At 64.5% G+C, this 55748-nt stretch carries 51 protein-coding genes and 1 tRNA gene (1 of these 52 running past the window's edge); 26 read left to right on the plus strand and 26 right to left on the minus strand.

All coding sequences use genetic code 11. The annotated features are described in order from the left end of the window. Window positions 1-117: 117 nt before the first annotated feature. Both ACFMBG_RS15270 and ACFMBG_RS15275 read right to left on the minus strand, forming a co-directional pair. Complete coding sequence (locus tag ACFMBG_RS15270; RefSeq protein WP_421055558.1) at window positions 118-918, minus strand: TIGR03084 family metal-binding protein; 801 nt, start codon at window positions 916-918, stop codon at window positions 118-120. A 90-nt stretch (window positions 919-1008) separates the two neighbouring features. Continuing rightward, a complete protein-coding gene (locus tag ACFMBG_RS15275) occupies window positions 1009-2022 on the minus strand; it encodes a hypothetical protein (protein ID WP_421055559.1) in 1014 nt (337 codons plus the stop codon). A 364-nt stretch (window positions 2023-2386) separates the two neighbouring features. On the opposite strand from ACFMBG_RS15275, the gene ACFMBG_RS15280 reads away from it, so the two are divergent. Beyond that, window positions 2387-3901, plus strand: coding sequence for a hypothetical protein (locus ACFMBG_RS15280; protein WP_421055560.1), 1515 nt, complete (start codon window positions 2387-2389; stop codon window positions 3899-3901). A 67-nt stretch (window positions 3902-3968) separates the two neighbouring features. Here ACFMBG_RS15280 and ACFMBG_RS15285 read toward each other — a convergent pair whose 3' ends face one another. Next, window positions 3969-5087 carry a THUMP domain-containing class I SAM-dependent RNA methyltransferase gene (locus ACFMBG_RS15285; protein WP_421055561.1) on the minus strand — a complete coding sequence of 373 codons (1119 nt, stop codon included), beginning with the start codon at window positions 5085-5087 and terminating at the stop codon, window positions 3969-3971. A gap of 278 nt (window positions 5088-5365) precedes the next feature. Between ACFMBG_RS15285 and ACFMBG_RS15290 the strand changes: the two genes are divergently transcribed. The 8 genes from ACFMBG_RS15290 (at window position 5366) to ACFMBG_RS15325 (ending at window position 13258) form a co-directional block, all read left to right on the plus strand. Continuing rightward, window positions 5366-7099 carry an ABC transporter substrate-binding protein gene (locus ACFMBG_RS15290; protein WP_421055562.1) on the plus strand — a complete coding sequence of 578 codons (1734 nt, stop codon included), beginning with the start codon at window positions 5366-5368 and terminating at the stop codon, window positions 7097-7099. 167 nt (window positions 7100-7266) lie between these two features. Further along, complete coding sequence (locus ACFMBG_RS15295) at window positions 7267-8331, plus strand: ABC transporter ATP-binding protein (RefSeq protein ID WP_421055563.1); 1065 nt, start codon at window positions 7267-7269, stop codon at window positions 8329-8331. Window positions 8332-8338: 7 nt separating this feature from the next. Further along, on the plus strand, window positions 8339-9433 hold the full coding sequence (locus ACFMBG_RS15300) for an ABC transporter ATP-binding protein (protein ID WP_421055564.1): 1095 nt from the start codon (window positions 8339-8341) through the stop codon (window positions 9431-9433). After that, window positions 9433-10296: a carbohydrate ABC transporter permease gene (locus ACFMBG_RS15305; protein ID WP_421055565.1), complete on the plus strand. Its 864-nt coding sequence runs from the start codon at window positions 9433-9435 to the stop codon at window positions 10294-10296. The genes ACFMBG_RS15300 and ACFMBG_RS15305 overlap by 1 nt, the downstream gene beginning before the upstream one ends. A 13-nt stretch (window positions 10297-10309) precedes the next feature. Then, complete coding sequence (locus tag ACFMBG_RS15310; RefSeq protein WP_421055566.1) at window positions 10310-11107, plus strand: carbohydrate ABC transporter permease; 798 nt, start codon at window positions 10310-10312, stop codon at window positions 11105-11107. Then, window positions 11107-11385, plus strand: coding sequence for a DUF2160 domain-containing protein (locus ACFMBG_RS15315; protein ID WP_027236659.1), 279 nt, complete (start codon window positions 11107-11109; stop codon window positions 11383-11385). The genes ACFMBG_RS15310 and ACFMBG_RS15315 overlap by 1 nt, the downstream gene beginning before the upstream one ends. Before the next feature lie 324 nt (window positions 11386-11709). Beyond that, window positions 11710-12126 carry a BlaI/MecI/CopY family transcriptional regulator gene (locus tag ACFMBG_RS15320; RefSeq protein WP_421055567.1) on the plus strand — a complete coding sequence of 139 codons (417 nt, stop codon included), beginning with the start codon at window positions 11710-11712 and terminating at the stop codon, window positions 12124-12126. Then, entirely contained in the window at window positions 12116-13258 is a 1143-nt protein-coding gene (locus tag ACFMBG_RS15325; protein ID WP_421055568.1) for a M56 family metallopeptidase, read from the plus strand. The genes ACFMBG_RS15320 and ACFMBG_RS15325 overlap by 11 nt, the downstream gene beginning before the upstream one ends. Window positions 13259-13344: 86 nt before the next feature. Here ACFMBG_RS15325 and ACFMBG_RS15330 read toward each other — a convergent pair whose 3' ends face one another. From ACFMBG_RS15330 to ACFMBG_RS15375, 10 genes are read right to left on the minus strand one after another with little or no spacing between them, the layout of a single operon-like run. Next, on the minus strand, window positions 13345-14442 hold the full coding sequence (locus ACFMBG_RS15330) for a GNAT family N-acetyltransferase (protein WP_421055569.1): 1098 nt from the start codon (window positions 14440-14442) through the stop codon (window positions 13345-13347). Window position 14443: 1 nt separating this feature from the next. Then, window positions 14444-15391: a sulfotransferase gene (locus tag ACFMBG_RS15335; RefSeq protein WP_421055570.1), complete on the minus strand. Its 948-nt coding sequence runs from the start codon at window positions 15389-15391 to the stop codon at window positions 14444-14446. Then, complete coding sequence (locus ACFMBG_RS15340) at window positions 15388-16491, minus strand: lipid II:glycine glycyltransferase FemX (RefSeq protein WP_421055571.1); 1104 nt, start codon at window positions 16489-16491, stop codon at window positions 15388-15390. Before ACFMBG_RS15340 ends, ACFMBG_RS15335 begins: the two co-directional genes overlap by 4 nt. A gap of 2 nt (window positions 16492-16493) precedes the next feature. After that, on the minus strand, window positions 16494-17663 hold the full coding sequence (locus ACFMBG_RS15345) for a GNAT family N-acetyltransferase (protein ID WP_421055572.1): 1170 nt from the start codon (window positions 17661-17663) through the stop codon (window positions 16494-16496). Beyond that, on the minus strand, window positions 17656-18819 hold the full coding sequence (locus ACFMBG_RS15350) for a glycosyltransferase (RefSeq protein WP_421055573.1): 1164 nt from the start codon (window positions 18817-18819) through the stop codon (window positions 17656-17658). The genes ACFMBG_RS15345 and ACFMBG_RS15350 overlap by 8 nt, the downstream gene beginning before the upstream one ends. Further along, entirely contained in the window at window positions 18816-20054 is a 1239-nt protein-coding gene (locus ACFMBG_RS15355; RefSeq protein ID WP_421055574.1) for a glycosyltransferase family 4 protein, read from the minus strand. Before ACFMBG_RS15355 ends, ACFMBG_RS15350 begins: the two co-directional genes overlap by 4 nt. Beyond that, on the minus strand, window positions 20041-21492 hold the full coding sequence (locus ACFMBG_RS15360; protein ID WP_421055575.1) for an O-antigen ligase family protein: 1452 nt from the start codon (window positions 21490-21492) through the stop codon (window positions 20041-20043). Before ACFMBG_RS15360 ends, ACFMBG_RS15355 begins: the two co-directional genes overlap by 14 nt. Then, window positions 21489-22790, minus strand: coding sequence for a polysaccharide deacetylase family protein (locus ACFMBG_RS15365; protein ID WP_421055576.1), 1302 nt, complete (start codon window positions 22788-22790; stop codon window positions 21489-21491). The genes ACFMBG_RS15360 and ACFMBG_RS15365 overlap by 4 nt, the downstream gene beginning before the upstream one ends. 16 nt (window positions 22791-22806) lie before the next feature. After that, on the minus strand, window positions 22807-24312 hold the full coding sequence (locus ACFMBG_RS15370) for a YveK family protein (RefSeq protein ID WP_421055577.1): 1506 nt from the start codon (window positions 24310-24312) through the stop codon (window positions 22807-22809). Beyond that, on the minus strand, window positions 24309-25280 hold the full coding sequence (locus ACFMBG_RS15375; protein WP_421055578.1) for a sugar transferase: 972 nt from the start codon (window positions 25278-25280) through the stop codon (window positions 24309-24311). Before ACFMBG_RS15375 ends, ACFMBG_RS15370 begins: the two co-directional genes overlap by 4 nt. 368 nt (window positions 25281-25648) lie before the next feature. On the opposite strand from ACFMBG_RS15375, the gene ACFMBG_RS15380 reads away from it, so the two are divergent. From ACFMBG_RS15380 to ACFMBG_RS15390, 3 genes are read left to right on the plus strand one after another with little or no spacing between them, the layout of a single operon-like run. Beyond that, window positions 25649-25801, plus strand: coding sequence for a hypothetical protein (locus tag ACFMBG_RS15380; RefSeq protein ID WP_421055579.1), 153 nt, complete (start codon window positions 25649-25651; stop codon window positions 25799-25801). Between the two features lie 30 nt (window positions 25802-25831). Next, entirely contained in the window at window positions 25832-27406 is a 1575-nt protein-coding gene (locus ACFMBG_RS15385; protein WP_421055580.1) for a lipid II flippase MurJ, read from the plus strand. Continuing rightward, window positions 27403-28500 carry a DegT/DnrJ/EryC1/StrS family aminotransferase gene (locus ACFMBG_RS15390; protein ID WP_421055581.1) on the plus strand — a complete coding sequence of 366 codons (1098 nt, stop codon included), beginning with the start codon at window positions 27403-27405 and terminating at the stop codon, window positions 28498-28500. The genes ACFMBG_RS15385 and ACFMBG_RS15390 overlap by 4 nt, the downstream gene beginning before the upstream one ends. 9 nt (window positions 28501-28509) lie before the next feature. Here ACFMBG_RS15390 and ACFMBG_RS15395 read toward each other — a convergent pair whose 3' ends face one another. Continuing rightward, window positions 28510-29175: a hypothetical protein gene (locus ACFMBG_RS15395; protein WP_421055582.1), complete on the minus strand. Its 666-nt coding sequence runs from the start codon at window positions 29173-29175 to the stop codon at window positions 28510-28512. 188 nt (window positions 29176-29363) lie between these two features. Here ACFMBG_RS15395 and ACFMBG_RS15400 point away from each other — a divergent pair, with 188 nt between their 5' ends. Further along, window positions 29364-30527 carry a glycosyltransferase gene (locus ACFMBG_RS15400; RefSeq protein WP_421055583.1) on the plus strand — a complete coding sequence of 388 codons (1164 nt, stop codon included), beginning with the start codon at window positions 29364-29366 and terminating at the stop codon, window positions 30525-30527. Between the two features lie 42 nt (window positions 30528-30569). Here the strand turns inward: ACFMBG_RS15400 and ACFMBG_RS15405 are convergent, their stop codons facing one another. After that, window positions 30570-31799 carry a polysaccharide biosynthesis/export family protein gene (locus ACFMBG_RS15405; protein ID WP_421055584.1) on the minus strand — a complete coding sequence of 410 codons (1230 nt, stop codon included), beginning with the start codon at window positions 31797-31799 and terminating at the stop codon, window positions 30570-30572. Window positions 31800-31826: 27 nt separating this feature from the next. After that, window positions 31827-32957 carry a GNAT family N-acetyltransferase gene (locus ACFMBG_RS15410; RefSeq protein ID WP_421055585.1) on the minus strand — a complete coding sequence of 377 codons (1131 nt, stop codon included), beginning with the start codon at window positions 32955-32957 and terminating at the stop codon, window positions 31827-31829. 374 nt (window positions 32958-33331) lie between these two features. Here ACFMBG_RS15410 and ACFMBG_RS15415 point away from each other — a divergent pair, with 374 nt between their 5' ends. Further along, window positions 33332-33580, plus strand: a complete 249-nt coding sequence (locus tag ACFMBG_RS15415; protein WP_421055586.1) for an EF-hand domain-containing protein — start codon at window positions 33332-33334, stop codon at window positions 33578-33580. Between the two features lie 122 nt (window positions 33581-33702). Here ACFMBG_RS15415 and ACFMBG_RS15420 read toward each other — a convergent pair whose 3' ends face one another. From ACFMBG_RS15420 to ACFMBG_RS15445, 6 genes are read right to left on the minus strand one after another with little or no spacing between them, the layout of a single operon-like run. After that, on the minus strand, window positions 33703-33927 hold the full coding sequence (locus tag ACFMBG_RS15420; protein ID WP_421055587.1) for an NnrT protein: 225 nt from the start codon (window positions 33925-33927) through the stop codon (window positions 33703-33705). Further along, complete coding sequence (locus ACFMBG_RS15425) at window positions 33924-34097, minus strand: hypothetical protein (RefSeq protein ID WP_421055588.1); 174 nt, start codon at window positions 34095-34097, stop codon at window positions 33924-33926. The genes ACFMBG_RS15420 and ACFMBG_RS15425 overlap by 4 nt, the downstream gene beginning before the upstream one ends. A gap of 1 nt (window position 34098) precedes the next feature. Beyond that, entirely contained in the window at window positions 34099-35976 is a 1878-nt protein-coding gene (locus ACFMBG_RS15430) for a nitric oxide reductase activation protein NorD (RefSeq protein WP_421055589.1), read from the minus strand. A gap of 4 nt (window positions 35977-35980) precedes the next feature. Continuing rightward, complete coding sequence (locus tag ACFMBG_RS15435) at window positions 35981-36775, minus strand: CbbQ/NirQ/NorQ/GpvN family protein (protein ID WP_421055590.1); 795 nt, start codon at window positions 36773-36775, stop codon at window positions 35981-35983. Window positions 36776-36778: 3 nt separating this feature from the next. After that, the gene (locus tag ACFMBG_RS15440) at window positions 36779-38122 is read right to left on the minus strand and encodes a cbb3-type cytochrome c oxidase subunit I (protein WP_421055591.1); all 1344 of its coding nucleotides are present in this window, start codon (window positions 38120-38122) and stop codon (window positions 36779-36781) included. A 12-nt stretch (window positions 38123-38134) separates the two neighbouring features. After that, complete coding sequence (locus ACFMBG_RS15445; protein ID WP_019298190.1) at window positions 38135-38587, minus strand: c-type cytochrome; 453 nt, start codon at window positions 38585-38587, stop codon at window positions 38135-38137. 124 nt (window positions 38588-38711) lie between these two features. Here ACFMBG_RS15445 and ACFMBG_RS15450 point away from each other — a divergent pair, with 124 nt between their 5' ends. Continuing rightward, a complete protein-coding gene (locus ACFMBG_RS15450) occupies window positions 38712-38921 on the plus strand; it encodes a hypothetical protein (protein WP_421055592.1) in 210 nt (69 codons plus the stop codon). 21 nt (window positions 38922-38942) lie between these two features. On the opposite strand, the gene ACFMBG_RS15455 is transcribed toward ACFMBG_RS15450, so the two are convergent. Then, window positions 38943-39902 (minus strand): cation efflux transmembrane domain-containing protein, encoded by a 960-nt coding sequence (locus ACFMBG_RS15455; RefSeq protein WP_421055593.1) that lies wholly within the window; start codon window positions 39900-39902, stop codon window positions 38943-38945. Window positions 39903-40003: 101 nt separating this feature from the next. After that, a complete protein-coding gene (locus tag ACFMBG_RS15460) occupies window positions 40004-40699 on the minus strand; it encodes a Crp/Fnr family transcriptional regulator (protein WP_421055594.1) in 696 nt (231 codons plus the stop codon). 243 nt (window positions 40700-40942) lie between these two features. On the opposite strand from ACFMBG_RS15460, the gene ACFMBG_RS15465 reads away from it, so the two are divergent. The 8 genes from ACFMBG_RS15465 (at window position 40943) to ACFMBG_RS15500 (ending at window position 52413) form a co-directional block, all read left to right on the plus strand. Next, window positions 40943-42181: an NnrS family protein gene (locus tag ACFMBG_RS15465; RefSeq protein WP_421055595.1), complete on the plus strand. Its 1239-nt coding sequence runs from the start codon at window positions 40943-40945 to the stop codon at window positions 42179-42181. 76 nt (window positions 42182-42257) lie between these two features. Beyond that, window positions 42258-43259, plus strand: coding sequence for a cytochrome-c peroxidase (locus ACFMBG_RS15470; protein ID WP_421055596.1), 1002 nt, complete (start codon window positions 42258-42260; stop codon window positions 43257-43259). A 25-nt stretch (window positions 43260-43284) separates the two neighbouring features. After that, the gene (locus tag ACFMBG_RS15475; protein ID WP_421055597.1) at window positions 43285-45666 is read left to right on the plus strand and encodes a hybrid sensor histidine kinase/response regulator; all 2382 of its coding nucleotides are present in this window, start codon (window positions 43285-43287) and stop codon (window positions 45664-45666) included. A 234-nt stretch (window positions 45667-45900) separates the two neighbouring features. After that, a complete protein-coding gene (locus tag ACFMBG_RS15480; RefSeq protein ID WP_421055598.1) occupies window positions 45901-48015 on the plus strand; it encodes a peroxidase family protein in 2115 nt (704 codons plus the stop codon). Between the two features lie 246 nt (window positions 48016-48261). After that, window positions 48262-50193: an acyl CoA:acetate/3-ketoacid CoA transferase gene (locus tag ACFMBG_RS15485; protein ID WP_421055599.1), complete on the plus strand. Its 1932-nt coding sequence runs from the start codon at window positions 48262-48264 to the stop codon at window positions 50191-50193. A 299-nt stretch (window positions 50194-50492) separates the two neighbouring features. Further along, window positions 50493-50567 (plus strand) — tRNA-Gln (locus ACFMBG_RS15490). Window positions 50568-50957: 390 nt separating this feature from the next. Beyond that, complete coding sequence (locus ACFMBG_RS15495) at window positions 50958-51362, plus strand: hypothetical protein (protein WP_421055600.1); 405 nt, start codon at window positions 50958-50960, stop codon at window positions 51360-51362. Window positions 51363-51543: 181 nt separating this feature from the next. Beyond that, the gene (locus tag ACFMBG_RS15500) at window positions 51544-52413 is read left to right on the plus strand and encodes a hypothetical protein (RefSeq protein ID WP_421055601.1); all 870 of its coding nucleotides are present in this window, start codon (window positions 51544-51546) and stop codon (window positions 52411-52413) included. Window positions 52414-52489: 76 nt separating this feature from the next. Here the strand turns inward: ACFMBG_RS15500 and ACFMBG_RS15505 are convergent, their stop codons facing one another. Further along, on the minus strand, window positions 52490-52885 hold the full coding sequence (locus ACFMBG_RS15505) for a hypothetical protein (protein ID WP_421055602.1): 396 nt from the start codon (window positions 52883-52885) through the stop codon (window positions 52490-52492). Window positions 52886-53378: 493 nt separating this feature from the next. On the opposite strand from ACFMBG_RS15505, the gene ACFMBG_RS15510 reads away from it, so the two are divergent. Genes ACFMBG_RS15510 through ACFMBG_RS15520 form a run of 3 tightly spaced genes read left to right on the plus strand, consistent with a single transcriptional unit; the run spans window position 53379 to window position 54842 of the window. Then, entirely contained in the window at window positions 53379-53945 is a 567-nt protein-coding gene (locus tag ACFMBG_RS15510) for a hypothetical protein (RefSeq protein ID WP_421055603.1), read from the plus strand. After that, window positions 53942-54283, plus strand: a complete 342-nt coding sequence (locus tag ACFMBG_RS15515; protein ID WP_421055604.1) for a hypothetical protein — start codon at window positions 53942-53944, stop codon at window positions 54281-54283. Before ACFMBG_RS15510 ends, ACFMBG_RS15515 begins: the two co-directional genes overlap by 4 nt. A 4-nt stretch (window positions 54284-54287) precedes the next feature. Then, the gene (locus tag ACFMBG_RS15520) at window positions 54288-54842 is read left to right on the plus strand and encodes a uracil-DNA glycosylase family protein (RefSeq protein WP_421055605.1); all 555 of its coding nucleotides are present in this window, start codon (window positions 54288-54290) and stop codon (window positions 54840-54842) included. Window positions 54843-55313: 471 nt separating this feature from the next. On the opposite strand, the gene ACFMBG_RS15525 is transcribed toward ACFMBG_RS15520, so the two are convergent. Further along, on the minus strand, window positions 55314-55748 hold the end of the coding sequence (locus ACFMBG_RS15525; protein ID WP_421055606.1) for a hypothetical protein. Its footprint extends 864 nt past the window's final position; 435 of the gene's 1299 nt are visible here — the last part of the coding sequence; its start codon lies beyond the right edge, outside the window; it ends in the stop codon at window positions 55314-55316.

Raw genomic sequence — 55748 nt, forward strand, 5'->3', positions numbered from 1 at the left:
AGCGCCGCGCGAGGCGCGGCGCTACGCCCAACGGGCACAGGCCGTCCGCCAGGATGGCCGAAGCCGGGCGGGAGCCCTTCGCTGCATTTGGGTTACTCCGGAAAATAGAGAAGCAGATCAGGACTTTGCTGTGAAACGGCTGCCCTTGCCGGGGGGCGTTTCCGGCGGCCCGGCGAAGCACTGGGCGATACGCATCCAATCTTGCGCCGCGGCGCCTGCAACCTGCAGGCCGGTATCGGCGATATTGCGAACCTGCGTGACCACCTGCGCGAACTCCACTGCGCTGCCCTTGACGAAATTTCCGGTCTGCGGCTCGTTCCATTCCCAGACCGCGCCGGACGGGCCGGTCAGCTGCACGAACGGCGCGGGCTCCGGCACCTCAAGCCCGCGGTTGCGGAAGCTCCAGCCGTAGGTGGCCACCCCGAGGTGAGCGATGTTGCGGATACGGTCCTGTTCCTGCCGTTGCAGCCCCAGCAGGTCGAACACCTCCTGGCCATGCGCCCAGGTTTCCATCTGCCGGGCGGTGATGGCGCTCAGCGCGCTCATGTCCGGCCCGATCCACTTGACCCGCATCTTGGGGTCCGCGGCAGAATAGGCATCGGCGCAGCTCTCCGCCCCCCGCCGCCAGGCCTGAAACAGCGCCCGGCCCGTGAGGCCGTCCAGCCAGGGGAACTGGCATTCGAGGATGGACTTGCCCGCCTGCATGTCCTGCAGCACCGGCGCGATGAAGGCGGCGAATGCCGCCTCGCCCAGCAGCGACGCCTCTGCCGCGGCGTTGAACAGGTGCAGATGCCCCAGCACGTGGTCGATGGTCCATTCCTTGAACTGGGTTGCCCGGTGGAACTCCGCTTCCGGCAGGTCCTCCAGTGTGGCCGCCAAGGCGCGGCTTTCAGCGCGGAAATCTTCGGCCTGCTGCATGTCTTATCCCCCGTGTGTCACCGGCAACAGGATAGCCGTCCGGACCTCATCGCTGAAACCTGGACGGCACGTCACAGAAGGGAGAAACCGTCAGCCCTCGGACATTGCCTTGAAGGCGCGGCCCGCGGCCTCGAAGTTGCGGCTGAGCGGGGCGGTGAGCCGGGACTGCGCCGCGTAGTAGGCACCGGTGCGGCACAGCTGCGCGGCAAACTCGGGATGCACACCGGCATCATCATACTTGCGCACCCGCTCCTGGCTGAGCCAGCCGCGGCTTTTGACCTCCTTCTGGATCAGCTCCAGCCGCTGAATGCAGTGCAAGGCGGTGTAGGCCGAGAGATACTCCAAGTATGCGCCGATCTCATGGCCGCAGCCGGGGTCGAAGGTTTCGATCATCACATCGGCCATCTTGTCCGGGGCAATGGGCCAGGTCTCGTCGCCGATGAGCCAGGCAAAATCCTCCGCCCCGTGGCGCAGGCCGGCATATTCGAAATCGAACCAGCGGACATAGCCGTCCTCGCCGATCGCCGCATTGCCCGAGCGGCAATCCCACTTCAGGAACTGCACCCCCGGCTGCTCCATATATTCGGCTGCCGCCGGGTAGTCGAAATCCTCGGGGATGCCCATGGAGTAGGCTTCCAGCGCCTCTACCGAACTGACGAAGTTGCGAATCCAGCTGCGGTTGGCGCCAAGATGCGGCAGCACGGTGTGCAGCTCGGTCTTGCGGGCCGCCGCCTGGATGCGGAAGATCGCTGCACAGGCCTCGGCGGCCAGGTCGAGCTGGTCGGCTTCCTCGTGTTCAATGATCTCTTCACTCAGCCGCGTCTCGCCGGTATCGGACTGGAACAGCACATCATTATGCACCCCCAGAACTTTTGGAATGTCATCGCAGTGGGGCGCCAGCTGTTCCAGCACAAAGGCTTCCAGATGGGTGCGGCGGAAATTGGCGCGCAGCGTGGCGATTGCGGTGCGGTCCTTGAAATGCAGCCGCAGCGAGGAGCGCGACTTGCCGCCCGGAGCGGAAATCTCCACCGGTTCCTCGCCAAGAACCTCCCAGGCCGCGCCCGCGATATACGCGGTGCGGTCGTCGAATTTTCCGTCAGCCATTGCCTGCACCCTTTCCCATTGCGCCGCCCCAGCCCCGGGCCAGCTCACCCCACTCCGGTTAACGCCTTAGCGGGGAAAGGCGGCATTTTTCGGGACAGATTGGGGCAATCGCTGCGGCCCGGAGGCTGATTCGCAAAGGCCGGGCACACGTGAAGCAGCGCATTGGGAGAGAATTGCCGCACAATCAAATCGCGTGATGGCAGATTGTTTCCGGAATTTCCCCGGCAATCATGAAATTTGCCTAAAATGTGCCGAAAATTTGGCCCCTCCAATCGGCTTCCCTACCGTTGTCAAATGCGCGATTGCGTCCTGTTTGCAGGCCAATCCGCAACTGTGATTCAAGGTATTGCCTGGGGGGTAGATAATGGGCCGGGGACATTCGTCATGGGGCTGGGGCGGCAAGCAGGCTTGCGGCGGCAACAGCTATTACAACGGGGGCGTGCAAGGCGGGCATTTCGGCCGCTGGTACGACAACCACCTGTCAGACCGCTATGGCTGGAAAGGCAAGGGCTACAAAGCTTGGCGTGAAGACAGGGAGGATGAGGAAGACGGCTCCGGTGGAACCAAGGGGTCTGGCGGCACCAAGGGGTCTGGCGGCACCAAGGGCTCCGGCGGCACCAAGGGATCCGGCGGCACCAAGGGATCCGGCGGCACCAAGGGATCCGGCGGCACCAAGGGATCCGGCGGCACCAAGGGATCCGGCGGCACCAAGGGATCCGGCGGGACCAAGGGATCCGGCGGCACCAAAGGGTCCGGCGGCACCAAGGGATCCGGCGGCACCAAGGGATCCGGCGGCACCAAGGGCTGCGGCGGCAAGGATCATCACGGCAAAAAGCACTGGTGGTACCGCGAGGAAGACGACTGGAATGGCTCTGGCGGAACTGGTGGCTCAGGCGGAACCGGCGGCTCAGGCGGGTCCGGCGGGACCAGGGGCTCCGGCGGGACCAAGGGCTCTGGCGGGACCAGGGGCTCTGGTGGGACCAGGGGCTCTGGTGGATCTGGCGGAACGCATGGCTGCGGGTCAGGCACCAAAGGCTCTGGCGGCACCGGTGGCTCTGGCGGCACCGGTGGCTCTGGCAGCGGCGGCACCAAAGGAAGCGGAGGCTCCAAAGGCTCCGGTGGAACCGGCGGCACCAAGGGATCCGGCGGGACCAAAGGCACCGGCGGCGACACCGGTGGCGGCGGAGACACTCCGGCCAAGCCTTCGGTGACCTTCGAAATCGGCGGCCATGGTGAACCCAGCGTCACCGTCGAAGTGGTGCAAAACACCACCGGCGAGCTGTTCATCAAGATGGAGCCGACTTCCTGGGATGGTGAAGTGGCCGATATTGACGGGCTGTTCTTCAACATGGCGGATGATGCCAGCGTGAACGGGCTGAACTTCTTCCCGGACGAGAACGCGCTGCCGGTCACCGGACATGAGGCCAATGCCAATTCCGTCAATGCGCTGGACACCGGCACCACCGTGCCCGGCAACTTTGACGCGATGGTGCAATTCGGCCAGGTCCCGGACAGCACCGACGGGACGGTCACAAATGCCAACTTCACCCTGTGGGCCGACAGTGGGCTGACGCTGGACGATATCGACCTCAGCAGCATGTCGCTTGTGGTCAGCAATCCGGACGGTTCGCAGCAAGTGCTGGAAGGCGGCTATGACCCGGCGGCGGCAGCCAGCAGCGGCGACTCTTATGCCAATGGCGGGGTCACCGGCGACGGGTTGAGCACCTGGTATGACGCCAACCTGGCGGGCCAGTTCCAGGACGGCGGCGGCGAGCCCGACGCCGAGGACTTCATGGCGCTGATGAACCAGCCGGTGGGCGGCACTGTCCCCGGCGGCGGCACCGAGGGCGGCACCGGCGATCTCTACGATATCGGCTGAGCCGGACCGTCCGGAAAAAACAGACGAGAGGGCGCCGCAGGGCGCCCTCTTGCTTTTCCTGGTTTGCTCAGGGCAGCGGGTCTGTCTTGAACAGGCGGATCTTCAGGCCGCCGTGGGCAACCGGCGCACCGAAGGGCAGGAATGGCAGGTTGGTGGCCTTGGCCAGGGCGGTTTCGGAGGTGACGATGCCAACACGCCAGCCGGAGAAGCGTTCCTTCAGCACCTGCCCCAGGGCGCCGTAGAGAGCAAAGAGCAGCTTCTTGTTGCCGATCCGCGCGCCGTAGGGCGGGTTGACGATGACCAGGCCGGGCGGGCCGTCGGGGCGTTGCAGATCGCTGACGGCGGCCTGCGTGAAACGGGTGCAGTCCGCGACGCTGGCGCGCTCGGCATTGGCGGTGGACATCTCAACGGCGCCTGCATTGCGGTCGGAGCCGTGGAACAGCATGTCCGTATCACGAACCTCACCCTGCTGCTTCAGGTTCGCCCAGGCGTCCGCATCAAAAGTGGCAAGCATTTCAAAGGCAAAGCTGCGGCTGCGGCCTGGCAGCAGGCCCTTGGCGATTTCTGCGGCCTCGATCACAAACGTGCCGGAGCCGCACATCGGGTCGACCACCGGCTCATTGCCGTCAAAGCCGCATTCGCGCAGGAACAAGGCCGCCAGGTTCTCCCGCATCGGAGCCTTGCCGACGGCGGATTTATGGCCGCGCTTGTGCAGCCCCTCGCCCGAGGTGTCGACGCTGAAGACGCAGAGGTTATCCTCGATGCGCAGCTTCACCGTCAGCTCGGCGTCCTTGGTGACGGGGGCGCCGAGGGTCTCGGCAATGGCCTTCTCCACCCGCTGGGCGGCGGCGCCTGCGTGGTAGATCTTGGATTTCTTGTTGGTGGCGACTTCCACCTTTACCGGCACATCCGGGCGCAGCACATCGCCCCAGGGGAACTTGCGCGCGCGTTTGTCGAGCTGGGCCAGGTGGAACGCGCGGAACTCGCCGATCCGCGCCAGCACCCGCGCGGCACCGCGCAAGCACAGGTTGGCGCGCCAGACCTCGCGCCAATCGCCCTGCACCGTGACCCCGCCCGGCACTGCCTTGGGCGCGGCAAAACCCAGCTCCTTGGCCTCGGCCAGCAGCGCCTGCTCCAGTCCCGGCGGCGCGGTCAGGAAAATCTCGAATGTGCTTTCTTGCGTCATGCCGTCTCTGTAGCGGCAATGATCTGTCACGGCGACTGCTTTTTTCACCGCCAGCAGGGCGAAAAGTTGCGTTGCGTCACAACCGGAGATGCTGCACTGCGGCATGCTCAGCGTGTGCCAAATGCGTTCCACATCATCCCATTTTTCACCCTAAAAACAATGCACTATCGATTACTAAAAAATTAGTTTGACAACATAATCCAACCTATGAAAGCTCTATGGCAGTCAGATGCAGCCAATGCACAACTGGCTTTAAGCGACTTTCAGGGAGGAAAAAGATGCGGAAGTATCTTTTGTCCGCAGCCGCCGTTTGCGCGATGGTTGCGGGATCGATTGGCTATGCCGATGAAATGGCGGCCAAGAAATGGATTGATGAAGAATTTCAGCCTTCGGTGCTGACCAAGGATGAGCAGTTGTCTGAGCTGCAGTGGTTCATCCAGGCAGCAGAGCCGTTCAAGGGCATGGAAATCAACGTGCTGTCGGAAGGCATCCCGACGCACTCCTACGAATCCGAGGTGCTGACCAAGGCGTTCGAGGAAATCACCGGCATCAAGGTGAACCACCAGATCCTGGGTGAAGGCGAGGTCGTTCAGGCCGTGCAGACCCAGATGCAGACCAAGCGGAACCTCTATGACGCCTACGTCAATGACTCCGACCTGATCGGCACCCACTCGCGCCTGCAGCTGGCCTACAACCTGACCGACATGATGGCAGGCGACTTCAAGGACGTGACCAACCCCGGCCTCGACCTGGATGACTTCATGGGCACCCAGTTCACCACCGGCCCGGACGGCGACCTGTACCAGCTGCCCGACCAGCAGTTCGCGAACCTGTACTGGTTCCGCAAGGACTGGTTCGACCGCGAAGACCTGCAGGCCGCGTTCAAGGAAAAGTACGGCTATGACCTGGGCGTCCCGGTCAACTGGTCCGCGTATGAGGACATCGCCGAGTTCTTCAGCGAGCACGTCAAGGAAATCGACGGCACCGCGATCTATGGCCACATGGATTACGGCAAACGCGCGCCGGACCTTGGCTGGCGGATGACCGACGCCTGGCTGTCGATGGCCGGTGCCGGCTCCAAGGGTGAGCCGAACGGTGTTCCGATCGACGAATGGGGCATCCGGATGGAAGAAGGCTCCTGCAACCCGGCCGGTGCCAGCGTCACCCGCGGCGGCGCCGCCAACGGCCCGGCAGCGGTCTATGCGATCCGCAAGTGGGACGAATGGCTGCGCAAGTATGCTCCTCCGGGTGCGGCGTCCTATGACTTCTACCAGTCGCTGCCGGCGCTGGCACAGGGCAACGTGGCGCAGCAGATCTTCTGGTACACCGCCTTTACCGCCGACATGGTGAAGCCGCAGTCCGAAGGCAACAACACCGTTGACGGCGACGGCAACCCGCTGTGGCGGATGGCGCCCAGCCCGCACGGCCCCTACTGGGAAGAAGGCCAGAAGGTCGGTTATCAGGACGTGGGCTCCTGGACCTTCCTCAAGTCCACCCCGCTGGACCGCGCACAGGCTGCCTGGCTCTATGCCCAGTTCGTCGTGTCCAAGACCGTGGACGTGAAGAAATCGCACGTTGGCCTGACTTTCATCCGCGACTCCTCCGTGAACCACGAGAGCTTCACCGAGCGCGCACCCAAGCTGGGCGGCCTGGTCGAGTTCTACCGCTCGCCTGACCGCGTGGCATGGTCGCCGACCGGCATCAACGTGCCGGACTATCCGAAGCTGGCTCAGATCTGGTGGCAGCAGATCGGTGACGTGAACTCCGGCGCCTTCACGCCGCAGGAAGCGATGGACCGTCTGGCCGAGGAAATGGACATCACCATGGCCCGGATGCAGCGCGCAGACGAACAGGCGAATGTCTATGGCGGCTGCGGCCCGCGCCTGAACGAAGAGAAGGATGCGGAGTGGTGGTACGCCAACGGCGGCGCCAAGCCGCCGCTGGAGAACGAGAAGCCGCAGGGCCAGACCGTCAACTATGACGAGCTGGTGGCCCGCTGGGCAACCAACTAAGGCCTCCTCCCGGTCCGGCCAGCGATCCCCATCATCTGGCCGGGCTGCATCAGGCCCCGGAGACCCTTTCCCGTCATCCGGGGCCTTTTTCCCCAAGATCCCAGCGCGCCCCTGCCCAACCCAGCAACTGCGCGCAAACAGGCCGCCTGCCGGAAAGTCAAAGCAAGATGGCACTCGAACTCAAGGGTGTGACCAAGCGCGTCGGCGCCATTCAGCACATCAAGGAAACCTCCCTGCTGCTGGAGCCCGGTCACTTCAACGTCCTCCTCGGCGCCACCGGCTCCGGAAAGACCTCACTCATTAAACTGATGGCGGGCCTCGACCCGATGGCCAGCGGCCAGGTGCTGATGGATGGCGAGGATGTCAGCCGTCTCAGCACCCAGAAGCGCAACATCAGCCTGGTGCATCAGTTCTTCATCAACTACCCGCACATGACGGTATTTGAAAACATTGCCTCGCCGCTGAAAGTGGCTGGAATGGCGAAATCGGAGATCGAAGGCCGCGTCGAAGAGGCCGCCGCGATCCTGCAGCTGAAGCCGATGCTGCACCGCCGCCCGCATGAGCTGTCCGGCGGCCAGCAGCAGCGCTGCGCGCTGGCCCGCGCGATTGCCAAGGAAAGCCGTGCGGTGTTCCTGGATGAGCCGCTCGCCAACCTCGACTACAAGCTGCGCGAGGAGCTGCGCGACCAGCTGCCCGAACTGTTTGCAGGCCGCGGCGCGGTGGTGGTCTACGCGACCTCCGAACCGGAAGAGGCGCTGCTTCTGGGCGGCAAGACCGCACTGATGCGCGACGGCCGCGTGACCCAGTTCGGCCCCACCGCCGAGATTTACCGCAACCCCGGCAATGTAGATGCGGCGCGGGTGTTCTCCGACCCGCCGATCAACACCGCCAAGATCACCAAGCAGGGCAGCATGGCCCGGCTGGGCGCCGGCGTCACCTGGGAGCTGGCTGGCGATGCCGCCGGGCTGGCCGATGGCACCTACACCATCGCAATTCGCCCGCACCACGTGCTGCCGCAGCCCCGCAACGGCGCTGATGTGCAGCTGTCGGGCCAGGTGCAGGTGACCGAACTCTCCGGCTCCGAAAGCTCTGCCCATTTCGACATGGGCTCCGGCAGCTGGGTCTCGCTGGCCCACGGCGTCCACCCCTACCGCGTGGGCGAGCTGCATGACTTCTACATGGACCCCGCGCAGGCATATTTCTTTGCCCCCGACGGCAGCCGCGCGGCGTGAGGCATCAATGGCTAAAATAACTCTCTCCAAACTGCGCCACAGCTATCTTTCGACGCCCAAGTCCGACTCGGATTACGCGCTGAAGGAAATCGACCTCGACTGGACCGACGGCGGCGCCTATGCGCTGCTCGGCCCCTCGGGCTGCGGCAAATCCACCCTGCTCAACATCATCTCCGGCCTGCTGGTGCCGTCCGAGGGCCAGATCCTGTTTGACGGCAACGACGTCACCGCCCTGCCCCCGGACCAGCGCAACATCGCGCAGGTGTTCCAGTTCCCGGTGATCTACGACACCATGACAGTTTACGACAACCTGGCCTTCCCGCTGCGCAACCGCGGCCGGGACGAGGCCACCGTGCACCAGCGGGTTATGGCGATTGCCGAAATGCTCGAAGTCACCGACATGCTGGAGCAAAAGGCGGCGGGATTGTCACCTGACAATAAACAGAAGATCTCCATGGGACGCGGCCTGGTGCGCGAGGACGTCAACGTGGTGATGTTCGACGAGCCGCTCACCGTGATCGACCCGCACCTGAAGTGGAAACTGCGCTCCAAGCTGAAGGAACTGCACCAGCGGGTGAAGGCGACGATGATTTACGTCACCCACGACCAGACCGAGGCGCTGACATTCGCCGATCAGGTGGTGGTGATGCAGCTGGGCGAAGTGGTGCAGATCGGCACGCCGGTCGAGCTGTTCGAACGCCCCGCGCATACCTTTGTCGGCCATTTCATCGGCTCGCCGGGGATGAACATCCTGCCCTGCGAGTTGCAGCACGGCGCCGCCGTGTTCGCAGGCCAGACTATCGCGCTGGAAGGCCCCATTCAGGGCGCCGCGAACGGCCGGACCGAGATCGGCATCCGCCCGGAATTCGTGTCGCTGGCGGATACGGGCCTGCCCGCAACCGTCACCAAGGTCTCCGACATCGGCCGCCACACCGTGGTGGAATGCGCGGCCGGCGGCCAGCGCATCAACGCCGTCACCGATGGCGCCGCCCCGGAAAAAGGCAGCGCCGTGCACCTCGCCTTCCGCCAGGACATGACCCGGCTTTACGTGGATGGCTGGCTTGCCACCTCCCCCGCTGCAGACGAACAAGGAGCGGCCTGATGAAAACCGAAAACCAGAAAGCCTGGTTCTTTGTCCTGCCGGTGCTGGCGCTGGTCGCCTTCAACGCGCTGATCCCGATGATGACGGTGGTCAACTATTCGGTGCAGGAAACCTTTGGCGACAACGTGTTCTTCTGGCAGGGGCTGGACTGGTTCCAGCAGATCCTGCGCTCTGACCGGTTCCATGCGGCGCTTGGCCGCCAGTTCCTGTTCACCTTCCTGATCCTGATCATCGAAGTGCCCTTGGGCATCGCCATTGCGCTGTCGATGCCGCGCAAGGGGTTCTGGGTGCCGGTTTGCCTGGTGCTGATGGCGCTGCCGATGCTGATCCCGTGGAACGTGGTCGGCGCGATGTGGAACATCTTCACCCTGCCCGACATCGGCCTCTTGGGCTACTTCCTGAACCATGTGCTGGGCGTCTCCTATGACATGACGCAGAATCCGGTTGCGGCCTGGGTGACCATCGTCACGATGGACGTCTGGCACTGGACCTCTCTGGTGGTGCTGCTGTCCTACGCGGGCCTGGTGTCGATCCCCGACGCCTATTACCAGGCGGCCAAGATCGACGGTGCCTCCAACTGGGCGGTGTTCCGGTTCATCCAGCTGCCGAAGATGAAGACGGTGCTGACCATCGCCATCCTGCTGCGGTTCATGGACAGCTTCAACATCTACACCGAGCCGTTCGTGCTCACCGGCGGCGGACCCGGCAACTCCACCACGCTCTTGTCGATCGACCTGGTGAAAATCGCGCTTGGCCAGTTCGACCTCGGCCCCGCCGCTGCCATGTCGCTCATCTATTTCGCAATCACACTCCTGGTCAGCTGGCTGTTCTACACGCTGATGACCAAGGACGACCTGAACTAAGGGAGGGATCACGATGCAGAAACGATCCATCGTCCCCATCGTCTATATCCTGTTCCTCATGCTGCCGATCTACTGGCTGGTGGCGATGAGCTTCAAGACGACCAATGAAATCCTCGCGGGCTTCTCTCTGTTCCCGCAGACTTTCACGCTGGACAACTACAAGACCATCTTCACCGATCCCAGCTGGTACTGGGGCTACATCAACTCGATCGCCTATGTGTCGATCAACACCGTGATCTCCATCGCGGTGGCGCTGCCGGCGGCTTACGCTTTCAGCCGCTACCGGTTCCTGGGCGACAAGCAGCTGTTTTTCTGGCTTCTGACCAACCGGATGGCACCGGCCGCCGTCTTCGCCCTGCCGTTCTTCCAGCTGTATTCGGCGGTGGAGCTGTTTGACACCCACCTGGCCGTGGCCCTGGCGCATTGCCTGTTCAACATCCCGCTGGCGGTCTGGATCCTGGAGGGTTTCATGGGCGGCGTTCCCAAGGAGCTGGACGAGACCGCATTCGTCGACGGTTATTCCTTCCCGCGCTTCTTTGCGACGATCTTTGTGCCGTCGATCAAGGCGGGCGTCGGTGTGGCAGCGTTCTTCTGCTTCATGTTCTCCTGGGTGGAACTGCTGCTGGCCAAGACCCTGACCGCCGTTGCCGCCAAGCCGATTGCCGCCACCATGACCAAGACCGCGTCCTCCGCGGGCTATGAACTGGGGCTGCTGGCGGCTGCGGGAACTCTGACAATTATTCCGGGCGCCATCGTGATCTGGTTTGTCCGCAACTACATCGCGAAGGGTTTCGCGATGGGGAGGGTGTAATGCTTTCATGGATGGCCTGGACCTGGCCCACTGCCCTGTTGTTCATCGGCATTTTCACCGCCATCGGCGTGCTGATCATTGCTGAAATCCGCCACCCCGGCGGCGCGGCCCGCAAGGGGGTGCTGGGCCTCACCACCACCCGCGGCGACCGGCTGTTCATCAGCCTGCTCGGCACCTCCTACATCTTCCTGGCCTGGCTGGGACTGGTGGGGATGCCGCTGTGGTGGCCGCTGGGCCTGTCGATTGCCTGGGGCATCTTCTGCTTCTGGAAGGTCTGATGCCCTGCGGGTCAGTTTCAATGCTGCCCCGCAGGGTCAAGGGGGCCAAAGGCCCCGCCGCAGGCGGCTTGCCCTTGACGCGCGACCCTTAAACACACTGGAGGCCGGCCTTGAAGCAAACCTGCCCTTCAAGGCCTTCTCAGCTGAACCCTTGACCCGATGCGCCAGGCACCGTCCCAAAGACTGGCCCATCACCCCGCAAACCTGCTGAAAAGACTCGCGCGGCAGCGCACATTTTGACAACAAAACCCCCGCCGCCGCGCATCTTCTAAAAAAATAGTTTTCACGGGAGCCTCCTTCCCCTAGCATGACTGGAACGATCAAATGAGCCGGACAGCCGAGGCGATGCGCAAGAAACACGACAATTCCCTGCTGACTGAAGTCGAGCTGGAATTCATGACCGTCGTCTGGGACATGGGCGGCGGCACCGTGCGCGATATCCTGGCCGAGCTGAACAAGGTGCAGGAACGCGCCTATACCTCGGTGGCCACGGTCCTCAAGATCATGGAGCAGAAGGGCTTTCTCACCAGCGAGCGCAAAGACCGCTCCCTGGTCTACCGCCCCGCCGTTCCCAAGGCAGAGTATCAGAAAACATCTCTGAAGAACCTTTCGAGCAAGCTTTTCAACGGCGCGCCCGCCGCCCTGGTGGCGCGGCTGGTCGATGATGAGGATGTGACCGACGAGATGCTCGAGGAGATGCGGGCGCTCTTGGAGGAAAGGCTGGGGGACAATGCCAACTGAGGTTCTGCTGAACGCCTATATCGACCTGAATATCCTGCTGCTGGCGGGCGCGGCCCTGTGGCTGGCCGCGCGCAAGATCCTGGCCCGCAGCAAGCTGGGCCGTGCCTACCAGCCGCAGCTGCGGCTGCTGAACGGGATGACGGTCCTGCTGGCGGCCTCGCCTGCGCTGATCCTCGCCTTCACTCATTTTGTCATCGCGCATCCGCCGAACTTCTCCGACATGCTGGTGTCGCAGTATCTGCAGGGCAATGTCAGCATGAGCGCGGGCAGGTTCGAGTCGCTGCTCGGCCTGCGCGAAGACGCCGTGCGTGATCTCAGCAGCCTGCAGCCGGTCTGGGCACAAGCGGCAGCCGCTGCCTTTGCCGCCGGGGCGCTGATCTGCCTTGCGCATGTGGCTGTTTCCGTCTTCCGCCTGCGCCAGAACCTGGCAAGCGCCTTTACCTGGAAACGGATCGGACGGGTGCAGCTGATGGTGTCCGACGATATCCGCGTAGCTTATTCCACCCGCGGGCTGTTCCGCCGCTATGTGGTGCTGCCCTCCGCTCTGCTGCAGGACCCGCGCGATCTGCGCCTGACCGTCGCGCATGAGCTGCAGCACTTCCGCCAGCGCGACATCGAATGCGAATTCCTGCTGGAAATGCTGCGCCCCGCCCTGTTCTGGAACCCGGCCTTTTACCTGTGGCGGCACGAAATCCGGCTGCTGCGCGAATTTGCTTGCGACCAGGCACTGATGGCGCGGCCGCGGTTCGATGTGCGGGCCTATTGCGAGTGCCTGATCCGTGCCTGCGCCCATGCCGCCCGCGGACCCGCGCTGTTCACCCGCCGCAGCCCGGCGGTGGCGCTGGTCGACCGCCGGGAAACCCGCCGCGGAGCCTCCTTGCAGCGCCGCATTATCGCGGTAACCGCCGTTCAGCCGCAGGGTCAGAACTCGCTGGGCTGGGGGCTGGTGTCCCTGGGCATGGCCGGCGCGGTGCTGGCGACGGCGATGCTGCTGCAGCGTCCCAGCGACTGGAGCCATGACCGCATCATGCTGTCGACCATCGTCAATCTGGAGCGGATGGCCAGCCGCAACAGCACCCCGGACCTTGCCGTCAGCGCCCTGAATGGCGGCTTTGCCGTGCCAAGCCAGTAGCCCCGCAGCGGCCTGCCAGACAGTCACGGCGTTCGCGCTCCCGGCACATACCTCTGCCAGTCGTCATAAGCAGGCCTGCCTTCAGCTCAGGTCCGCGGGCGGGGCTTTTGCGTGCGCAGGGCCTGCCGCAGCAGGCGCAGCTGTTCCGCGGCTGACAGGCGCATCCGTGCACCCAGGCCGGCGCGGCTGATATCCAGGCTGACCGTCCGCAGCCGGCTGTTCGCCATCCGTTTCAAATTATGCCGGGTGGTCCACAGGTTGAACATCGAGGCACCCTCATCCAGGCTGTGCTTCAAGCTCTGATACATCAGCGCCGTTCCCGCCCCCAGCTCCCGGCCCAGGCCGGTCACCGCGGTGAAATACCCGTGGTAGGGCCCGTGCTGTTCCGCCAGAACAAAGGCAAAGGCCACCGGCTCCCCCTGATGGGAGGCAGACCAGAAACGCAGGGTGCCGTCTTTGGCACAGCCGCGGATCTGCGCCTCGTACAGCTGCAGACCGCTTCTGCGCATACGCGGGCAATCCTTCCAGCTGGCGGTCACCACCTTGCGCAGGATTTCGACGGCCGGGTCCGGCCCGGTCTCGGCTGTGTGCAGCAAAACCTCGCAGCAGCCGTTCATTTTCCGCTCGGCGGAGCGCAGGGCGCGGCGGTTCTTGCTGCTGAGCTGCGCCTCCAGTTCGGCGCCGCTGGCCACGCCTTCAACAGAGTAATACCGCAGGCCCGGGCTTTGCCTGACACTGTAGCCCTGCTTGTCAAACGCCTGGCTCAGAATGCGGGCCAGCCGGTTGCCTTCGGGGAGGCTGGCAAACGACAGGTCGATCCAGCGCATTCGCTCCAGCGCCTGCACCAGGGCCGCGGTCAGCTCCTGGCTGTTTTCATCCGGAGCCAAAAGCAGGTCAAAGGCCGGCGACGAGCCGAACACCGGCGGGCCGCCCCGCCAGGCGAGCAAGGCCTTCCAGTCGCGGCGGCGGAACACCGGGGCAAACCCGGCCAGATCCGCGCCGCGCCACAGGCACAGGCAAGCCGGCCGCTGCCCCGTGGCGGCGGCCGCACGCGCCCAAGGCAGGAAAAACCCGGGCCGGTCAAAGGCCCCGGCACCAGTGGAAGCGGCCAGCGCCGCAAGCTGGTCCTCCAGCGCCATCAAGGCAGGCAAGCTGTCCGCAATCTCGATACGCAGGGGTTGCATTTCAGAGTCCTCCCCCGTCCAGCGGGCCGTGCGGCAAGGATCCGCGGACCGGCGCGGCTGCGGAGGCAGGCCAGACCCAGGCCGGGAACATGGTTGGCCGCCGCCGGGCAATGCGCCGCTGCAAGGCCGAGAGCAGCACTTGCGGCACGGCCCGGGCCAGGGTTTCCGAGACTTTGACTGTGACCAGGTCCGTTGCGGTCAGCGCCTGTTTGCGCTGGCTTTGGCTGGCAAAACTGGAATTCGGGGCGTACCCGGGCGGCCGGAGCGCCGCGTTCGGCAGTCCCGCAGCGGCCAGCAGCGGTGCCAGCGCGCGCCCTGGGTCCGACCGGAGGGCTTCAAAATCCGCCGCAAAAACCCGGTCTTTCCCCAGCTGCCTGCGCAGCCGCTGCATGCAGCGGCGGTGGAACACGTTGGACGCACAGGCGCGGCCGATCAGCACCGCCCGGCGCGGGTATGGCGGCGGACAGCGGCCATAAGACCATAGCCGCGAGCGCAGGAACCCCGGACTAGCCCGGCTCACGCACAGGAACAAGGCCGATGGCACCGCCTTGGCAATGCGGTCGGCCAGCAAGGTGTGGTGCGGGGATTTTTCCACCCAGACGCTGGCCCCCTGGCGCTGCGCCAGGTCGTCCATCACCCGGCAGAACAGCTCTGCCGGGCTGGCGCTGGCCTCCGCCGCCACCTCGCCCCATTGGCGGCTCCGCCCGGTCAGCCGGTAATACTCGCTGCGCAGGAAATCGCCCGCGGCATCGGCCCGCCAGCCGGGACCGGGCCAGGGCTCCATCGCAGGGCTGAAATGCGAGAAGTAGACACTTTCATGCACCCCGTGGTGATGCTCCGCCGCAACCGCCGCGATGCCCGGCTGGGCTGCCAGCAGGTTGGCGGCGAGCGTGGTTCCGGACCGCTGCAGTCCCAGGACAAAGACCGGAGTGGCGTGCGGCGTGTTCATGCCCGGAACCTCCACTCCGGCCGCAATGCCTGATAGGCGCGGCGCAGGTTGAACAGCAGTGCATGGGCGGGCATCCGCAAAGGCAGCACATAGGCGGGCACCAGCGGCACCGTTTCCGGGTTGAAGGCCGATTTGAACTGCGCGCGGTTGCCGTCCCCGGTGGAGGCTGCTGCCCCCTCTCGCGCGGAAAATGCAGGGCCCGCCATGTCGTACTGCGCAAACCCCTGCGCCTGGGCGGTCTTCAGCACCTCCCAGACAAGAGGGTAGCCGGCAGCGGCGCTGGCCTTGTCCTCGCTGCGCGCCAGAACAAGCCAGAAAGCCCGGCTGCCATCGGCGATCATGACGTGGCCTGCCACCAGCCGCTCCTGCTGCCAGGCCAGCAGAAACGCGCCCTTGGAGCGCGTCATCCGCCATTGCGCGGCCACCGGCGGCACCGCTTCGAGACCCAGCCCCCGGGACTGGAAGAAGCGCGTCATCAGCGGCTCAAACTGCAGAGCCTCCTCCAGGGTGGCCGCCGGGCGCACCGTTACACCGGCCTTTTCCGCCTTGCGGATCTGACGGCGGCAGCGCTGTTTCAGCCGCGCCTGCAACTGCTCCGGGGTACCGTCCAGAGCGACCAGCGCCGTGGCCCTGTGCTGCGACTGCGCAGCGGCCGGCAGTTGCGCCGCACCCGCAGTGTCCAGAATTTCATGGACCTGCGCGCAGGCCTCCTCGCCGCTCCAGCGCGGGTTGAGCTGCATCGAGCAGCAGCCTGCCTGGCGCAACCGCGCCGCAAACCCTGGCAGGATCCGGGCTAGGTCCTGTGGCGTTCGGGTCACCGGTCCGCGCCGGAAATTTGCCAGATAACGCCCTGGTGCCAGCCGGGTCAGGCGTGCGGCGCCAAAACCGGCAATCTCCCCATCCGGCAGATAGGCAGTGAGCATCAGATAGCGGTGGCGCGGCGGCGGCGGGCAGTTTTCGGTAAACCCCGGGTGCTGCAGCCAGGTTGCAGGCGGACAGCTGCCGAGAAAGGCCTGCAGCCTGCTGCGGGTTCTGGGCGGCAGCTCCTGATCCATGCTGACGCGAATGCCTGCCGTTTGGCCTCTGAGCTGCTGCAGCATCGTCACAGCCTCCCGCCGTTATTCAGGGCATCCGCCCGCCGCAGCTGGTGGTGCGGGAGCAGCCCCCGCAGCCTGGTCAGCTTGCGCAGCATGTCCTCAAGCTTGAGCAGCCAATGGGCGCGGCTGCCCCGCCGCACCCCGCGCAGACGCCGGACCTGGTAGGATGAGGTTTCAAAGTCCTTGAGGAAGCGGCTGCGCCGTCCGAAGTCGATCCGCGCAGCCGTCCCCTCCCCGATCAGCGCCTGCAGGCCTTGGCAGAGGATGGAACGGCGCGGCGACAGTTCCGAAAACGCGGTGTCGCAGTCCGCAGCCAGGCAATACCAGGTGTCCTTGCAGCGGACCGCGCAGAAGGACGCAATGTCCTGTTCGCCGGCCCTCATCAGAATCAGGGCGCCGCTGTCCCGCGCGGCAAAACGGTGCCAGAGTTCGCTCAGAAACGCGCCGCCGCGCAGGCCCGCAAGCCCGGACTCCGGCCGCTGCTTCGGGGACCGCTCCGCCAAGGCAAACACCCGCTGCACCGGCGCATTGTCCGCGGTGCGGAACACCTCCGTCTCCGCCTTGGCCCGCTGCAACTGCCGCTCGCCGTTACGGAGCTTTTTGCGGAACGCGCGGCTGCGGGTCTGGCAGTAGCTGTCCCAATCGCTGAGGTTTTCCGCCAGCGATCTGGCCTGCACGCGGTCCTGCCACAGGCTCAGGCCGCCCAGGCGCAAGCATCGGGTGGTAAACACATCACGGGTGCAGACCCGGAACACAGCCAGTTCAATCCCGGCCTGCGGCGCAGCCCGGCAGACCGCGTCCAACAGCGCCCGCAGGGTTTCGCGGCTGGTGGCCAGAAACTCGTAGAATCCGGAGTGGCTGCACAGCCAACCCGTCAGCACCCGGGGCCGGAAGAACGGCAGCAGCATGCTGAACCGCTTGCGGACAAGGCACATCGGCGCGGCGGCCACCATCCGGCGCGCCTGCCAGATCGTGAAGATCCGCAGCTCGCCAGGCAGACCGAAGCCTGCATGCTGCGCGGCCAGCCAGTCGAAAGAGGAGAACAACCGCCCACGGCAGGCAGCATGCATGGCGCGCCACTCCGCCTCCAGCGCGGCAAACTCCTCCCAGCGGGTCAAAACCCGGGCTTCCAGCGCCTCCGGCGGCGCGGGCTGGATGACCGCACGGCTATTCATCCGCCATCCTCCGGGCCGGCGCCCAGCGCACGCTGCGCACCCCGGCCATCGCCCGCAGGATGCCAAAGCCCATCGCGGCGTGGCCGATCACGAAGAAGCGGGCCAGCCCCGACCCCGGCAGCCGCGCCAGCGGCGGCAGCAGCAGGGAGCCTGCAGCGAGGCCGTAAACGATCAGCTGGGCCAGCAGGGCCAGGGTATAGATACCGCCCTGTTCGGTTGCAGCGGCCAGGCTCAGCAGCAGCATCGGCGGCAGCAGAAAAGCCACCATCCGGCGCAGCCCCTTGTGAAACATCAACTGCAGCGCATAAAGCCCGTGCCGGGCCGGGTTCATCAGCCGCCGCATCCGCAACAGCGCGCGCCAGCCGCGTTCGGTCGAGCGCACCCGGCGCATGAATTCGTCGCCGGTGCGGCTGGTCACCGCCTCCTGCGCCACCGCGCGCGGCTCGAACACCAGGCGGCGGTGCTGCGCCGGGGCCTGCACCGAGATATAGAAGTCATCCGCCATGTCGCCGGGAATACGCTCCGGCACCAGTTCACGCCGCATGGCATACAGCGTGCCTTGCGCCGAGACCGCCCCGCCGTGGCGGTTCTCGGCCGCTTTCAGGGCAGAGTCATAGGCCCAGAACAGCCGCTCGGCGCGGGCCAGCCAGCCGCCGCGGCCCTGCTTGCGCTGCGGCTGCAGCCGCCCGCATACGCCGCCGGTTTCCGGCTGCGCAAAGGGGGCCAGCAGGTGCCGCAAGGCGCCGGGTGCCAGCATGCTGTTGGCATCGGAAAAGACCACCACATCCGCCTCGATCCGCGCCAGCCCAGCGGTCAGCGCCTGCGCCTTGCCGCCATGCCCGGCCGTCTGAAAGGCGCGGATGCGCGGGCTGTTCAGTGACAGGGCCTGGTCCAGCGTGGCGTCCTCCGATCCATCGGAGACGACCAGCACGTCAACCCAATGCGGCCCGCAGTCCTGCGCCAGGATGGTCTCCAGCTTGGCCCGTATCGCGGCCTCCTCATTGCGGGCGGCGATCAGCACGGTGGCGCGCACGGGCTGTTCCGGCGGCAGCGGTGCGCGGCGGCCCGCCAACGCGGCCAGAATGCACCAGAGCAGGCCGTATCCAACCAGGGAAAAGGCGATCAGCCCCGCGCACATCCAGAACAGCAGGATCATTCCGCCGCCCTCCCCAGCGCTGCTGCGGAATGGGCCCGGAACAGGTCGAACTGACGCCTGGCATTGACCGCCAGCGAGAATTCCGCCTCCACCAGCGCCCGCCCTTGCCGGGCAATGGCATAGGCAGCAGCGGGATCGCCGTGAACGGTCTCAAGCGCTTGGAGCAGCTGCACCACCGAGCCCGGCTCGATCAGGAAACCGGTCCGGCCGGGGCGGATCAGCTCGGGGATGCCCGAGACGTTGGTGGAGATCACCGGCCGCTGGAACGCCAGCCCTTCGATCGCCACATTGGGAATACCTTCGGTCCGGCCTGACGGCCCGATCACCGAGGGCGCCGCGATCACATTGGCGGTTTCATACAGCCGGCTTACCGCCGCGAAATCCTGCTTGCCCAGGAAGGAGACCCGGTCCCCCAGCCCCAGCTCAGCCGTCAGCGCCTGCAACCTGCCACGCTCCGGCCCGTCACCGGCCAGGGAGCAGCGCCAGTCCGGGATCTCCACCGCCGCCAGTGCCCGCAGCAGCAGATCCACCCCTTTGCGCACCTGCAGAGAGCCGACATAGACCACATGAAACGGCCCCTTTTGCGGCGGCGGGCCAAGCTGCGGGATCGCCTCCACATCGACGCTGGAGTGAATCACCTGTATCTCCTCGGCGCGCAGGCCGCGGACATTACTGGCGAGGAAATCGCGCCCGTAGTTGCTGATGGTGCGCACAAAGGCCGCCTCGCCCAGCTTTTCCGCCAGCAGCCGCTGGGTGCGGAAGATGTCATGCGCCCGGCAGCTGACCGAATAGGGAATGCCGGTCAGCCGGTGAATCACCCAGGCCGCCGTCGCCGGATGGCCGGCAAACTCCGCGTGGATGTGGTCGGCGCCCCAGTCCGCCAGCTCGCGGGCGATGGCACAGGCGGCCACCGAGACCACCGCGGATTTTCCCGCCAGCATTGGCTTGCCGCCCTGCTGCGCCCCGATGGCGGCAAGCGGCCCGGCCATCCGGCCCAGCTGCGCACCGAAACTGGCCAGGGTGCGCGGGCTCAGCAGCCCGGCATGGCGGGCAATGGCCCGGGTCGGCCGGGCAAAATCATGCAGCACTTCGGACGTGTTGTAGGGCGACAAGTGATAGAGCCGCACCTCGGCCCCGAACTCCAGGAACTTCAGTACATCCCGAAGTATGAAGGTCTCGGTAAATTTCGGGTATTCCGTGACGATGACCGCCAGCCGCATGTCAATTTCCCCCATCCCCGCTGCCCGCTGCGCCAGAGTTTGGCTGGCTGATGTCCGAATGGCCGGAGTCCGCACGGCCGGCGCCTTCCCCAAGGCTGAGATGCCGGACCGCCACACACAGCGCGGGCAGGATCCACATAAATTTAGTGTCCTCGTTGGGCATGAACAGCGAAGCGATCAAAAAAGCCGCAAAGCCATAGGCCAGTGCCTTGGCAAATACCGACAGGCCCGCCACCTCCGCCCGCGCGGCCTGCAGAGCCGCCTTCATCGCGCTGATCATCACGCCGAGAAACAGCGCCAGCCCGATCAGACCCAGCTCGGCGGCGACTTCCAGATAGCTGTTGTGCAGCTGCCGCGGCCCTGGCTCGCGGCCCGGGTACCAGCGGAACTCTTCCCCGGCATAGTAATGCGGGTAATTGCCCGGGCCGACACCGAAAACCGGGTTCTCCCACAGCAGCTGCAGCCCGATCAGGTTGTAGGACAACCGCCGCAGCAGGGTCCGGTCGGAGCCCTGCTCGAACATCGTGCCCATCCGCTCCCAGTAAACCTCGGGCACAAAGGGCATCGCGGCGGCGGCAGCGGCAGCCAGGCAGACCAGCGCCAGCGGGAACAGGCGGTGCCTGCGGTTGTGCCACATGTAGACCAGTGCAATCAGCGCAAGGGCTATGGCGGCCGAACGCGCCAGCGTCAGGACCAGCCCGGCCATGCCGATCAGCACCACCGCGCCGCTGAACCACCGCATCGGCTTGTGTTCAAAGAACAAAACAGCGGCAATCACCACCGTGCACAGCAGCATGTGCGCCGCCGTTGTCGGGTTGTAGTTGGAGGCGCCGGCGCTGCGGGCCTGGCCCTCGAACGCGGCGGTGGTGGCGGCGGCCTCGGTCGCCACCAGCCTCACGCCCAGAACGCTTTCGGCCACCACGAACAGGCCGGAGACCAGCCCGGTGCCCACCAGCACCCAGACCAGGCCGCGCAGCCGTCCAGGGGTATCGGCCAGGGCCACGATCAGGAAAAACAGCACGACCACGCTGGCGAAACCGATCACATGCTCCTTGCCGGCCCCGGAGTACTTGCAGGTCAGATAGGAGATGCAGAGCCAGATCAGGAACAGCACAACCAGCGACCTGGTCTGGCTGGGCGGGCCGAGCCGCAGATGCCGCGGGGTGTGGCAGCTTTGCAGCAGCAGCCCGCCCAGCGCCGCCGCGGTCAGCAGTTTGAAGGCTGACAGCGGCAGCGCTTTCGACAGGAGTCCGGCCAGCGCGTCGAGATGGGAGAAGGTGACCAGCAGCATCAGCGCGGCAAAGGGATGCAAGGCGACCAGCCCGCCTGCGGCCATCCCTGGCACCAGCAGCAGCCCCATCTTGGGCGAGCCGGCGGTGAAACTGATCAGCAGCAGCGCCAGAAACAACAGACCTACCGCCAGCAGCAGATATCCGGTCAGCCGCCAGATCATGCCGCGCGTGGCCCCCGGCGCCGCTGACTGCGCTTGCTGCGCCGCTTCAGGCGCTTGTGCAGCGTCTTGCTGAGGCCTGCCGCCAGGATCACCAGGTACCAATAGTAATTGCCTTGGAAGCAGCGCACCGTGGCGCGGAAATGCCAGGCGTCGATGCGGGCGCTGGCAAAGCCGGCGGTGTTTTCCCCCACGTGCACCCGGCTGATCACCGCCGGATCCTCGCTGGCCCGGTTCGTCCCCCGGCCTGCGGTGGTGGCAATGTAACCCTCTTCGGCGGCGATGCCGCGGGCGAGCGCTGAGGTCCGGTTCTGCGGCCAGCAGAACAGATCCGGCGTCTTGCCCAAGCGAGCCTTGAATTCGGTGCGGCAGCGGGCCAGCTCGGCGCGGACCCGGGCGGCATAGGCCGCTGCGCTCTCGCGCCGGCCGCCTTCATAGGCGGGTGCGGCCAGTGCCGCGTCGCTTTCCGGGATTGCTGTTCCAGCGGGGACGGCAGGCGGTTTCTCGGCCAGGTACCAGTCATGCTTGCTGCCGCGCGTGGCGGCCCATTGCATCCAAGCGTGCTGTTTCCAGTTTTCGCGGGTCAGCTGACCGACCGCACGCGGACCGACCGGCACCCGGATGTGATCCACCCCGTGCGGCTGAACGTCGAACACCTTGTCCGGCCCCGCCTGGTCCAGCGCCCGGATCTCGCGCCAGCTGAGGTAGCCGTCCCAGCGGTCCGGGCGGCTGGTGTCGTCCAATGTCTGCGGCGGCACCCGGTCCGGGGCGGCGAATTCCAGCGAGATAAAGAGGGTGGCGCGCATAGCGTGGCGGCGCAGGATCGGTGCTGCCGCCACCCAATTGTCGAGATAGCCGTCATCGAAATGCAGCAGCACCGTGCCCGGCGGGACCGGCTGGCAGGCGCGGCGGCGGCGGATGAATTCCCCGGTGTCCATCACCGTGCACCCCATCCGCCGTAAAAGTGTGAACTGGCGGTCCAGGGTTTCAGGGCGCACCGAGGTCTCGGCCGCCCAGGGCAGCCAGGCGGCGTCGGCGCTGACGCTGTGCCAGGTCAGACAGGGCACTCCGCCGGGCTGCCGCATCCAGCCGTCGGCGATCCACAGCCAGCCGGCCAGCACTGGCAGCCCGGACCAGTCGGGCATCCCCCCCGCCGGAAACAGTGCGGAATACGGCCCGCCCCAAGCCAGCAGCCCCCAGGCAAACAGGATGGTGGCGATGCCGGTGCCCCAAATGGCCAGCGCCAGGCGCCGCTCCGCCTTGCGGCGGCCGCTGGCAAAAGATCTGCAGTTCTGCCGCACGCTCCGCTGCCTCCCTTCAGTCCCTCAGCATCACGCCAAAGACATTCTCCACGCCCTGCGCCTGCAGCCGGGCGGTCAGCCCCTGCAGCGTTTCCTCTGCCACGGTGCCGGGACGGATCCCGATCACAACCCAGTTGAAACCCCTGGCCTTGCTCATGCAAAAACTCTCATCGGCGCCGCCCAAGTCCGTCACTTTAACCCCGTTTGCAGGCGTCGGCTCACTGCGCCCGTCCAGCAGCCGCCCAAGCTGGACAACCGTCTCACTGCGGCCGCTGGCTACTGCCTGAAGCGTGGCCCCTCTGCCTTGCTCCTCCTCCGAGGCGGCGGCGCTTTCCAGTTTCTGGGCTTTCAGCTTCTGCCAGCCCTTCAGGCGCCGTAAGGAAACCTCGATTACCGCGGTCAAACGGCGGCTTTCCACGTCGCTGCCAATGGCTGTGACCGCCCCATGGCTGGGAACAGCGTTGCATTGCAGGTTCATTGCCTTGGCCATCTGCGCCAGCTTGGCCCGGCTTGGCCGCTGCAGCGGCACGACGCCCAGCCCCCGCGGCCCGAACAGCCGCTGCAAGTCGCCTTCGGTCTTGACGGTTCTGGAAAAGGTGTCCGCGCTGATAACCAGAAAGGCCGAGGCCATGATCCAGCCGGCAAACGCAAAAACGGTATTCACGATCACCCGCGGAAAGACCGGATAGACGGGCACCATCGCGGGGTCGATGACCCGCAGCGCGGCGAAATTGCTGGTCCGGGCCATCCGCAGCGTGCTGATCTGCTCCTCCAGTTCCGCGAAGTTGCCGTCGCCCTTGATGATTTCCTGGCGCAAGGCGGCCTCCAGCTGGAGCGAAGCAGCCTCTGCCTGGGCCCTGGCATGCGCCACATATTCCTCAGCCACGAAATTGGCCGCCGCAGCCGCAAGGCGGGGTTCGCCCCAAAAGACCTTGATTTTCATGATATAGGTGCCTTCGACCATCTCTACATGGATCGAATCCTGCAGCGCCAGCACGGTATCGGTCCGCGGGTCCAGCACCACATGCCTGCCGGAATTCAGCGTATTGTAGAGCTGCCGGAAATAGCGGCGGAAACTGACGACCCGCTGGATGATCTGCTGTCCAAGCCCGGCCGGAGCCGCCGCTTCCGGCACAGCCGCCGGCGGCTGCCTTGGCGGAAACTCTGCTGCGATCCGCTCCAGGGTCTTGGCTGCGATTTCCCGGCTCAGAAGGTATTCGATGTGGGTTTGCGTCAGCAGATTCGCCGGATTGATCGTGGTCGAGCGCACGAAGTTCTGGCTGTACGCCAGCTCGATTGGCGTCGGCAGCAGCGAGACTTTGGCTGAGGCCCTGTAAACCGGTGAAGCATGGAGAAGAAGTGTGCTGAACGCGGCGGTGCCACCCACCAGAAACACAAAGGTGAAGGCGACAAGGACCCGGTAGTACCGCAGCAGCTGGAGGTAATGGGCGGCCACGCCCGCCGCCCCCGGAACTGTGCTGGGCGGGCGGCTGCGCCCGCGCTGCCGCCTGCCCCCGGTCATGAGGAAATCACCGAAGACTGCAACAGATACCTTTCGACAAAATGCTTGGCTGCGATCGAATTGGTGGAATATGTCGCATAATGGGCAAACCCGCTGCGCCCGATGCCGATGGGTTCGCTGTGTTCGATTTTCGCCCGCACGGTGAACCGGCACACCCGGCCGGATTTGCGCTTGCGCACCAGCATCAGCAAATGCTCGCCCTCGGGAAACGGGCGGGTGGCTACGAATTGCAGGATTTCATCCGAGATGCCGCAGATTGCGCCGACATGGGTATTGTTGCCCGAACAGAGCTCCACCTTGCTGTCCGGCGGCCGGTTAAAGCCGGTACGCAGCCATTTGTGTTCGGCCAGCGGGCGGAACTGGTCTGCAATCCCCGAGGCGGCCAGGCGGGCGGATTTGCGCAGAACACAGTAACCGACATAAGCCAGAAAACCGAAAGCCGCACCGTAGCGGACCGGTGTGCGGACGCACATGCGGTTGAACCTGGCGCGCAGCGCTTTGGGCGTTTCATGAGTCATCAGCGCCTGGGCAAAGCCGACCAGGCCGGGGCGAATGCGGAAACGCTCCTCGTAACCGGGCACTTCCTCTCGGTAGACGTCTTCGATCTCCGGGCGGATCGGACGCGGCCCGAAAAAGACCATATCGCCGCGCAGGATGTTGATCAGCTGCGGCAGCTCGTCCAGACGTGAGCGGCGCAGGTAGATCCCGATGCGGGTTTCCGTCATCGAGCGGCGCGGCAGGGTCCGGTCGCGGGTGACGGTGCCGGCCTTGAAGCTGAGGGTGCGGAATTTGAGAATGTTGAATTCCCTGCGGTCCTTGCCCAGTCGCGGCCCGGAATAGAAAACCGGGCCGCGGACCAGCACCTTCTGCATGAGGATGATCAGCAGCATCAGCGGGCTGACAAGCGGCAGCAGCATCAGCGCCAGCCCGCGGTTGACCACCGCATCGAGCACCGGCCTGGTGGGCATGTAGCCGGTCCGCAGTGCGGCACCGCTCAGCAGCCCTCTGGGCGCGCTGGCGGCGGCCGCCGCCCCGGCGGTTCCGCTGCGCGGCGCGCCCCGCAGATCCGGCCGGGCTGCTGGTCCGGCCCGCCTCGGCTGCGCGCCATTTTTTCCATAAATGCGCGGCGCGGGATCAGCTCCCCCGGCTGACCCACGAAAAAATACCCGGTTCACTGTAACCCCCGTACAATTCCCAGTATATGCGAAATTTCCACAAGTCCGGTCACCGCCGCTCCCACAACCGGCCAGTGAACGCTGTGTCTTCCCCCATGCCCGATGGAACGTAAGGGCGCGATTCGTGTCAATTGGCCAACCGGCATACGCCTAAGGGATTAGTGCCGGACAACCATCTGAAATATATCAGCAAATATCTCATCCCGCTGCAAGCGGAGCAACTGCGGGCGGTGCCAGGCCAAGACCGCCCAGCACAAAATATGCGCGAATTTCTGGCCGCGTTTCAGAATGGAGCTAAGCTGAATAGCTGGTGAAAATTTATTGGTTTCCGGAAAGCGCCGCCTATGAAGCAGCGGGGAACACTGCGCAATATCATCTCCGTCACTTTCTGGAAAACTGCCGGAATGGGGCTGAGCCTGATCATTGCCCTGGCAATTGCAAACCTGTTCGGCGCGGGCCCGGCCACGGACGCGTTTTTCCTTGCCCGCCGCTTGGTGTCCAATGCCGCTGCCGGGCTGGAGCGGGCGTTTCAGCTGTTGCAAGTACCGCCCCTGGTGCGGCTGGCGGAAAACCAAGGGCTGGAGGCTCTGTCAGTGCATCTGCGCAGGCGCCTGTGGCAAGTGTTTCTGGCTGCATCGGTGCTGTGTGCCGCCGCTTTTGCAATGGCGGGAGAGATCGTCGACTTCCTGGCCCCCGGCTTTGCCGAAGAGCAGCGCCGGGCTGCTGAGGCTTATTTCCGGATCCTCATAGTTGTGCTGCCGTTGTCTGCGGCGACGGCACTGGCTGGGGCGACGCTGAATGCGCTGCGGCTGTTCAGCCTGCCGGTGATTGCCAGGCTGCTGCCGCGGCTGTGCGCGGTGATTGCCTTGGCAATTGTTGCGGCAGTGCCGGTGTTTGCCGCCGGGCTGGGCGCAGTTGCGCTGGCGATCGCGGCAGGCACCGTGCTGATGGCGGTGGTCTTTGCGTTCTGCATCCGCCATGCGCTGTCGCAGGATTGGACGGCCGCCGCGGCGGCTGTGCCGCAACAGGGCTACTCGCCGGGGCGCGTCTGGGCGATGCTGCTGACGCAATTCCACTTGATGGCCGCGATCTGGATCGACATGGCGATGGCCTCTATGACCGGCACGGGCGGCGTGGCAACGCTGGAGTTTGCCCAGCGGATGACCAATATGGCCCCCAGCGTGGTGACCAGCAGCGTGGTCATCGTGTATTACACCGAGTTTGCAAGCCATCTGGCGCGGGGCAATCACGATGCCTTCCGCGAAAGCGTGCTGGTGTCGCTGCGGGCAACAATGCTGTTTGTGATGCCGGCTGCGGTCGCGCTGTTCATGCTGAACAAGCCGCTGGTGTCCGTGCTGCTTGGGCATGGCGCGTTTGAGCCCTGGGCGGTGGCGCAGACGGCCAGCATCATTGCCTGGCTGGCGCCGCTGCTGGTGGTCAACGCGCTGCTGGGAACCCTGATGTCGGCAACATTTGCCGTGCCGCAGTTGCCGCACGCCCGGATGATTGCCACGTCGATCACGGTGGCGCTAGCGGCCCGGGTGGGGCTTAACCTACTGTTTCTGCCCCATTACGGCGTGCTGACAGTGCCTGCGGTCTCACTGGTATCGATGACATTGCTGATGGGTGTTCTCTACATCTGGCTGGCATATGCGCTCGGCCCGCTGGTACGGCTCCGGGACCTGCGTCCCTTTGCGGCTATGGCGCTGGCCTCTGCCGCAGCGGCGGCAGCGCTCTGGACAGTGCAATCGGCGGCAGCGCGCACAGCGGCGGGGCGCTTGGAGACGCTATCGGTTGCCGGGCTGTCTGCGGTCTGCGGCGGGCTGGCCTTTGCGGCGGTGGCAACGCTGTTGAGAGTACCGGAAACCGCGCGGATCCGCCTAGCCTTGCGCAAGGCTGTGCGCCGGGGTGCGGTATGAGTGCCCCGGTCCTGATCCAGAAGTCGCCGCCGCTGCGGCTGCGCAAGCCGCGGAGCCGCCTGCCGTTTCCGTTCAACAGCCCGCACACCCACCTGACCCGGAGCGGGCGCTTTGCGATCCGCGAGGGCTTGCGCGTGCTGGGGCTGCCGCAGGGGGCCAAGGTGCTGCTGCCGGCCTGGCATTGCGGGTCCGAGGCCGATGCAGTTCTGGCCGCCGGGCTGCGGACCGGGCTGTACCGGTTGCAAGCCGACTTGTCGGCCGATCTGGAGGATCTGCGGCGCCAGCTGCAGCAAGGCGGCACGGCCGCGGTCTATGCCATTCACTATTTTGGCTATCCGCAGCCCGTGGAGGCTGTGCGAGCGCTGGCGGAGGAATTCGGCGCCGTACTGATCGAGGATCTGGCACTGGGGCTGTTTTCCTGCGGCCCGGACGGCACCCCGCTGGGACAGAAGGGGGATATGTCGGTGTTCAGCCTGGTCAAGACCCTGCCCTTGCCGGACGGCGGCGCGCTGTGGCTGCGCCAGGCCCGGCCCGGTGCCCTGGCGCGGCTGTCGCCCGCCCCGCTGCGGCCGGTGCTGGCCGGGTTCAAGGGGGTACTGCGGCGCTCGGTTTCCGCCCCGCCGCCAGTCCGGGCCGCCGCTGAAGCCGCGCCTGCGCAGCTGGAGGCCTGGCACCCGCGGGCGGGCATAGACCCTGCCGATATGGCCGGCCGGATTCCACTGTTGACCCGGCTTTTGCTGCGCCTGACGGATGCGGGTGCCACCCGAGCGGCGCACCGTGCCAATTACAAGGCACTGCAGGAGGGGGTGCCGCGGCGGGCAGGTATGCGGCCGCTGCTGCCGGACCTGCCGGAGGGCGCCTGCCCCGCCTTCTTTCCGCTGTTCACTCCGCAGGCGGACAGGGTGCATGCCGCCTTACAGGCCGCGGGCATCCAGTCCGTGCGCTTCTGGCGTCAGTTCCACCCGGCGGTGGATCTGTCCGGCCATCCCGAAGCGCAGGCGCTGAAGCGATCGGTGCTGCGGCTGCCGGTGCATCCGGGCCTGAGGCCGTCGGATGCGGCGCGGATCTGCGAGGCGCTGCACCGGGTCTGCTGAAATCGCCTGTCAGAGCTGGCAGAAACGGACATCGTCCAGCAACATTTCCGCCGCTTGCGGGTTTGAATTGGCGGTCAGCCCGACCTGGAAGCGGTCAGCCTGCTCCCGTACTGCGACATCCATGTGGCGGGACACGATCTCTTGCGTGAGCAAGGTGGTGCCGCGGGCATCGCTGACCACCTCACCATCCAGCGTGATCACCGATCGCCCGTTTTCTCCCGAGCCAAGCGTCACTTGCCAGCTGAGCTGGTGCCAGACTCCAGCAGTCACCCGCTGCGGCGCAGACGGCAGAAACGGCTCCTTGATGCCGATCTTGGAGCGGTCTACCCGCAACAGCCCGCGGCGCAGGTAAAGGCGCACGCCCGGGTTGGTGTCCAGCCCGCAAGAGGCGCATTCGAGGTCCATCAGGATCACGCTGTTGAGCGGCGTGCCCGGCGGGAAATAAATCCGCGCCTGCATCAGGATCACGGTCCCGGCCGGCAGAGGCTGAAAGCGGTGGACATAGTCCGCCTTCCCGACTTTGCCGCTCTTCTTGGGACCCGCTGTCAGCCGCGCCACGCGGTTGCCCGGCTGCAGGGGATCCTCGGCCAGGACGGCCGTGCCGCGCTGCAGCTGCACATGGGAAAACCCGCCATGCCCGCCGGCCTGATCAAAAGACCAATATTGGCTGTCCATGGGGCACTGGCCCGCAACTGCGCCGCCGCCTGCCCACAAGGCCGCAGCAAGGGCAGGAATGGCAATCAGGCGGCCGCACGGGCCGCACTTGAGCAATGGCATGGCAGAGCTACTCTCAATGAAACACAAGCTAAGGATATAGGGCCCGTTTCCGGTTTGACCCGGAGATTGCGCCGCCGGAACGGGACATGAATGCAGCACAGCCGCAAACAATTGCCTTTGCCCTGCCGCACCTGAAGGCGGGCGGGATCGAAGTGGTGGTGAAATCGCTGCTGTGCAGCCTTGACCGCCGCCGCTGGGCGCCGGTGCTGATCCTGAACCGCTGCGAAGGCGAGCTGCTGAAAGCCCTGCCCGGCGATGTGCCGGTGCTGAGCTGCGGCGGCAGGGGCCTGCTGCCGCGCGCCTGGGCGCTGGCACGGCTACTGCGGCAGCAGCGGGCGGCGCTGGTCTACTCCGGCACCAATGCGATGAACCTGTCTGCAGTTCTGGCGGTCGCGATGCTGCCGCCCAAGCAGCGTCCGCGGCTGGTGATCTCTGAGCACACGACGGCCGAGGACTACCTGGCCAAGGCCCGCCACCCCTGGCTGCGCAAGCTGCTGATCCGCGTGCTGTATCCGCGGGCGGACCGGCTGGCGGTGCCGCTTGAGGCCATCGGCACCGGCTGGCAAGCCGCGCTGAGTCTGCCGGGGCCGCCGGCGGCCAGTCTGCCGAACCCGGTTCTTGACGGGGCGGAGCTGGCACGGCTGCGTGATAATGCGCCTGCACGTCTGCCGGGGCGGATCGTTGCAGCCGGGCGGCTGATCCCGGACAAGGGCCATGATGTGCTGATCCGCGCCTTTGCGGATGTGCAGAAAGCCCTGCCGCAGACAGAGCTGCTGATTTACGGCACCGGGCCGGAGCGGGCAGCGCTGGAGGCACTGGTGCAGCAGCTGGGCCTTGGCGGCAAGGTTCGGCTGATGGGCTATTCCGCGGACCTGCTGCGCGACTTTGCCCGTGCGGAGCTGGCGGTGCTGCCGTCGCGGCGCGAAGGTTTCGGCAATGTCGCGGTTGAGGCGATGGCGGCCGGCACCCCGCTGGTGGCAAGCCGCTGCCTGGGGCCGCAGGCGATCCTGCAGGACGGCACGCTGGGCGAACTGGTGCCACCCGGTGACGTGCAGGCGCTGGCCCAGACCATGATACGGAGCCTGCAGACCCCGCCGGACGAACGCCGGCTGGCCCTGGCCCGGGCTGCCGCAGACGCCTACCGGGTAACAGTTGCGGCGCAGGCGTTTGACAATTTCGCAAGCGGACTGCTGGCACCTGACGCCCCGCACCCGGCGGTGGCTAGCCGGAAGGCTGCGGGCATCCGGTAGCTTGAACCCGTCCAGGTCTGCCCCGACGACACGGGTCGAAATCTAGCCCGGCTCAGCCACTGCGAACCCACCGCGGCGGATTTCCACCAGGTCGCCAGGCAGAACTTCGGTATTCAGGGCTGCCGGAAGGATCTGCTCACCACTGCCCGTATTGCGGCGAATGCGGAACACCGGCGGCAGCAAAGGCCCGGTGACGGGTACTGCACCCAGGGCGGCGGACAGCGTCCGGATCATATCGCGGGACGCGGCAATTTCCGCTTCCTCGGCGCGAATGCGCGACATGACTGCCGCCAGCTCTGCGGTGATATCTTCCATCCGGTTCTGGCGCGCTTCCTCAACCGCGGCCAGCAGGCTGAGTTCGGTTTGCCGCGCCCGGGCCTCGTAACTGGCGGAGAGCATCAGCTCGATATTTTCGTCATTATAGATGCTGCGCAGCTGGCGCACCCGTTCGGTGCTGGTCAGGCCGCGCTCCAGCAGTTTTTCGAGATCCCGCAGCGCCTTGGCGCTGGTCTCGATCTGTTCCCGAAGGATTGCTTGCTGCCGGGCAAGGGCCGTGGCCTCTTGCGCGGCCAGTTCCGCCTGGGCCTGCGCAGATCCGGCGCGGGCCTCATCGCGGGCGGCGCGGCTGCGCAGGATTGCAATCTGCTCGGCGATCAGGCGGTCGGCCTCCGGCCCGGCGAGGGCAGAGAATGCCGCATCCGGCGCCAGGGCCACCGCACCGGAGCTTTCGGACAGAAGCCGCAGCCGCTGCGCGTGAAGGTCCACCAAAGTGGTCTGGCGCACGGCAATCTGCGCCTGTTCATCGGCAATCCGGATATCCAGCTGGCTGGAGGCGGTTTCGCTCTCCCGCGGGTACAGCCCGCCAGAGGCTGCCAGGATGCGCCCCACGGTCAGCCCCTCGCGGAAGGGGATCTCACCGGGCGTGACCACATCGCCCAGCGCATAGACCGGCCGCCAGCGGGAGACGTTGACCGCGACCGAGGCCGGCAGGCCGGTGCGGTCGCTTAGCTGTTGCTCCAAGAGGGCTTCCAGCGCGGACAGTGTCTGGCCCGCCGCCGCCACTTCGCCGGCCACATGCATGGACAGCGTTCCATCGGGGCGGATTCTATAGGTCTGCGACAGGGCCTCGCGGTTCAGCACGGATACATGCACCTCATCGCCAGGCCCGAGCCGCGGCGTTCCCGCCGCAGCGGTCTGGGCGGCAAGCCAGACCAGAATGGCCGCTCCGGCCAGGCGGGCCTGTATCCGGCCAGTGATGAAACGGCGGGCCATGTGCGGTCCCTCCTTTTGGTGATGCGGTCAGCTGGTGAAGGCCGACCTCTTTCTGGTCCGCAGCTGTTTGAGCTTGCGCGCCCTTCTGCCCACCGGCCGCAGCAGGTCCTGGGCTCCCAGCCACAGATCCGCCTGACGGTATCGGCGGCAGATGCGCAGCCGGTGGAACGTTTCGAATGTATCGGCCAGCCGGTCCAGAAACGGGGTGGAGCGCAGGGTGTTGGACCTGTCCATGCCGCGTTCGATGGCGCCTTCGATCCCCCGCCAGGCCATGATCCGCCCCGGGGAGATCTTGCCGTAGCTTTCGTCGAAATCGAGGATCAGCCCGTAGGACGTGCTGCCCGCTTCGACACAGATGCTGCTGGCGGCCTCGCGGCCCTCGATCGTCAGGAGATGCACCACCATGGTACCGCTGGCTGACATCCGCCGCCAGAGCTCCTGAAAGAAGACACGGGTGCGCCTGCTGGAGCCAATGTCAGTGCCCATGCGGGCCTTCCAGCTGCGGGCCGACAGGGCCAGCGCCCCCTCCAGAATGCGGGAAGCCTCGCCGCCCGGGCGGTCCGCCGTCAGCATCTGGTGGTCCCGCTTTGCCAGCGCCCGGTGACCGGCGCGCAGCGACTGGCGGAATTTCCTGCTGCGCCGCGCCAGGCAAGCCTCCAGCCCGTCATCGTGACCGCAGACAGCGGCCCGGATCTCCGGCCTTTGGCGGCAGCGGAAACGGCCGCTGCCATCCACATCGCTGATTTGCCCGAAAGCGCCGGCGGCGCGCATCGGCGTGAGATCGGCGACATCGCAATCCCGTGCTGCAAGCATCTCTGCCAACAGCGCGGCGGTGTCCGCCTTATGGCCCGGAGCGGCCAGTACATCGTGGAAGCCCGCCCGGTCGCTGCACAGCATCGACAGCTTGCTAAGGCGCGGGCCGCCCGGCCACAGCGCCTCGCGCTTCAGCCCTAGCGGCAGCGCGGCCGTCAACTGGCCGTCGCGCCAGACGCAGCCGATCCGCGGCGCAGCGTCCTGGCCAAAGGCAGCGGCCCAGGCCAGGATCCACTCCATCGAGGTAAACGGCCCGCCGCCAGAGGCAGCATGCAATTCCGCCCAGGCGGGCTGCAGCACCTCCAGGGCTGCAAGATCCGTGATGATTTCAGTTTTCGCAGCCACAACATCCGCCGCATTCCAGCACACACCCCTATGCAACCTAGAAGGCATTCAGGCCGTGTCCACGCAGGCAGCCAAAAATCTGCTGCAGCACTGCGCCCGGGGCGCGGCTTTCAAGACACGCTGGCCTGCGGCACAGGGCGCAGGCAGATTTCTGCAGGACCGGCACCCAGGCTTGAGCGGAGAAAGGACCAGGCAATTTTCAGGGCGGCAAAGCGCCGAGGCCAAGACGCCTTTCCGGCGGCGGGGTGCCTGAAACTGCGGCCCAGCGGCAAGGGGATAGCACCCGGCGCCGGCACCGCCTAGCTCTAGGTCACGGCCCGCGGATCACCGTGGCCGCCGGTAAAAAAACCAAACAAACGAATGGAGTGTCTCACATGAAAAAATTCGCGCTGACCGCCGCCGCCTTTGCTGCTCTGGCCGCTTCGCCGCTGGCCGCGATGGAATCCATCACCGAGGCTGACACGGATGGCAACGGCACCTATTCGCTGGAAGAGCTGCAGGCGGCCTATCCGGATCTGACCGCAGAAACTTTTGCCACCATTGACGCCAACGCCGACGGCGAAGCCGATCTGGCCGAGGTGCAGGCAGCGGAGGAAGCTGGCCTGCTGGCAGCAGCCAGCTGATCCTGCGGCAAGGCGGCTCCCCCCATATACCCCCGGAGCCGCCTTGCCACTTTGTTCCCCCTGATTTCAAACAGCGCCAAGGCCCTGCTTTTGCAGGGCTTTCTTTATGTGCGGATGACAGCTTAGCCGCCGTCCGCCTGCCGCTTCAGCCGCTCGATATGGCGGGCAAAGACATAGGTGACGGGCAAGCCCAGCAGCAGGCCCCAGGCCACCGATTCATAGGGGGTCAGCACCCGCCAGCCGACCCAGCTGGCAATCAGCGAGGCAAAGAAGATGTTGATCGCCGCAGCACCCGCCCCGAACGGGTAGAGCGCAGCCAGCAACCGCCATGAGGGCTGCGGTGTCATCGCCGGCTCACCAGATATTGCACCAGGCCCAGGCTGGCGATCAGCGCGATAGAGGCGACCAAGAACCAGAGCTCCGCGGTTTCGGTCTGCGGCTGCGGGATGGGGCGTTCGAATGTGGCGGCAAAGGCGCTGGAGGGAGCCAGCAGGGCGAAGGAGAGGATTCGTTTCATCTCAGTGCTCCATGGTCAGGGATTGATAAATTTCCGGCAGCGCGCGCGGCAGCCGGTCCGGGTCGGGCAGCAGGGTGAAGCCCGCACGCCCGAAGATGCGGGCAAACCAGTCCTGCCCGTCTGCGTCGATCACCACACCGTGCACCGACTGACCCAGGGCACGGGCCTCACGCACCGCCATGCGGCTGTCCTCGATGCCGTGCACGCCTTCGTAGTGGTCCAGATCGTTGGGCTTGCCATCGGTCAGCACCAGCAGCAGGCGGCGTTCGGCGCCTTCCTCTGCCAGCTGGGCAGAGGCATGGCGGATTGCAGCGCCAAGCCGGGTATAGTGGCCGGGCTTGAAGCCGCCGATGCGGGCGGTGACCGCCTCTGACATTGGGTCCTCGAAACCCTTGGCGCGGGTCACGAACACCCGGTCGCGGCGCAGGGAGGAGAAGCCCCAGATGCCCAGACGGTCGCCCGCAGTGGCAATACCGCCGGCAAGTGCTGCCAGGGACTCGCGGGCGGTCTCGATGACCGGACGGTCGCCAACCGTGGCCTCGGTGGAACGGGAGCAGTCCATCAGCACCGCCACGCTCAGGTCGCGGGCCATCGGGCGGCTGGCCTGCCAGACCCGGTCGCTGCCCTGCTGGCCGCAGGCCAGGTCAACGTGGGATTTCACCACCGCTTCCAGATCCAGCTCATCGCCGTCCAGCTGCCGGGGCAGCATCACCCGGCGCGGATGCAGCGGCGCAAACTGGCGGCGCACCCGGGCGACCAGCCGCGGATCGGGCTGGAAGCTGCCGGCGGGTTTGCCTTCGGCTTCCAGCACGCAAGTATGGGCGGGCATGTGCTTGCCCAGCCGGTGGTTCCATTCGGGATAAGTGAACTGCCCCGCCAGCCGCTCGTGCTCGGCATCCTGCGGCGACAGGTCCAGCGAGATCCGCAGCCGCGACGCCGCTCGTTTCATATGCTGCGAGAGGGTCAGGTTGTCCTGGTCCTCCGCCGCTTTCTGAGCATTCTCGTTGTCGTCGTCATCGACCATGCGGTTGATGTTCAGGCTTTCGGCCCAGGACAGGATGGATTCGAACCGGTGAACGATGAAGCTGTCCTTGCGGATCGTCTGGTCCTGATCCTGCCGCTTGGCCGTCTTCCGGGTGGAGACGGCGAGGCCCGGGGTTTTCATCTCCTCCGCCTCGGGGGCTGCCCCCCTGCCCGCCTGCGGAACCGCCAAGCGCAGCCAGAACGGCACCGGCTGATAGGTCCGGTAGCCGCGCGGCGCGGTGCAGGCACAGGGTTCGGCGATGCGGCAGTCGGTGCCGATCTGATCCAGCACCATCCGTTCGATCCGCGCTTCGAACCGCGGCAGGCCATTGCGCTTGCGGGTCCCGGCGATATGGGCACAGAACGCGCCATAGGCAGACCGCAGCCCCGGACAGGCAGCAAACACCTTGTCCGCGGCGCGGGCATTGGCGGCGATCTCCAACTGGTCGGCCTGATAACGGTCTTCGTTGCGTTCCGGCAATTCGATTGAGGCGGCCATTGCGGCCAGCCACAGGTACGCCTTGCGATTCAGCTCGGGGCTCGGGAAGGCAGCCATTTCCGGCGGCAGGCGCAGGCGCTCGCCATCGAAACTGGCCATATGCGCCATCTCGCGCGGCGTGCCGATGCGGCGCAGCCGGTCCGGGCGGTGGTCCGACAGCACCGCGGGTGCCACCTGGATTTCCACGCCCCCGGCCCCGCCCAGCGCCCGGAACAAGGCCGCCACGCTGGCGCGCATGTCCTCGAACCGGACGGTGTGTTCGGCCCCATCTGCTTCGGCGCCGATCCGTGTGGCCATTCCGTGCCACAGGTTGCCAACCGTTTCTTCGGGTTCCAGAAGGTCGAGAGCGTGGATCATAGCATCACCCGTAAACGCTGGCGGCAAGGTCGCGCAGCGCCTGCTGCACGTCAGCCTCGTCGCTAAGGGGTTCGATGATGGCGGCCTCCACCGCGCGCTCCACACCCATGCCTTTGGCAATCAGCGTGGCTGCGTAGATCAGCAGACGGGTAGAAACCCCTTCCTCCAAGTCCATGCCCGAAAGCTTGCGGATATGGCCCGCCAGCCGCACCAGCGCGGCGGAGCGGTCCTCATCCAGCCCGCTCTCAGAGGCAACCACCGCGGTTTCGGCGGAGGCTTCCGGGAAGTCGAAACCGATCGACAGAAAGCGCTGCCGGGTCGAGGGCTTCAGCTTTTTCAGGATGTTCTGGTAGCCGGGATTGTAGCTGGCGACCAGCATGAAGGGCTTGGGCGCGGCCAGCTCCTCGCCGGTGCGGTCAATGACCAGGCGGCGGCGGTCGTCGGTCAGCGGGTGCAGCACCACCGCCACGTCCTTGCGGGCCTCGACCACTTCATCCAGGTAGCAGATGCCGCCTTCGCGCACTGCGCGGGTCAGCGGGCCGTCGACCCAGACGGTTTCTCCGCCTTTCAGCAGATAGCGCCCGATCAGGTCGGCGGCCGACAGGTCGTCATGGCAGGCAACGGTGTGGAGGGGCAGCCCGAGCCGGGCAGCCATATGTTCCACGAACCGCGTCTTGCCGCAGCCGGTGGGCCCCTTCAGAAGAAGGGGCAGACCGTTGGCTTGGGCCATCTCGAAGACGGTGCATTCATCGCCTGCGGGACGGTAGAAGGGCACGGAAGGCGTGTTCATCGCGTTCATGGCTTACTCTCCCGGTACGGCCGCGGGGCCGGGTTTGATGATTTCGCGGCGGACCACGACGGTTGCATAGATGAACAGCAGCGCGCCCAGGACCACTGCCACGCCGGAGCCGAGACGCATCAGGTAGAAGATGCCAAGCTGGTCCTGCACATCCATGTAGTAGTCGCCGATGATGCGCTGCATATGGGTCTGGATGGTGCCGGCAAAGGTCAGCACGAAGGTCATGAAGGCCATGCCGCCGGTCATCAGCCAGAAGGACGCCATGTTCAGCACCTGGTTATAGGGGTCGCGGTTGCGAAGCTGCGGCATCGCATAGGTGAACATCGCCAGGTTCATCGCCACATAGGCGCCGTAGAAGGCCAGGTGCCCGTGGGCGGCGGTGATCTGGGTGCCGTGGGTATAGTAGTTCACCCCGTGCAGCGTGTGCAGGAAGCCCCAGACGCCGGCGCCGAAGAAGGCCACAGTGGAGGCGCCCAGCGACCACAGCAGCGCGGCCTTGTTCGGGTGGTTCTTGCGGCCCTTCCAGACCATGATGAAGGCAAAGCTCATCATTGCGAAGAACGGGATCACTTCCAGGGTCGAGAAGATCGATCCGATCCACTGCCAGTAGCCCGGGGTGCCGATCCAGAAGAAGTGGTGCCCAGTGCCGAGGATGCCGGAGAACAGCGCCAGCGCCACGATGACATAGAGCCATTTCTCCACCACCTCGCGGTCAACGCCGGTCAGCTTCAGCATCAGGTAGCCAAGGATCGCGGCCATCACCAGTTCCCAGGTGGCTTCCACCCACAGGTGGACAACGAACCACCAGTACATCTTGTCGAGGGACAGGTTGTCCGGGTTGATGAAGGCAAAGATCCACAAGAGCGACAGCAGCCACAGGCCCATCAGCAGGATGTTGGTGATCGCGGTCTTGCGGCCCGCCAGCACGGTCAGCGAGATGTTCACGAGGAAGATCACCGCCGCGACCAGGATGCCGAACTTGACCCACAGGGGCTGTTCCAGGAACTCCCGCCCGCCGTGGATGCCGGCCAGGTAGGAGACCACGGCGCCCAGGGTGCCGACGACCAGAATGGCCAGCTGGATATAGGCGAGCTTGACCGAGAAGATTTCCCGCTCGGATTCCTCGGGGATCAGGTAATAGGCGGCGCCGAAGAAGCCCAGCAGCAGCCAGACCACCAGCGCGTTGGTGTGCAGCATCCGCACGATGTTGAACGGCAGCAGCTCGCTCAGCGTGTTGGGCCAGACATAGATCCAGCCGGCCAGCAGCCCGCCGAGGACCTGAATGGCAAACAGGGCCATCGCCACCATGAAATAGGCATAGGCCACTTTTTGAGATTGATATTTCATTGTTTCTCTCCCTCAGCCTGCGTCGTTCGGCGGCCAGTTCTGGGTATCGGTCTGATCCGCCCAGCGCAGGAATTCGGACAAGGCCTTGGTCTCTTCTTCCGTCAGGTCGAAGAACGGCATCTGGCGGCGGCCCTCGACGCCGGAGGGCTGCGATTTCATCCAGCCGTCGAGCATCTCATAGGCGCCTTCCGGGTCGTCCAGCACGCCCCAGCGGGTCATGACGTTGCCCACTTCGGGGGCGAAATAGGCACCCTCGCCGTGCAGCGTGTGGCAGTTGATGCAGGAGTGGCGCTCCCACACATGCTTGCCCTGGCGCACCTCGTCGGTCAGCTCCATGCCAGCGGTGGATGTTTGGGTGATATAGCGGTGGCTGTGCGCGGTCATGGCCACGAACACGACGACGAAGAACAAGGAGCCCCCGTAGAACACGTTCCTGGCCCGCGACTTGGTAAGTATCTCTGACATATCGCGGTCCTGAGTACAGTTGCGGATAGGACCTGCCTAAACCCGCGCACCGCCGCATATGTTGTTGAAGCGCAAAGACCGGGCGCATTGCTGCACGCAAGATGCAGGAAAAGGAGGATGCCCCATGCGCCGCCCCGATTTCGACGACCCCGACCTGCCGCTCTCCGAGCTGTTCCACCACTGGCCCGCCTGCGCGGGCGAGTTCATGAACCGCCAGATGCTCTGCCCCGGCTGCCCGATCGCACCGTTCCACACGCTGATCGACGCCTGCGAGGAATACGGGCTGGAGGAGATGGCGTTTAGGGAGAACTTAAGGGATGCTGCGATGGCCTGACCTGCATTGGCCGGGTTCTTTTCAGAAGGGGTTCAGGGCCTCCGGCCAGCGCCGTGGATGTTCGGTGATGATCAAGAGCACATCGGCACCATTCAGCGCTGACCGCGCGTCCCGGATCATGCGCAGGTTCAGGCTGTCTGCCTCCGCCGCGGTCACGCTGCGTCCGGGATCGTAGTAGACGGTCACCAGAAGCGTGCGGCCCAGCTTGGTGACGGACATGTCCTGCAAAGTCCCGCCGTCGTCTGCAATAGCGTCTCGCAAAGCCCGCCGTGCGGTGGCGAGATGCCCGGGGCTGGCACTTACGCCGGCAAGCTCTTTCAGCCCGCCACGGAATTCGCGGACATAGGATCCGATGGCCATCAGGCACAGCAGCAAGACGATGGCGGAATCGCCGACAGGTGCAACCGGTGCCAGCGGGCCATCCTGGAAGAGGTAAATCGCCCCCAGACCAACGCCGGCGGCAGCTGTGATCAGCCCGTCGAACAGCGCTGCTTTCGCCTCCAGCCGCAGGATTGCGCTGGTCTTGCCCGTGCGGCGCCAGGTGAAGTGATGAAACGCCCACAGGATTGTGCAAGTCAGCCCGATCACCGCGAAGTAGATGATCATCGGTGCGAAATTCAGCGGCTCGGGCACCAAGCCGTTGAGATAATTGTAGATGCTCTTGAGCGCATTGGTGATGGCAAACAGCACCAGCCCAAGAAGCGACAGCGACCGGAAGGTGGAAAAGATCGCCTCGTCCGCGGCGTATCCGAACGGCCGCGTCTTGTCGGGGCCCGCATCGACCCGCAGGCTGATGCGCCGCCCAAGCAGCGCCGAGCCGAACCCGATCAGGGAGAACAAGCCGTCCATCATGATAGCGTTGGAGTTCGACAGAACGCCGGCGGCCAGACCCGCCGCTGCCATGAAAAGGTTGCCCCACATGGCCACTGCAAGCGACCGGCTTTCCAGGAGTTTCTTGCTGCCGGGTTCGGGAGATGACATGCCGCGCAATCCTGATCTGACAAAATCAGACCCACAGATAGTCTTGCGCCAGGGCAACGCCAACTCCCGCGCTGCACAAAGTCTCGTCTAACGGTGGTAAGCTACCCCTGAGCCCCGCTCAGAACCACCAGCCGGTGCGGATCAGTCACCACGATGTGCTTGCGGGTGGAGTGCACGATGCCGTCCTTCTCCCAGGCCGACAGCAGGCGGCTGACGGTGTGCAGCGTGGTGCCGGTCATCTCGGAGATATTGCGGCGGGTCACCGGGAAGGCGATCTCGATCCCCTCCTCCACCTTGCGGCCCGATTGTGTCACCATCCGCAGGAGCGCTGCCGCCACACGCTGCTCCACCGCTTGGGTGGCCAGTTCGGTGATCCGGGTCTGCATCTCCCCCAGCCGCTGGCCCAGGGTGTTGTAGCTCTCGGTGGCGAAGCCCTGGTACTTAGCTGTGAACTCCCCCCACAGCCGCACCGGCCAGGACAGTGCCAGCGATTCCGAGGCCGCGATGGCGGTGGCCGGATAGGTGTCGCGGTTCAGCGCCGGCGCGATGCCGAACAGCTGGCCCGGCGAAATATGCAGCGCGATGATCTGCTCGCCGCCCTCGGTGGTCTTCACCACCCGGATGTAACCGTCCAGCAGCAGGTGGAAGCGCTCGGCGTCGTGGCCTTCGTGGAAGATCTCCGCCCCCTCGTCATAGCGCTTCGGTGATGCCTGATCGAGGATTTCGCGGATCTGGCTGCGCTCCAAGAGGCTGAAGGGCGGCAGCCCGGTCAGGAGGCTTTCGTCGAGCTTAGACAAGAATGCACCGCAAGTTTGCTGAAGGACAAAGAGATGACCCCGCCGTTATCGCATAGTGGCGGCAGAGGAAACAACCGTGCGGGAAAAAACGGGAATCCGGAATTTGGGGGAGCCTCCCTCCTCCCTGCCCGCCGGCGCTGATCCACGGGGTCCGGCAAAAGATTGCGTCCCTTGCGCCGGACCGGCGGGCGGCACCTGACCAGTGCCGCCCGTCTTTCTTTGACCGGGCGCAAGGAGGCCGTGATGGCTGCGCGAACCGACTACACTGGACCTGTTCTGTTTTCCTTCGGCTTCAGGCCGTTCTTCCTGGGCGCCAGTCTGTTTGCCTTGCTGGCCATCCCCGCCTGGCTGCTGATATGGCGCGGCGATCTGGAGTACAGCGGGCCGTTCCTGGCTACGGACTGGCACATTCACGAGATGATCTTTGGCTATGGCGCGGCGGTGGTGGCAGGCTTCCTGTTCACCGCGGTGCCGAACTGGACCGGGCGGATGCCTGCCCGCGGCTGGCCGCTGGCGCTGCTGTCGGGCCTGTGGCTTCTGGGGCGGCTGGCGGCGGCGGGCTGGCTGGGGCTGCCCGCGCTGGGGGTGATGGCGGTAGACTGCGGCTTTCTGGCCGCCGTCATTGCCATGATCGCACGTGAGATCATCGCGGGCGAGAACTGGCGCAACCTCAAGGTGCTGGTGCCGGTCACCCTGCTGGGTATTGCCAATGCCTGCTATCACATCGAGGCGATGACCGGGGGCGCAGCGGATGTATCGCGCCGTCTGGGGATCGCGGTGCTGATCTTCCTGATCATGCTGATCGGCGGGCGGATCATCCCCAGCTTTACCCGCAATTGGCTGGCCAAACAGGGCGCTGAAAAAATGCCGGCACCCTTCGGCAAGTTTGACGCGGTGACGCTGGTCTTTGGCGCCGCGGCGCTGCTGGCCTGGACCGCGGCGCCCTGGGCATTTGTCAGCGGTGCGCTGCTGCTGACAGCCGGGCTTCTGCACGCGGTGCGGCTGGCGCGCTGGCGCGGCCTTGCGACCCTGCCGGAGCCGCTGCTGCTCATGCTGCACCTGGCTTATGCGCTGGTGCCCGCGGGGCTAATCGCGGCAGGCGGCGTGCCCTTTGGCCTGCTGGATCCGGCGGCCGCCGCGCACATCCTGGGCATCGGCGCCATCGGCGGCATGACACTGGCGGTGATGATGCGCGCCACCATGGGCCACAGCGGCCGCCCGCTGGTAGCAGGCCCCGCCCTGACCGCCGCTTTCATGCTGCTGCTGGGCGCCGCTGCCCTGCGCCTTGCGGGCGTTGCAGAACTCGCGGCCGGCTGGGACGGGATCACCGCCTCTGCGGTGCTTTGGACCGCAGCGTTTGCGCTGATGCTCTTTAAAACCGGCCCCTGGCTGGTCACACCGCGCATCGGCCCCAAGAAAGTCTCTGGAAAGCAGCAAGCCGGGCGGGAGCGGACCTCCCCTGACGCAACAAAACATGCATAGGAAATGTGCAATTAACAGCCTTCTCAGGGGCTGCTATTCCGGGTAGGTAGATTGGGATTGCAAGAGGAGGTCCTGAATGCAGTGGAAAGCTGCTGCCGCCGCTGTGGTGCCACTGCTTTTTTGGGCCGTCCAGAGCCTGGCGCAACCCGCCGGGCTCGATGCGTTCCGGCGCCCCGATACCGTGCCGTTCCCGGAAAACGCGCCGTATGACCGCGGGATCGCCACCCTAGGCAAGATGCTGTTTTTCGACCCGCGCCTATCCGGCGCACAGAACATCAGCTGCTCCAGCTGCCACAACCCCTCTTTCGGATGGGAGACCCCGGTGCCCAAGGCAATCGGTGCCGCTGACAAACCCGTGCACCGCCACGCGCCGACGATCCTGAATGTGGCCTGGATCACGCCGCTGTTCTGGGACGGCCGCGCGGCCAGCCTGGAGGAGCAGGCAGTCGGGCCAATCACCGCACCGGATGAAATGAACGCGAGTTTTGAGGACATTATCATCCGCCTGACAGCGGTGACTGAGTACAAGGCCTGGTTTGAACGGCTGTTTCCCGGCCAGGGCATCCGCAAGGAGACCATCCTCGCCGCGCTGGCCACCTATCAGCGAACCATAGTCAGCGGGGTTGCCGGATTTGACCGCTGGGTCGGCGGCGATGCAAATGCGGTGCCGGAGGCCGCCAAGCGCGGCTTTGCACTGTTCACCGGGCGGGCAAATTGCGCGTCCTGCCATTCCGGCTGGATGTTCACCGACAATAATATGCATGATATCGGACTGCACACCACCGACCTGGGCAGCGGCGGTCTGGCACCGCAGGACACGGCGCGGTACTTCCGCTTCAAGACACCGGGGCTGCGCAACATCGCCCTGCGGGCGCCCTACATGCACGACGGCTCGCTGCCGTCCCTGCCTGAGGTCATCCGCCATTATGCCAATGGCGGGGCATCCGGCGTCACGCGTCAAATTGACATAGAGGGTTTTGCGGCCAGCGAAGGCGATATTGCAGACCTCATCGCCTTTCTCGAGACTCTGACGGACAATGAAACCAATGTGCCAACCCCGATCCTGCCGGCCAATTGATGCGCGCGGCTGAAGGCATTCTTTCATGATCATCAAGCGATCCATTGTCCTGCCGGTTCTCGTCATCACGGTGGCCGCGCTGTTTGCGGTGCTGCTGATCGGTGGCATGGCGGTCTATGCCTCCAGCCGTAAGGACGCCGTGATGGAGGCCTCGCTGGAAGTCACCCGCCGTTCCAGCAGTGTCAGCACGGGGATCACGGCCGCCCAAACCTATGCCCAGGACGTGCTGGCCATGACCCGGCTGATCCCGCAGGAGGAGGTTGCCCGCAAATTTCAGGGGTATCTTCAGGAGATCAACCGCGATCTCGGCGCCTTGCTGCAGCTGCCCCTGCCGGCGCCGCTCAGGGCCGAGGCCGAAGCGCTGAACCACGCGCTGGCCGAATGGTGCGTGATGGCGGTCGTGCTTCTCAGCATCAAGCCAGCCCAGGAGATCCCCACCCTCAGCGCGCTGATGATGAGCAGCGAGGCCGTCACCCGGCAGGCTGCAATGGTTACAAGCCTTGCGGCAACACATGCGGAGCTGACCGTCGCGGCGGCCAACCAGGCGCTCTCCCGGATCTTTGTGCTTGGGCTCACAGGAACCGCGCTGATCATGGCCGCGGCACTGATCTTTTCGATGCGCAAGGCCCACGCCATCTCAGCAGCGATCCAATCCGCTGCCGCCAAGCTGCAGCGGCTGGCCAGCGGCGAAAAATCCGGTCCGCCGAAAGCCGAAGACGAGATCGGCGCCGTGTTCGCAGCGCTCGACACGCTGGACTCGAGCCTGCAGGAGAAAAAGCGGATTGCCGAGCGCCTACAGCAGGAAAAGGCCCGCGCGGAAGCCGCGACCGAGACCAAATCCCGTTTCCTTGCAACCATGAGCCATGAAATCCGCACCCCGATCAACGGCGTTCTGGGGATGGCGGAAGTGCTGAACGAGACCTCGCTCACCCCGGAACAGAAAAACTGTACCGGCACCATCCTGGCCTCCTCCGAAGCGTTGCTGCGCATCGTCAACGACATTCTCGATTTTTCCAAGCTGGAAGCCGGCAAGGCGCAGATGCTGCAGCAGCCGTTCAACCTGCGCGACGTGATCTATGATGTGGCCACGCTGATGTCGCCCAGCGCCACCGCCAAGGGGGTCGAGATCTGCATCGACATCCCCGAGCACACGCCCGCCGTTTTCACCGGCGACAGCGGCCGGGTGCGGCAGATCCTGATGAACCTGGTGGGCAACGCCGTCAAATTTACCCTCGAAGGCCATATCAGCATCACCCTCAACCACGACCCCGGCCACGCCATTCCGCTGTGCATCGACGTCCGCGACACGGGTGTCGGCATTCCCGAGGACAGCATCGGCCAGATCTTCCACGCCTTCGAACAGGTGGAGAGCACCACTGCCCGGCGGTTTGAGGGAACCGGCCTGGGCCTGGCCATCTCCTCGCGCCTCGCTCAAGCCATGGGCGGGCGCATCGACGTGGTCTCGGAGGCTGGTAAGGGCTCCTGTTTCACGGTCTGCCTGAGCCTGCCGGTTGCTGCACCGGCCCCGGCCCCGGCCAGGCCGCTGGCCGGCAAGCGGGTGGCCGTGGTTGCCGATCTGCCGTTTTCCCGCGATGTGCGGCTGCGCCAGCTGGCGTACTGGGGGGCCGAAACAATGGTCCCGCCCGATCCGGCGGAACTGCTGGAGCAGGTGGAAGCGCTGGCCGCCCGGCAATTGCAGCCGGATCTGGTGCTGGTGGAAAACAGCGTGCCGCTGGAGCAAGCCAGAAACCTGTGCCAGCGGTTGCACAGCCTGCCCGGCTGCCGGGAGCTGCCGGTGGTGTTCTGCGTCGGCAGCCAGCTGATCTCCAGCTACCAGGCGCTCAAGCAGTGCAAGACCTTGCACGTGCTGATGAAACCTGCCCGCAACAGGGTGCTGCTGCAGACCCTGCAGGAGGCGTTGCACCCCGGTGCCGCACCCGTCGTCCCGGCAGCGCGATCTGACGCGGCCGGACAGACAGCCGCCGGGCTCAGCCGTCTGCGGCTGCTGGTGGCGGAGGACAACCGCACCAACCAGCTGGTTTTGCAAAAGATGCTTGGCCCTTCCGGAATCCAGATGACCATTTGCAGCAACGGCCAGGAAGCGGTCGAGACCTTTGCCGCGCAGCCGTTCGACCTGGTGCTTATGGATATGTCAATGCCGGTGATGGACGGGCTCGAAGCAACCCGCCGCCTCAGGGCGTGGGAGAAGGAAAACGGCCGCGCGCCCTGCCCGATTCTGGCACTGACCGCCAATGTGCTGAGCACCGATGAGGCAGCGTGCCGCAGGGCCGGCATGGTGGGGTTTCTGTCGAAGCCCGTTCGTAAGGCACAACTGCTTGATCAGATTGCCAAATGGACGGGAGCTCAGGAACCCGGAAGCGCTTCGCCACAGGCCAGACGAGCCTGAAAAAACACGCCCTCACCGGGCGAATTGCCAGAGCTTGGACAGCCCTGACCCGCCATAAATTTCACGAAAAAACACAATTCGACAAGAAAACGTGATACCATAATAACCTGCCTGAGTCCCGGCGGGGTTGAATTTCCGGGAACCTGCAGGCGTTTGCCGCCGCAACTCGCAAGGGGGCCTGCGAGCCGCGAGCATTGGCATTTTTTTGAAAGTAATGAGTGATTGGGGGATCACATGTCCAATTTACAGATTGGGGCCACTCGGCCCGCTGATGGCACTTCTGCAAATCCAGATCATCCGGATTGGGGCGCAACAAATACAGCGCTGTTGTATATGGCGCCAAGCGGTCTGGGGCCGAACGGCGAGATGGCCGGAGGCGATTGGCCCAACCCGCGAGAGATTTCAAACATCCTGTCGGTTCAGCATGGCACCACACATGCCGCCGGGGACGCGTCTGATTTCCTGTGGATCTGGGGGCAGTTCCTGGATCACGATCTGTCGCTGTCCGGCGCTGAAAGCGAAATCAAGGCAGACATTGAAGTCCCGGCAGGTGATCCGTTTTTCGACCCCTTCGGAGCCGGCCAGGCAGTCATTCCCTTCACCCGGGTGGAACATCACGACGACGGATACCACAACGAGATCACTGCCTATATCGACGCCTCGATGATCTACGGCTCGACTGAGGAGATGGTCGGCGCCATACGCGGCGATGGCGGCAAACTGAAGATGACAGAGGATGATTTCCTGCAACGTGATGGAGACGGTTTCCTGACCGGCGATGTCCGCGCTGCCGAAAACGTCGCTTTGACTTCAATGCACACGCTGTTCACCCGCGAGCATAACCGGCTGGTAGATGAACTGGCAGCCAGGGATCCTGCGCTGACGGATGATCAGCTGTTCGAAGCGGCCCGCGCCCGGGTCGAGGCACTGGTCCAGGCCATCACTTTCAAGGAATTTCTGCCGGTCCTGCTCGGAGACCATGCCTTCAGCAGCTACCAGGGTTATGACCCGGAGGTGAACCCCGGCATTGCGATCGAATTTTCCACGGCGGTCTACCGGCTGGGGCATACGCTGCTGTCGGCCAACCTGGCCCGGGTGAAAGAGAACGGAACTGAGCTGGACCCGCTGGCCCTGCGCGATGCCTTCTTCCAGCCGCACCTTGTCAGCCAGCAGAACATGATCGAGAACGTTCTGCGCGGCGCAGCCACCCAAACCTCAGATGCCATCGACACCAAGGTTGTAGAAGACGTCCGCTCCTTCCTGTTCGGACCGCCAGGCGCCGGCGGGCTTGATCTGGCGGCGCTGAACATCCAGCGCGGCCGCGACATGGGCGTTGCCAGCTACAATGATCTGCGCGAAGCCCTGGGCATGGCACGGGCCGAAAAATTCTCCGATATCACCTCGGACAAGGCGCTGGCGGACAAGCTTAAGGAGGCCTACGGCGATACCGATCTCGTGGATGCCTGGATTGGCGGCCTGGCCGAGGACCCGCATGGCGACGGGATGCTTGGCGAGACCTTCTCGATCGTCATGATCGACCAATTCACCCGCCTGCGCGACGGCGATCCGCTATGGAGCCAGGGCCGTGACGGCATTCCCGCCTGGGAAGTGAAGGACCTGTGGGACACCAAGCTTTCGGACGTCATCGTGCGGAACACCGATATAAAGCTGCTTCAGGACGATGTCTTTGTGGCAATGGACAGGACCATCGGCACCCACGGCGAAGACGCGCTTTTGGGCGGCCACAAGGGGGACTTCATGCATGGCCGCGGCGGAGCGGACTTGCTGGCTGGCCGCGCTGGCGATGACGAGCTGAGAGGCGGACGCGGCGACGACACCCTGAATGGCAACCGGGGCGATGACACCCTGGTCGGCAACCAAGGCGATGACCGTTTGTTCGGCGGCGCCGGGCGTGACTACCTGAATGGCGGGCTGGACGATGACTTCATCTTCGGCGGTTCCCATAAGGACCATCTGACCGGCGGCGGCGGCAACGATGTGCTGGCGGGCGGCCGCGGGTATGACGACCTGCGCGGCGGCAAGGGCAATGACACCCTGAAAGGCGGTGCGCACAAGGATGTGCTGGAGGGCGGTGCGGGCAACGACCTGCTGACCGGAGGCGCGGGCGCAGATACCTTCCTCTTCAAGACGCATCACACCGGGGAGGACACGATCAACGATTTCCAGCTTGGCCTGGACTTGATTGTGGTCTCAGGCCCGTCCCGCTACTCCTTGCGGATCACCGATCTGGGAGACAGCCTGGAAGTTTCGGACGGAGGCAACTGGTCAGTGCTTCTGTCCAATGTCACCTGGGAGGACTTGCAACACTCCGGTGCCAGCCTGTTCTAAGTGTGCAAGCCCCCCGGCTTGACCGTCCGCAGGCAACGCCGGCAGCGTTGCCTGCATCATCGGGAACGGCGGCCGCCAATCGGAAACTTCCGCGATGCCTGCCGGCCGCGATGTCGTAACTCCCCCCTCCGCTGACGCAATCAAGGGACAGCTGCGACCTGCCCCGCGCCTAAAATGCCCGATCAGTTTCCGTGAAACCGCGAGGTTCATGCGGAGGGCCACAGGTATCGGGGAGGACGCGCCGCCATGAAAGACAAGACAACCACCACCGAACAGGCAATGGCACTGATCCGGGACGGCGACGTCGTGACCACAACCGGCTTTGTGCAAAGCTGCATCCCCGAAATGCTACACGCGGCGCTTGAAAAGCGCTTCCTGGAACAGGGCGCGCCCCGCGACCTGACCCTGATCATGTGTGCAGGCGCCGGCGACAGCAAGGGCCTGGGCACCGGGCGGCTGCACCACGACGGCCTGCTGCGCCGGGTAATTGCGGGCAACTTCGGACGCATGCCCAAGGTGGCGCAGGCGGCGCAGGAGAACAAGATCTGCGGCTACAACCTTCCGCAGGGGGTGATCTCGCAGCTTTACCGGGCGTGTGCCGCGGGCCAGCCGGGACTGTTCTCCAAGGTCGGCCTGCACACTTATGTCGACCCGCGCCACGGCGGCGGCAAGGTCAACAAGGTGACCGAGGAGGACATCGTCCGCTACCACGAAGTCGATGGCGAGGAATGGCTGTTCTACAAGGCCACCAAGATCGACGTCGCCTTCATCCGCGGCACCAGCGCCGACCGGTCCGGCAACATCAGCATGGAACGCGAGGCTCTGACGCTGGACTGCCTGGCGCAGGCGATGGCGGCCCACAACAACGGCGGCATTGTCATCGCCCAGGTGGAGCGCATCGTCGAAGACGGCTCGATCAAGCCCAAGGACGTGAAGATCCCCGGCCTGCTGGTGGACTGCGTCTGCGTCGCCGATGACCCGGAGATGCACCGGATGAACTATGGCGTGCAGCACAATCCGGCACTGTCGGGCGAAATCCGGGTGCCGGTTGAAGGCATCCCGAAAATGCCGCTGGACCAGCGCAAGATCATCGCCCGCCGCGCCGCATTTGAACTGCCACCCAACGGCGCCGTCAATCTCGGCGTCGGCGCCCCGGACGGCGTCGCAGCAGTGGCAAACGAGGAGAAGGCCACCCAGTACATCACCCTCACCACCGAAGCCGGCGCGGTGGGCGGTGTGCTAGCAGGCGGTTCCAGCTTCGGCTCGTCGGCCAATGCCGATGCCATCATCGACCAGAACCAGATGTTCGATTTCTACGACGGCGGCGGCCTCGACCTCACCTGCCTCGGTATGGCCGAATGCGACGCCGAGGGCAGCGTCAACGCTTCCCGTTTCGGCGGCCGCCTGAACGGCTGCGGCGGCTTCATCAACATCTCGCAGAACTCCCGCGCCGTTGTCTTTGCCGGCACTTTCACCGCGGGCGGCCTGAAGGTCGCGGTCGAAGACGGCGAGCTGCGCATCGTCCAGGAGGGACGCAACAAGAAGTTCGTCCGCCTGATCGAGCAAATCACCTTCTCAGGCCCCTATGCCTCGCAGCGCTCGCAACCGGTGCTTTACGTGACCGAGCGCTGCGTGCTGCAGCTGACCCCCAGGGGGCTGGAGCTGATCGAGATCGCCCCTGGCATTGATCTGCAGCGTGACATCCTCGACCAGATGGAGTTCAAGCCGATCATCGAAAACGTCGCCCTGATGGACCCTCGCATCTTCCGGGATGAGCCGATGGGACTGCTGGATGACCTGCTGAACCTCAACTTGTCCGAGCGCGTCACTTATGACGCCGCGCGCCACACCATGTTCCTCAACCTCGAAGGATGGAGCGTCAAGAAGAAGCGCGATATCGAGGACCTGGACCGGGTGCTGCAGGAGGCTTTCGCCAAGAGCGGCCGAGATGTGAAGATGGTAATGAACCAGAACGGCTTCCGCATCGCCGAGGACTTGCAGGACGATTACGCTGCCACGGTAGGCCAGACGCTCGAGAAACACAGCGCGTCCATTGCTCACTACACCACCAGCGCCTTCATGCGCCTGAAGATGCAAGGCACGCTCGCCAGCCGCAGCGTGCAGCCGCATATTTTCGAAAGCGGCGAGGAAGCGCATCAGGCGATTTGGGGCTCCTGAGGCGCTTGCACGTAGGGCCAGCCTTCATTGGGCTGGCCACCGCAATTTCCCGGTGCCAGCCTGCTCAATCTCGCCACGGGGAGGCCTCTGCCGTGACCGGGAAACGCTTGGCCAGCCAGCAGCAGGAATTGAGGCAACTCTTTAAATTCATTTCCCTTTCCTGCCTGCAACGCCCTAACCTCACAGGAGTTCAACCACCTGCCTGCGGGTTTTCTGAGGGGCTTAAAGGAATAACTGCATTTTTTTTCGAAAACCCTCTTGCACCCCCCCGCAACAAACTTTAGACAGCGCCTCACCGATGGGGTGTAGCCAAGTGGTAAGGCAGCGGTTTTTGGTACCGTGTACCGTAGGTTCGAATCCTACCACCCCAGCCATCTCCCATGACAAAGTCCCGGAAAGCCCAAGAATATAGGGCCGAAAGATCCCGTTCGCAAAACGCCGTGCCGCACTCCGCCGGGAGTATGACACAAGGTGTGACACAGGCTGCGGCACAAGCCGCGGCGCATCGCGTGCCGCCGGGTCCAGCGCACGAGCCTCAAGCTCCCTCCCGCCCCGCCCGGACGCATTCCGGCCGCCGTCCGGCCGGCCCCTACCTCCAGCGGCGCGGCCGAATCTTCTATTTCAGGAAGCGTTTTTCGCAGGTAATCGCAAAAAAGGGCGGCAAACCGTTTCTGTGTTTGTCCCTTCGAACCCCTTTACTCTCCGAGGCGATGAGCCGGGCGGCTCGTCTCCTCGCAGTTTTGGAACTCGAAGAGATAAGCATCATGACCGACCAAATCAAGCAGGCCATGTCCGGCCAAGAGATCACAGCCCTTCTGACCGAAGCCGCGCGGCAGGAACTCGGCCGCATCACCCTCCAGCAGGACAGCGCACCGCACGGCCACCCGGTCATCCAGTCCTGCGGGCTGGCGCCGGTGGAGAGCTTCGTGGTGGAGGTTGTCCTCGGCGAGAACGGCGAGGCCGATGCCATCCATGTCAGCGGTGGTGACGGCGGAGAGAACCTCTTCAGCTTCGACCGCAACGAGGCGGCCGGAAGCGCCGCATCAAAGCACTCCGCGATCCTGGCCGCCGCGAAGAAATTCCGCGAGATTGTAGGCACTCACCCCCTCCGTTTGCCGCGCAGCCCGCAGAAACGGGCGGCCATCGAGAGTTTCCACGCACTCGGCTGAGAAACTGCCGAACAAAATGCGGTTTTGCGGAAATCCCGGAGTTGGCAATCCAGAATGCGGCTTCTAACCCGGAGTTACGCCAATCGGACCGGCGTGGATTGCGGACTGCAAGCGCCGGTTCTCCCACCTTCAACAAACGAGCCGGAGAGCCCCGGCTTGAAAGACAGACAGGCACCTCATCATGGTCATCGCCCTCGTTCGCCGCATCGACACGCAGCATTTCATAGGCTTCTTCGCCGCACCGGACATTCCGGCATTGGCGCAACTCGTTCAGGAGGCGGACCACCCTACGGAGTGCGAGTTCGCCGAAATTCCCTCCGGCGGTTTCGTCTGCGGGAATCCTTACAGCTACGACGTCCGAATTCCATTGCAGGAGAAGGAAGACCGGCAAATCGAGCCCTTTGACGCTGAATGGCCGCACTCCTTCGAGGTGTTTGATGCAGCTGAACCGACCGAGGGGCTCGCTTGTCGCGATGTGAAGCTGTTTCTGGGCCTCTGCCAGTTTCTTCTTGGCTTCGTCGCGCTCCTGCTCAAGGCTCTGGAGAGCGTTTTGCTGGTCAGCAAGAACGGCCTCGAGCTCCTTGATGCGGAACTGGGCATTGCGTTTATCTGTGCGGAACTCTTCGCACTTCTGATCCGCAATGGCTTGGCAAACCGAATGCTGACGAGCCACGATCAGCTGCAACTCGCGCCCGATTGTGGCAACGGCGTCACCCACGGCCAGGGCGACAGTGTCCGGCAGCGCCGCCAGCAGCGATTGTTCTTCTGCCTCGGCAAGCTCTTCGTGCACGGCTTGGACAAGGCCTTCCAAGCGCTCCTGGCGAATAGTATCTTTCACGTTGTGCTCGCTGCAAAGCTTGGCCTTAACGAAGGCTGCGTCGAGGTCAGCCGCCGGGACACCGTCCTCAATGCCTTTGCGGATGATCTCATGCACAAGGCGGGGATCGTAACTGAGCGGGCGCCCGCCGGCATTGCATTTGCTTTGTGTCTTCTTGCTCATGGCATGTTTGTCTTTCCGTTTGTCAAACCGGGTTGGACAAACCCGGCTTGATAGTTGCGTATGCCGGGTAAATTGGTCCGTTTGCCGGGAGCAGAAATTCTGCACCCGGCAAGGTGCCCGCGCTGTTCTACATGCGTTGCCCGCCGCGCGACGGCTGGCTCTGGCTGGCCGCAGATTGCGCCAGTGCATCCTGATACTCGCGAACAAGCCGCTCGAACTCAGCGAACTCGGCAACCTGGATGTCGACACCCTGAGCCCGCAAGTAGTTACGCCAAGCCGGGCCGCGGGGATCGAGCAAACGCGCCAGTCCAGCGGCCACCCGCTGAATAGACGCACTCAGAGTGGTGTCGGATTGAAGATCTTCGACCAGGCGGGCCACCATTTGCTGACCAGGTGATCCTCCCAGGATCTTAGCGGCGATCGCCAGGGCCTGGAGGTTTTCCCCAACGAAACGGTGAAACTCGGTCGGGGGTTGCGCGCGCATAAATGCCGGCACGCGGAGTGGCGTCGGATGAAACGTCATTGTGGTCTCCATTTTTAGTGCCGGCGAATATGCGCCGGCGTCAAGTGCGCTGCGGTGCCAGCAAAGCAGACATCTTGCGCGAGTGCGTCTCCCGGCGGGACCAAGCCGAAAAACAGACAGAGAAGTGGCAGCTGACCTTGTGATCGGCGCACCCCTCACAAGTAAGTTTGGCTGTTTTCAGAAAGGCGAAAAAATTTGTGACACCCTGTAGAGGGGAGTGAGCGACAAGGACCTCGTGAAATCGAATGATATTTGCCAGCCTGTATCGGACAGGTGCCGCTGGTCATCTGTCCGCCCGCTGATCGCACACGCGATCACGTCGGCGCGCAGTCCGATTGCCGAGCTCATGACCAATAGTGGTGTTTGAACGTTGAAATCTAAGAAGATCCCCTTGAGCTCTGTGAGCGCAGCAATCCAAGGAACGTTTAGTTATGGTACGCAACGATTGGCGCATCAATGCTGCCAAGTTAACTGCTCGTTGCCAATTACCCGAATGCCAAGCCAACTGGGTGACAGTTTCCCGATTGCGGTTTCACTTTTCTTACCCTCAAATAGTGAAATGCAGTTCAATTTGACCCGCGATCAGATCCTCGAATACGCCGAACGGTACGTCTACGATGCAGATGACGTTCTCGGTTCTCGCATGGAGGCTGCGGCGCAGCGCGGATACATGAGGCGGAACGACCTGATTGAGGTTGCGAGTTGGAAGTGGCGGGGTGGTCGCACGCGGCAGCTCTGCGGTCAGAACACCGAATCTGAGGTCGAGGAGATAACCCGCGCTTCGTTCGCAGCTAAGTCCGAGCGGCTCCGCATCGGCGCTCTCCTTTCGCTTCGTGGAGTGCAATGGCCCATGGCGAGTGTGATCCTGCACTTTGCATTCCCAGACCGGTATCCGATCCTGGACGTCAGAGCAATGAACACCGTTGGCGGATCGACGCACTACACCTTCGAGAAATGGCAGGTATACCTTGAGATGTGCCAGGCGGAGGCCAAAAGCCACGGCATCACAATGCGCACGCTCGACAAGGCACTCTGGGCTTTCGACAAAGGGACACCATGACTTGGGGCCTGAAAGCAGTCCTGGCCGACTTCGCCAAAGTTGCCCGACTTGCAGGTGTGGTGCTGGCCGCGGCCGGCATCCGCGTTGAGAAACAGCCCGCACCCCACACGCCTGTCAATCGAGCAAATGGCCATCCATGGCTAAAGCCCAAGCAGCGGAAGGCGATCTGGTGGGCAAGTAAAGCCGTCGCCAGCGCGACCGGCCCAGAACTACCATCCAGACTTCCGCTGATGCTGCGGCGCGGCATCCTCAAAGTCATCACAAGCCCCCGGCGCAGCAAACATGCCTTTGCCCACCGGCAAAGCGCTTTCCATTGGAAAAATCTCGTGCGACGCTGACATGATGGCACACCACGTCTTTCCTCGCATAGCACCCTACCACAGCGGTCCCTATGTGATCGCAGCGATCCTTCAAGATCCAGGAACGCTCCACGGATCAGGTTGCAACGCGCAGCTGACCGGCGAAATTGGTGTATTGAATGGCGACCCAACGGCTAACCTCTGTCGGCAGGCGCTTGAGACACACGGCATCCCGCTGTCGGCTTATTTGCCGCTTAACGCCGTGCCTTGGTATGACGCGCCACGCCACCGCAGCGATAACCTCCTGCGCGAAGGTGCAAAGCACAACCGGGCATTAATAGCTAAACACAACGTCAAGCTGGTGCTTCTTCTCGGCAAGCAGGCGTGGCGCAGCGAGCGCTGGCTTGATCTTCCCGGTGATATCGAAACACGTCGTTTACCTCATCCTGGTCGTCTCGGACTTATTAATTTCCATGTGGATGGCAAGCGGGTCGGAGCTGACGAAGCACAACGCATCTTGATCGAAGGTTTCTCCCCAAGTGTGTCCGTGTACAGCTTTCTGAAACGCTCAAGCACACACTGCGACTGTGCGAGCTAACATGCCAATGGGCGGTGTAAGTATAGCCCAGAGCCGATTTGCATACCGTCCGCAGCGGATAGCAGGAACCGGCCTTTCTCCGGAATTTGTGCCTGGCGCAATGACCGCTCCGGTGAAGGTTCAAAGCCCTGAGGTCATCTTATCGAAAGTGGTTGTTCGGAAAGGAGAACCGGCCACTTATGAAACGGCGGGCCTCACCAATCAGAACCGCCCAAGTGCTTATGGCAGCTGAACCCCGTTCAATCGAGAAAACGCCGCAACAACGATGTTGGGCGGCGTTTCGGTCCCGGACCAGGAAATTTGGAGACTACTCAGTCCACCGTTTCGAGGAACGTGCGGAGTTCGGCATTAAATCCATCGGGATCGTCTCAGACCCGCATCCTGGCCGGGGAGTTGCCGTTCGCCTCGCATGTCATGAAAGGCGGCAAATCAACGGCTCTTGCCATCACGCGATATTTTGATCGAACTTCTTCAGTTGGCTGCGACCTGTGGAGCACGCTTATACGCTTCGAGGTGATGTTGGTCCAAGAGCGCCTCAAGGTTTGCATCTGTGATCGGATTCTTCTCGTAGAGCAATTCAATAAACTCTTTGAAGCCATGGCTCCCGCGCAGGTCCGCCCCTTCCTGCGAGGCGTCCAGCACAAGTTCTATGTCGTTGGGCGAGTAGCGGTCGGCGAGAGGAATGGCGACGATCGCGGCGAGGTCATTGGCCTGGTTCCAGTTGGTGGCGGACGCGTAAAGTTCCGCCCCACGTGTAATCATCTCAGTGGGAGGTTCGGTCACACCGGCCAATTGATCTGCGCTTAGAGTGGCCAACACCTCAAGCGCACTGGCGCGCCACCAGCCCATCTGTAACGCCAACTTGACCGCCAGCCCTTTGTCATCCGAAGTATCATTTTCGAGCCA

It is taken from the genome of Leisingera coralii, from assembly GCF_049056525.1.
Classification (GTDB): domain Bacteria; phylum Pseudomonadota; class Alphaproteobacteria; order Rhodobacterales; family Rhodobacteraceae; genus Leisingera; species Leisingera coralii.

What these genes read in the sequence shown, in the direction of transcription:
- ACFMBG_RS15270 (WP_421055558.1), bottom strand. Translation starts at nt 918, where the DNA reads ATGCAGCAGGCCGAAGATTTCCGCGCTGAAAGCCGCGCCTTGGCGGCC.
- ACFMBG_RS15275 (WP_421055559.1), bottom strand. Translation starts at nt 2,022, where the DNA reads ATGGCTGACGGAAAATTCGACGACCGCACCGCGTATATCGCGGGCGCG.
- ACFMBG_RS15280 (WP_421055560.1), top strand. Translation starts at nt 2,387, where the DNA reads ATGGGCCGGGGACATTCGTCATGGGGCTGGGGCGGCAAGCAGGCTTGC.
- ACFMBG_RS15285 (WP_421055561.1), bottom strand. Translation starts at nt 5,087, where the DNA reads ATGACGCAAGAAAGCACATTCGAGATTTTCCTGACCGCGCCGCCGGGA.
- ACFMBG_RS15290 (WP_421055562.1), top strand. Translation starts at nt 5,366, where the DNA reads ATGCGGAAGTATCTTTTGTCCGCAGCCGCCGTTTGCGCGATGGTTGCG.
- ACFMBG_RS15295 (WP_421055563.1), top strand. Translation starts at nt 7,267, where the DNA reads ATGGCACTCGAACTCAAGGGTGTGACCAAGCGCGTCGGCGCCATTCAG.
- ACFMBG_RS15300 (WP_421055564.1), top strand. Translation starts at nt 8,339, where the DNA reads ATGGCTAAAATAACTCTCTCCAAACTGCGCCACAGCTATCTTTCGACG.
- ACFMBG_RS15305 (WP_421055565.1), top strand. Translation starts at nt 9,433, where the DNA reads ATGAAAACCGAAAACCAGAAAGCCTGGTTCTTTGTCCTGCCGGTGCTG.
- ACFMBG_RS15310 (WP_421055566.1), top strand. Translation starts at nt 10,310, where the DNA reads ATGCAGAAACGATCCATCGTCCCCATCGTCTATATCCTGTTCCTCATG.
- ACFMBG_RS15315 (WP_027236659.1), top strand. Translation starts at nt 11,107, where the DNA reads ATGCTTTCATGGATGGCCTGGACCTGGCCCACTGCCCTGTTGTTCATC.
- ACFMBG_RS15320 (WP_421055567.1), top strand. Translation starts at nt 11,710, where the DNA reads ATGAGCCGGACAGCCGAGGCGATGCGCAAGAAACACGACAATTCCCTG.
- ACFMBG_RS15325 (WP_421055568.1), top strand. Translation starts at nt 12,116, where the DNA reads ATGCCAACTGAGGTTCTGCTGAACGCCTATATCGACCTGAATATCCTG.
- ACFMBG_RS15330 (WP_421055569.1), bottom strand. Translation starts at nt 14,442, where the DNA reads ATGCAACCCCTGCGTATCGAGATTGCGGACAGCTTGCCTGCCTTGATG.
- ACFMBG_RS15335 (WP_421055570.1), bottom strand. Translation starts at nt 15,391, where the DNA reads ATGAACACGCCGCACGCCACTCCGGTCTTTGTCCTGGGACTGCAGCGG.
- ACFMBG_RS15340 (WP_421055571.1), bottom strand. Translation starts at nt 16,491, where the DNA reads ATGCTGCAGCAGCTCAGAGGCCAAACGGCAGGCATTCGCGTCAGCATG.
- ACFMBG_RS15345 (WP_421055572.1), bottom strand. Translation starts at nt 17,663, where the DNA reads ATGAATAGCCGTGCGGTCATCCAGCCCGCGCCGCCGGAGGCGCTGGAA.
- ACFMBG_RS15350 (WP_421055573.1), bottom strand. Translation starts at nt 18,819, where the DNA reads ATGATCCTGCTGTTCTGGATGTGCGCGGGGCTGATCGCCTTTTCCCTG.
- ACFMBG_RS15355 (WP_421055574.1), bottom strand. Translation starts at nt 20,054, where the DNA reads ATGGGGGAAATTGACATGCGGCTGGCGGTCATCGTCACGGAATACCCG.
- ACFMBG_RS15360 (WP_421055575.1), bottom strand. Translation starts at nt 21,492, where the DNA reads ATGATCTGGCGGCTGACCGGATATCTGCTGCTGGCGGTAGGTCTGTTG.
- ACFMBG_RS15370 (WP_421055577.1), bottom strand. Translation starts at nt 24,312, where the DNA reads ATGACCGGGGGCAGGCGGCAGCGCGGGCGCAGCCGCCCGCCCAGCACA.
- ACFMBG_RS15375 (WP_421055578.1), bottom strand. Translation starts at nt 25,280, where the DNA reads ATGCCCACCAGGCCGGTGCTCGATGCGGTGGTCAACCGCGGGCTGGCG.
- ACFMBG_RS15385 (WP_421055580.1), top strand. Translation starts at nt 25,832, where the DNA reads ATGAAGCAGCGGGGAACACTGCGCAATATCATCTCCGTCACTTTCTGG.
- ACFMBG_RS15390 (WP_421055581.1), top strand. Translation starts at nt 27,403, where the DNA reads ATGAGTGCCCCGGTCCTGATCCAGAAGTCGCCGCCGCTGCGGCTGCGC.
- ACFMBG_RS15395 (WP_421055582.1), bottom strand. Translation starts at nt 29,175, where the DNA reads ATGGACAGCCAATATTGGTCTTTTGATCAGGCCGGCGGGCATGGCGGG.
- ACFMBG_RS15400 (WP_421055583.1), top strand. Translation starts at nt 29,364, where the DNA reads ATGAATGCAGCACAGCCGCAAACAATTGCCTTTGCCCTGCCGCACCTG.
- ACFMBG_RS15405 (WP_421055584.1), bottom strand. Translation starts at nt 31,799, where the DNA reads ATGGCCCGCCGTTTCATCACTGGCCGGATACAGGCCCGCCTGGCCGGA.
- ACFMBG_RS15415 (WP_421055586.1), top strand. Translation starts at nt 33,332, where the DNA reads ATGAAAAAATTCGCGCTGACCGCCGCCGCCTTTGCTGCTCTGGCCGCT.
- ACFMBG_RS15420 (WP_421055587.1), bottom strand. Translation starts at nt 33,927, where the DNA reads ATGACACCGCAGCCCTCATGGCGGTTGCTGGCTGCGCTCTACCCGTTC.
- ACFMBG_RS15425 (WP_421055588.1), bottom strand. Translation starts at nt 34,097, where the DNA reads ATGAAACGAATCCTCTCCTTCGCCCTGCTGGCTCCCTCCAGCGCCTTT.
- ACFMBG_RS15430 (WP_421055589.1), bottom strand. Translation starts at nt 35,976, where the DNA reads ATGATCCACGCTCTCGACCTTCTGGAACCCGAAGAAACGGTTGGCAAC.
- ACFMBG_RS15435 (WP_421055590.1), bottom strand. Translation starts at nt 36,775, where the DNA reads ATGAACGCGATGAACACGCCTTCCGTGCCCTTCTACCGTCCCGCAGGC.
- ACFMBG_RS15440 (WP_421055591.1), bottom strand. Translation starts at nt 38,122, where the DNA reads ATGAAATATCAATCTCAAAAAGTGGCCTATGCCTATTTCATGGTGGCG.
- ACFMBG_RS15445 (WP_019298190.1), bottom strand. Translation starts at nt 38,587, where the DNA reads ATGTCAGAGATACTTACCAAGTCGCGGGCCAGGAACGTGTTCTACGGG.
- ACFMBG_RS15450 (WP_421055592.1), top strand. Translation starts at nt 38,712, where the DNA reads ATGCGCCGCCCCGATTTCGACGACCCCGACCTGCCGCTCTCCGAGCTG.
- ACFMBG_RS15455 (WP_421055593.1), bottom strand. Translation starts at nt 39,902, where the DNA reads ATGTCATCTCCCGAACCCGGCAGCAAGAAACTCCTGGAAAGCCGGTCG.
- ACFMBG_RS15465 (WP_421055595.1), top strand. Translation starts at nt 40,943, where the DNA reads ATGGCTGCGCGAACCGACTACACTGGACCTGTTCTGTTTTCCTTCGGC.
- ACFMBG_RS15470 (WP_421055596.1), top strand. Translation starts at nt 42,258, where the DNA reads ATGCAGTGGAAAGCTGCTGCCGCCGCTGTGGTGCCACTGCTTTTTTGG.
- ACFMBG_RS15475 (WP_421055597.1), top strand. Translation starts at nt 43,285, where the DNA reads ATGATCATCAAGCGATCCATTGTCCTGCCGGTTCTCGTCATCACGGTG.
- ACFMBG_RS15480 (WP_421055598.1), top strand. Translation starts at nt 45,901, where the DNA reads ATGTCCAATTTACAGATTGGGGCCACTCGGCCCGCTGATGGCACTTCT.
- ACFMBG_RS15485 (WP_421055599.1), top strand. Translation starts at nt 48,262, where the DNA reads ATGAAAGACAAGACAACCACCACCGAACAGGCAATGGCACTGATCCGG.
- ACFMBG_RS15495 (WP_421055600.1), top strand. Translation starts at nt 50,958, where the DNA reads ATGACCGACCAAATCAAGCAGGCCATGTCCGGCCAAGAGATCACAGCC.
- ACFMBG_RS15500 (WP_421055601.1), top strand. Translation starts at nt 51,544, where the DNA reads ATGGTCATCGCCCTCGTTCGCCGCATCGACACGCAGCATTTCATAGGC.
- ACFMBG_RS15505 (WP_421055602.1), bottom strand. Translation starts at nt 52,885, where the DNA reads ATGACGTTTCATCCGACGCCACTCCGCGTGCCGGCATTTATGCGCGCG.
- ACFMBG_RS15510 (WP_421055603.1), top strand. Translation starts at nt 53,379, where the DNA reads ATGCCAAGCCAACTGGGTGACAGTTTCCCGATTGCGGTTTCACTTTTC.
- ACFMBG_RS15515 (WP_421055604.1), top strand. Translation starts at nt 53,942, where the DNA reads ATGACTTGGGGCCTGAAAGCAGTCCTGGCCGACTTCGCCAAAGTTGCC.
- ACFMBG_RS15520 (WP_421055605.1), top strand. Translation starts at nt 54,288, where the DNA reads ATGGCACACCACGTCTTTCCTCGCATAGCACCCTACCACAGCGGTCCC.